General features: G+C 39.1%; 62 protein-coding genes (2 of these 62 only partly in view). 40 read left to right on the top strand and 22 right to left on the bottom strand.

Annotation, left to right across the window (positions count from 1 at the left end; translation table 11 throughout):
- Positions 1-176, bottom strand: partial view of an RNA polymerase factor sigma-54 gene (rpoN, locus tag CLV32_RS03370; RefSeq protein ID WP_133552375.1) — the 5' portion only. Its footprint begins 1,297 nt before the window's first position; the window shows 176 of its 1,473 coding nt (coding positions 1-176); its start codon is at positions 174-176; the stop codon falls past the left edge of the window.
- 172 nt (positions 177-348) lie between these two features.
- On the opposite strand from rpoN, the gene mscL reads away from it, so the two are divergent.
- The 8 genes from mscL to tsaB all read left to right on the top strand — a co-directional run bounded on the left by mscL (position 349) and on the right by tsaB (position 5,112).
- Positions 349-792: a large conductance mechanosensitive channel protein MscL gene (gene mscL / locus CLV32_RS03365; RefSeq protein WP_133552373.1), complete on the top strand. Its 444-nt coding sequence runs from the start codon at positions 349-351 to the stop codon at positions 790-792.
- A gap of 113 nt (positions 793-905) precedes the next feature.
- Positions 906-1,676, top strand: coding sequence for a LiaF transmembrane domain-containing protein (locus tag CLV32_RS03360; RefSeq protein ID WP_133552371.1), 771 nt, complete (start codon positions 906-908; stop codon positions 1,674-1,676).
- A 21-nt stretch (positions 1,677-1,697) separates the two neighbouring features.
- Entirely contained in the window at positions 1,698-2,738 is a 1,041-nt protein-coding gene (locus CLV32_RS03355; RefSeq protein WP_243732227.1) for a sensor histidine kinase, read from the top strand.
- Positions 2,731-3,471, top strand: a complete 741-nt coding sequence (locus tag CLV32_RS03350) for a LytR/AlgR family response regulator transcription factor (protein WP_133552369.1) — start codon at positions 2,731-2,733, stop codon at positions 3,469-3,471. The genes CLV32_RS03355 and CLV32_RS03350 overlap by 8 nt, the downstream gene beginning before the upstream one ends.
- A gap of 102 nt (positions 3,472-3,573) precedes the next feature.
- Positions 3,574-3,732, top strand: coding sequence for a 50S ribosomal protein L34 (gene rpmH, locus CLV32_RS03345; RefSeq protein ID WP_083251894.1), 159 nt, complete (start codon positions 3,574-3,576; stop codon positions 3,730-3,732).
- A gap of 58 nt (positions 3,733-3,790) precedes the next feature.
- Positions 3,791-4,186, top strand: a complete 396-nt coding sequence (rnpA, locus tag CLV32_RS03340; RefSeq protein ID WP_133552367.1) for a ribonuclease P protein component — start codon at positions 3,791-3,793, stop codon at positions 4,184-4,186.
- Entirely contained in the window at positions 4,173-4,403 is a 231-nt protein-coding gene (yidD, locus tag CLV32_RS03335) for a membrane protein insertion efficiency factor YidD (protein WP_133552365.1), read from the top strand. The genes rnpA and yidD overlap by 14 nt, the downstream gene beginning before the upstream one ends.
- 22 nt (positions 4,404-4,425) lie before the next feature.
- Positions 4,426-5,112, top strand: coding sequence for a tRNA (adenosine(37)-N6)-threonylcarbamoyltransferase complex dimerization subunit type 1 TsaB (gene tsaB, locus CLV32_RS03330; RefSeq protein ID WP_133552363.1), 687 nt, complete (start codon positions 4,426-4,428; stop codon positions 5,110-5,112).
- On the opposite strand, the gene CLV32_RS03325 is transcribed toward tsaB, so the two are convergent.
- Positions 5,109-6,506 carry a DUF5723 family protein gene (locus tag CLV32_RS03325; RefSeq protein ID WP_133552361.1) on the bottom strand — a complete coding sequence of 466 codons (1,398 nt, stop codon included), beginning with the start codon at positions 6,504-6,506 and terminating at the stop codon, positions 5,109-5,111. The genes tsaB and CLV32_RS03325 overlap by 4 nt on opposite strands.
- Before the next feature lie 52 nt (positions 6,507-6,558).
- Positions 6,559-8,112 carry a hypothetical protein gene (locus CLV32_RS03320; RefSeq protein WP_133552359.1) on the bottom strand — a complete coding sequence of 518 codons (1,554 nt, stop codon included), beginning with the start codon at positions 8,110-8,112 and terminating at the stop codon, positions 6,559-6,561.
- 88 nt (positions 8,113-8,200) lie between these two features.
- On the opposite strand from CLV32_RS03320, the gene CLV32_RS03315 reads away from it, so the two are divergent.
- Together CLV32_RS03315 and priA are read left to right on the top strand one after the other, a co-directional pair.
- Positions 8,201-8,587 carry a DUF423 domain-containing protein gene (locus tag CLV32_RS03315; RefSeq protein WP_133552357.1) on the top strand — a complete coding sequence of 129 codons (387 nt, stop codon included), beginning with the start codon at positions 8,201-8,203 and terminating at the stop codon, positions 8,585-8,587.
- Positions 8,587-11,067, top strand: a complete 2,481-nt coding sequence (priA, locus tag CLV32_RS03310; RefSeq protein WP_133552355.1) for a replication restart helicase PriA — start codon at positions 8,587-8,589, stop codon at positions 11,065-11,067. The genes CLV32_RS03315 and priA overlap by 1 nt, the downstream gene beginning before the upstream one ends.
- Here the strand turns inward: priA and CLV32_RS03305 are convergent.
- Positions 11,064-11,705, bottom strand: a complete 642-nt coding sequence (locus CLV32_RS03305; RefSeq protein WP_133552353.1) for a hypothetical protein — start codon at positions 11,703-11,705, stop codon at positions 11,064-11,066. The two genes, priA and CLV32_RS03305, sit on opposite strands and share 4 nt — an antisense overlap.
- Positions 11,706-11,889: 184 nt before the next feature.
- On the opposite strand from CLV32_RS03305, the gene CLV32_RS03300 reads away from it, so the two are divergent.
- Complete coding sequence (locus tag CLV32_RS03300) at positions 11,890-12,546, top strand: protein-L-isoaspartate(D-aspartate) O-methyltransferase (protein ID WP_133552351.1); 657 nt, start codon at positions 11,890-11,892, stop codon at positions 12,544-12,546.
- On the opposite strand, the gene smpB is transcribed toward CLV32_RS03300, so the two are convergent.
- From smpB to CLV32_RS03285, 3 genes are all read right to left on the bottom strand, one after another.
- Positions 12,547-12,996: an SsrA-binding protein SmpB gene (gene smpB / locus CLV32_RS03295; RefSeq protein WP_133552349.1), complete on the bottom strand. Its 450-nt coding sequence runs from the start codon at positions 12,994-12,996 to the stop codon at positions 12,547-12,549. It abuts the gene before it with no gap.
- A 64-nt stretch (positions 12,997-13,060) separates the two neighbouring features.
- Positions 13,061-14,923 (bottom strand): Nramp family divalent metal transporter, encoded by a 1,863-nt coding sequence (locus CLV32_RS03290; protein WP_133552347.1) that lies wholly within the window; start codon positions 14,921-14,923, stop codon positions 13,061-13,063.
- A 1-nt stretch (position 14,924) separates the two neighbouring features.
- Complete coding sequence (locus tag CLV32_RS03285; protein WP_133552345.1) at positions 14,925-15,581, bottom strand: metal-dependent transcriptional regulator; 657 nt, start codon at positions 15,579-15,581, stop codon at positions 14,925-14,927.
- Between the two features lie 133 nt (positions 15,582-15,714).
- Here CLV32_RS03285 and CLV32_RS03280 point away from each other — a divergent pair, with 133 nt between their 5' ends.
- Complete coding sequence (locus tag CLV32_RS03280; protein WP_133552342.1) at positions 15,715-16,185, top strand: Lrp/AsnC family transcriptional regulator; 471 nt, start codon at positions 15,715-15,717, stop codon at positions 16,183-16,185.
- Positions 16,186-16,190: 5 nt separating this feature from the next.
- Here CLV32_RS03280 and ung read toward each other — a convergent pair whose 3' ends face one another.
- Together ung and CLV32_RS03270 are read right to left on the bottom strand one after the other, a co-directional pair.
- Complete coding sequence (ung, locus tag CLV32_RS03275; RefSeq protein ID WP_133552340.1) at positions 16,191-16,868, bottom strand: uracil-DNA glycosylase; 678 nt, start codon at positions 16,866-16,868, stop codon at positions 16,191-16,193.
- A gap of 1 nt (position 16,869) precedes the next feature.
- On the bottom strand, positions 16,870-17,382 hold the full coding sequence (locus CLV32_RS03270; RefSeq protein WP_133552338.1) for a thioredoxin family protein: 513 nt from the start codon (positions 17,380-17,382) through the stop codon (positions 16,870-16,872).
- Between the two features lie 98 nt (positions 17,383-17,480).
- Here CLV32_RS03270 and CLV32_RS03265 point away from each other — a divergent pair, with 98 nt between their 5' ends.
- Complete coding sequence (locus CLV32_RS03265) at positions 17,481-18,020, top strand: DUF2892 domain-containing protein (RefSeq protein ID WP_133552336.1); 540 nt, start codon at positions 17,481-17,483, stop codon at positions 18,018-18,020.
- A 7-nt stretch (positions 18,021-18,027) separates the two neighbouring features.
- On the opposite strand, the gene CLV32_RS03260 is transcribed toward CLV32_RS03265, so the two are convergent.
- The 6 genes from CLV32_RS03260 to CLV32_RS03235 all read right to left on the bottom strand — a co-directional run bounded on the left by CLV32_RS03260 (position 18,028) and on the right by CLV32_RS03235 (position 24,169).
- Positions 18,028-18,243, bottom strand: a complete 216-nt coding sequence (locus CLV32_RS03260) for a hypothetical protein (RefSeq protein ID WP_133552334.1) — start codon at positions 18,241-18,243, stop codon at positions 18,028-18,030.
- 79 nt (positions 18,244-18,322) lie between these two features.
- The gene (gene lysS, locus CLV32_RS03255; protein WP_133552332.1) at positions 18,323-20,044 is read right to left on the bottom strand and encodes a lysine--tRNA ligase; all 1,722 of its coding nucleotides are present in this window, start codon (positions 20,042-20,044) and stop codon (positions 18,323-18,325) included.
- A 66-nt stretch (positions 20,045-20,110) separates the two neighbouring features.
- Positions 20,111-22,024, bottom strand: coding sequence for an AMP-dependent synthetase/ligase (locus CLV32_RS03250; RefSeq protein ID WP_133552330.1), 1,914 nt, complete (start codon positions 22,022-22,024; stop codon positions 20,111-20,113).
- A 126-nt stretch (positions 22,025-22,150) separates the two neighbouring features.
- Positions 22,151-22,477 carry a HesB/IscA family protein gene (locus tag CLV32_RS03245; RefSeq protein ID WP_133552328.1) on the bottom strand — a complete coding sequence of 109 codons (327 nt, stop codon included), beginning with the start codon at positions 22,475-22,477 and terminating at the stop codon, positions 22,151-22,153.
- Between the two features lie 11 nt (positions 22,478-22,488).
- Entirely contained in the window at positions 22,489-22,902 is a 414-nt protein-coding gene (gene iscU / locus CLV32_RS03240; RefSeq protein ID WP_133552326.1) for a Fe-S cluster assembly scaffold IscU, read from the bottom strand.
- Positions 22,903-22,957: 55 nt separating this feature from the next.
- A complete protein-coding gene (locus tag CLV32_RS03235) occupies positions 22,958-24,169 on the bottom strand; it encodes an IscS subfamily cysteine desulfurase (RefSeq protein WP_133552324.1) in 1,212 nt (403 codons plus the stop codon).
- Between the two features lie 119 nt (positions 24,170-24,288).
- Here CLV32_RS03235 and mce point away from each other — a divergent pair, with 119 nt between their 5' ends.
- The 8 genes from mce to CLV32_RS03195 all read left to right on the top strand — a co-directional run bounded on the left by mce (position 24,289) and on the right by CLV32_RS03195 (position 29,947).
- Positions 24,289-24,711, top strand: coding sequence for a methylmalonyl-CoA epimerase (gene mce / locus CLV32_RS03230; RefSeq protein WP_243732226.1), 423 nt, complete (start codon positions 24,289-24,291; stop codon positions 24,709-24,711).
- Complete coding sequence (locus tag CLV32_RS03225; RefSeq protein ID WP_133552322.1) at positions 24,701-24,991, top strand: hypothetical protein; 291 nt, start codon at positions 24,701-24,703, stop codon at positions 24,989-24,991. The genes mce and CLV32_RS03225 overlap by 11 nt, the downstream gene beginning before the upstream one ends.
- An 89-nt stretch (positions 24,992-25,080) precedes the next feature.
- On the top strand, positions 25,081-25,329 hold the full coding sequence (locus CLV32_RS03220; RefSeq protein WP_133552320.1) for a type B 50S ribosomal protein L31: 249 nt from the start codon (positions 25,081-25,083) through the stop codon (positions 25,327-25,329).
- Positions 25,330-25,400: 71 nt separating this feature from the next.
- Positions 25,401-26,576 (top strand): GlmU family protein, encoded by a 1,176-nt coding sequence (locus CLV32_RS03215; protein ID WP_133552318.1) that lies wholly within the window; start codon positions 25,401-25,403, stop codon positions 26,574-26,576.
- A 54-nt stretch (positions 26,577-26,630) separates the two neighbouring features.
- Positions 26,631-27,392 carry a triose-phosphate isomerase gene (tpiA, locus tag CLV32_RS03210; protein ID WP_133552316.1) on the top strand — a complete coding sequence of 254 codons (762 nt, stop codon included), beginning with the start codon at positions 26,631-26,633 and terminating at the stop codon, positions 27,390-27,392.
- Positions 27,392-28,231: a 50S ribosomal protein L11 methyltransferase gene (gene prmA, locus CLV32_RS03205; RefSeq protein ID WP_133552314.1), complete on the top strand. Its 840-nt coding sequence runs from the start codon at positions 27,392-27,394 to the stop codon at positions 28,229-28,231. Before tpiA ends, prmA begins: the two co-directional genes overlap by 1 nt.
- A 4-nt stretch (positions 28,232-28,235) precedes the next feature.
- Entirely contained in the window at positions 28,236-29,588 is a 1,353-nt protein-coding gene (locus tag CLV32_RS03200; protein ID WP_133552312.1) for a UDP-N-acetylmuramate--L-alanine ligase, read from the top strand.
- A gap of 29 nt (positions 29,589-29,617) precedes the next feature.
- Entirely contained in the window at positions 29,618-29,947 is a 330-nt protein-coding gene (locus CLV32_RS03195; RefSeq protein WP_133552310.1) for a helix-turn-helix domain-containing protein, read from the top strand.
- On the opposite strand, the gene CLV32_RS03190 is transcribed toward CLV32_RS03195, so the two are convergent.
- The 4 genes from CLV32_RS03190 to CLV32_RS03175 form a co-directional block, all read right to left on the bottom strand.
- Positions 29,948-31,093, bottom strand: a complete 1,146-nt coding sequence (locus tag CLV32_RS03190; RefSeq protein ID WP_394346167.1) for a GNAT family N-acetyltransferase — start codon at positions 31,091-31,093, stop codon at positions 29,948-29,950. It abuts the gene before it with no gap.
- Positions 31,094-31,129: 36 nt separating this feature from the next.
- Entirely contained in the window at positions 31,130-31,324 is a 195-nt protein-coding gene (locus CLV32_RS03185) for a hypothetical protein (protein ID WP_133552308.1), read from the bottom strand.
- Positions 31,325-32,055: 731 nt separating this feature from the next.
- Positions 32,056-34,995 carry a sensor histidine kinase gene (locus CLV32_RS03180; RefSeq protein ID WP_166641867.1) on the bottom strand — a complete coding sequence of 980 codons (2,940 nt, stop codon included), beginning with the start codon at positions 34,993-34,995 and terminating at the stop codon, positions 32,056-32,058.
- A complete protein-coding gene (locus CLV32_RS03175; protein WP_133552304.1) occupies positions 34,988-35,770 on the bottom strand; it encodes a LytR/AlgR family response regulator transcription factor in 783 nt (260 codons plus the stop codon). The genes CLV32_RS03180 and CLV32_RS03175 overlap by 8 nt, the downstream gene beginning before the upstream one ends.
- A gap of 149 nt (positions 35,771-35,919) precedes the next feature.
- Here CLV32_RS03175 and CLV32_RS03170 point away from each other — a divergent pair, with 149 nt between their 5' ends.
- On the top strand, positions 35,920-36,633 hold the full coding sequence (locus tag CLV32_RS03170; RefSeq protein ID WP_133552302.1) for a ferritin-like domain-containing protein: 714 nt from the start codon (positions 35,920-35,922) through the stop codon (positions 36,631-36,633).
- Between the two features lie 11 nt (positions 36,634-36,644).
- Complete coding sequence (locus CLV32_RS03165) at positions 36,645-37,487, top strand: ferritin-like domain-containing protein (RefSeq protein ID WP_133552300.1); 843 nt, start codon at positions 36,645-36,647, stop codon at positions 37,485-37,487.
- 60 nt (positions 37,488-37,547) lie between these two features.
- Here CLV32_RS03165 and CLV32_RS03160 read toward each other — a convergent pair whose 3' ends face one another.
- On the bottom strand, positions 37,548-38,672 hold the full coding sequence (locus tag CLV32_RS03160) for a CofH family radical SAM protein (protein ID WP_133552298.1): 1,125 nt from the start codon (positions 38,670-38,672) through the stop codon (positions 37,548-37,550).
- A gap of 99 nt (positions 38,673-38,771) precedes the next feature.
- On the opposite strand from CLV32_RS03160, the gene CLV32_RS03155 reads away from it, so the two are divergent.
- The 15 genes from CLV32_RS03155 to CLV32_RS03085 all read left to right on the top strand — a co-directional run bounded on the left by CLV32_RS03155 (position 38,772) and on the right by CLV32_RS03085 (position 53,640).
- The gene (locus tag CLV32_RS03155) at positions 38,772-40,016 is read left to right on the top strand and encodes a M16 family metallopeptidase (protein WP_133552296.1); all 1,245 of its coding nucleotides are present in this window, start codon (positions 38,772-38,774) and stop codon (positions 40,014-40,016) included.
- Positions 40,009-41,283 carry a M16 family metallopeptidase gene (locus tag CLV32_RS03150; protein ID WP_133552294.1) on the top strand — a complete coding sequence of 425 codons (1,275 nt, stop codon included), beginning with the start codon at positions 40,009-40,011 and terminating at the stop codon, positions 41,281-41,283. The genes CLV32_RS03155 and CLV32_RS03150 overlap by 8 nt, the downstream gene beginning before the upstream one ends.
- 73 nt (positions 41,284-41,356) lie before the next feature.
- Positions 41,357-41,812 carry a GNAT family N-acetyltransferase gene (locus tag CLV32_RS03145; RefSeq protein WP_133552292.1) on the top strand — a complete coding sequence of 152 codons (456 nt, stop codon included), beginning with the start codon at positions 41,357-41,359 and terminating at the stop codon, positions 41,810-41,812.
- 108 nt (positions 41,813-41,920) lie between these two features.
- Complete coding sequence (gene guaB / locus CLV32_RS03140) at positions 41,921-43,390, top strand: IMP dehydrogenase (protein WP_133552290.1); 1,470 nt, start codon at positions 41,921-41,923, stop codon at positions 43,388-43,390.
- Positions 43,391-43,630: 240 nt separating this feature from the next.
- Positions 43,631-44,392: a DUF1269 domain-containing protein gene (locus tag CLV32_RS03135; RefSeq protein ID WP_133552288.1), complete on the top strand. Its 762-nt coding sequence runs from the start codon at positions 43,631-43,633 to the stop codon at positions 44,390-44,392.
- Positions 44,393-44,497: 105 nt separating this feature from the next.
- Positions 44,498-44,950 (top strand): peptide-methionine (R)-S-oxide reductase MsrB, encoded by a 453-nt coding sequence (gene msrB, locus CLV32_RS03130; protein WP_133552286.1) that lies wholly within the window; start codon positions 44,498-44,500, stop codon positions 44,948-44,950.
- 125 nt (positions 44,951-45,075) lie between these two features.
- Positions 45,076-45,396 carry a hypothetical protein gene (locus tag CLV32_RS03125; RefSeq protein ID WP_133552284.1) on the top strand — a complete coding sequence of 107 codons (321 nt, stop codon included), beginning with the start codon at positions 45,076-45,078 and terminating at the stop codon, positions 45,394-45,396.
- Position 45,397: 1 nt separating this feature from the next.
- On the top strand, positions 45,398-45,727 hold the full coding sequence (locus CLV32_RS03120; protein WP_133552282.1) for a hypothetical protein: 330 nt from the start codon (positions 45,398-45,400) through the stop codon (positions 45,725-45,727).
- Positions 45,727-46,860, top strand: coding sequence for a glutathionylspermidine synthase family protein (locus CLV32_RS03115; protein ID WP_133552280.1), 1,134 nt, complete (start codon positions 45,727-45,729; stop codon positions 46,858-46,860). The genes CLV32_RS03120 and CLV32_RS03115 overlap by 1 nt, the downstream gene beginning before the upstream one ends.
- 16 nt (positions 46,861-46,876) lie before the next feature.
- Positions 46,877-48,520, top strand: a complete 1,644-nt coding sequence (locus CLV32_RS03110; protein ID WP_133552278.1) for a beta-N-acetylhexosaminidase — start codon at positions 46,877-46,879, stop codon at positions 48,518-48,520.
- A 28-nt stretch (positions 48,521-48,548) separates the two neighbouring features.
- Positions 48,549-49,538, top strand: coding sequence for an L-glyceraldehyde 3-phosphate reductase (gene mgrA, locus CLV32_RS03105; RefSeq protein WP_133552276.1), 990 nt, complete (start codon positions 48,549-48,551; stop codon positions 49,536-49,538).
- Positions 49,539-49,605: 67 nt separating this feature from the next.
- Positions 49,606-51,234 (top strand): acyl-CoA carboxylase subunit beta, encoded by a 1,629-nt coding sequence (locus CLV32_RS03100; RefSeq protein WP_133552274.1) that lies wholly within the window; start codon positions 49,606-49,608, stop codon positions 51,232-51,234.
- 10 nt (positions 51,235-51,244) lie between these two features.
- Positions 51,245-51,880: a toxin-antitoxin system YwqK family antitoxin gene (locus CLV32_RS03095; RefSeq protein WP_133552272.1), complete on the top strand. Its 636-nt coding sequence runs from the start codon at positions 51,245-51,247 to the stop codon at positions 51,878-51,880.
- Between the two features lie 94 nt (positions 51,881-51,974).
- On the top strand, positions 51,975-52,940 hold the full coding sequence (gene trxB, locus CLV32_RS03090; protein ID WP_133552270.1) for a thioredoxin-disulfide reductase: 966 nt from the start codon (positions 51,975-51,977) through the stop codon (positions 52,938-52,940).
- 79 nt (positions 52,941-53,019) lie between these two features.
- Complete coding sequence (locus CLV32_RS03085) at positions 53,020-53,640, top strand: hypothetical protein (RefSeq protein WP_133552268.1); 621 nt, start codon at positions 53,020-53,022, stop codon at positions 53,638-53,640.
- On the opposite strand, the gene CLV32_RS03080 is transcribed toward CLV32_RS03085, so the two are convergent.
- Both CLV32_RS03080 and CLV32_RS03075 read right to left on the bottom strand, forming a co-directional pair.
- Positions 53,637-54,236 (bottom strand): hypothetical protein, encoded by a 600-nt coding sequence (locus CLV32_RS03080; protein WP_133552266.1) that lies wholly within the window; start codon positions 54,234-54,236, stop codon positions 53,637-53,639. The genes CLV32_RS03085 and CLV32_RS03080 overlap by 4 nt on opposite strands.
- Entirely contained in the window at positions 54,223-54,756 is a 534-nt protein-coding gene (locus CLV32_RS03075) for an RNA polymerase sigma factor (RefSeq protein ID WP_394346166.1), read from the bottom strand. Before CLV32_RS03075 ends, CLV32_RS03080 begins: the two co-directional genes overlap by 14 nt.
- A gap of 110 nt (positions 54,757-54,866) precedes the next feature.
- Here CLV32_RS03075 and CLV32_RS03070 point away from each other — a divergent pair, with 110 nt between their 5' ends.
- Positions 54,867-56,252: a dicarboxylate/amino acid:cation symporter gene (locus CLV32_RS03070; RefSeq protein WP_133552264.1), complete on the top strand. Its 1,386-nt coding sequence runs from the start codon at positions 54,867-54,869 to the stop codon at positions 56,250-56,252.
- 20 nt (positions 56,253-56,272) lie between these two features.
- A protein-coding gene (locus tag CLV32_RS03065) for a hypothetical protein (protein ID WP_133552262.1) crosses the window boundary here: on the top strand, positions 56,273-56,721 show its 5' portion. 61 nt of this gene lie beyond the right edge of the window; 449 of the gene's 510 nt are visible here — the first part of the coding sequence; its start codon is at positions 56,273-56,275; its stop codon lies off the right edge, out of view.

Below are 56,721 nucleotides of genomic sequence, written 5' to 3'. Positions count from 1 at the left end.
CCCTTCGGTTCTTCTGCTATCATCAAACTAGGATCCTCTAAGGCAGGATTTTCTTCAAGTTCTTCTTTTATGCGGGTGTCTAAGGCCACAGTAGGTACTTGCAACAGTTTAATGAACTGTATTTGCTGAGGAGAAAGTTTCTGAAGTAGTTTTTGTTGTAAATGTTGTTTAAGCATGGTGTAGCAAAGGGTATTTGTAGACGATCAAAAATAGGCATTTGATTTAGATATAAACTAATCGCGGTTACTATTATTAGTAGCGAGTTGATTTTTTGGAGTTTAAACGTTCATTCTTTGAAATAAAGTTATTACTTTTAACGTATTCATCTCTAGTTATTCTGAAATCGGTATGAGTTTTATTAAGGAGTTTAAAGAGTTTGCCGTAAAAGGTAACGTGGTAGATCTAGCGGTCGGTGTAATCATCGGTGGGGCTTTTGGGAAAATCGTCACCTCTATGGTAAACGATCTTATCATGCCTCCCATCAGTTTATTGATTGGTGATAAGGGATTTGCCAATTTTTACTTTCCACTGAATTCCAAGGTGAGGGAATTTGTTGCCACTAATCCAAACGCTTCTCTTGAAGACGCAAAAAAAGCCGGGCCTGTATTTGCATGGGGAAATTTTGTGACTGAAGTAATAAACTTTATCATCCTTGCCTTTATCATATTTTTGATGGTGAAGGCCATAAATGCGATGAAACGTAAACAAGAAGAAGCACCTAAAGCCGCGCCGACACCAACAAAAGAAGAAATGTTACTGGGAGAGATCAGGGACATTTTAAAATCAAAATAACCTTACTTTGTTTACCGGTAAATAACTGCATTTTACCGGCTATTTGGCTTTGTTCAAACACGGTCTATATGTAGATGATATGTTGATGCCTACTTTTAATAAAAAAAATAGTCATGGAAAATCATATCAATACTAACCAAAATCAATCCAAACGTTTAGTTGGCGGTGTCATCATGCTGCTGGTAGGGTTAATTTTCCTACTTAGGAACCTTGGAATGTATATTCCTGGGTGGGTTTTTAGCTGGAGTACGTTTCTGATGGTGATCGGTCTGTGTATTGGCTTTAAGAGAAACTTTAGGGGTGCCGGCTGGTTGATACTTTTTGGACTCGGTAGTTATTTTACATTAGGTAAGATTACCGATCTGGATTTTGGAAGGTCTGCCCCTGCGGTATTTTTAATTGCACTCGGACTGTGGATTATTTTTAAACCAAAAGGACCCCGTAAATTTAAACGAAATAAAGAAGGCGAATTTGAGAAACCTAATCCAGAATTTGATTTCGGCCCGGCTGAGGCACAGAATAACCAGGCAAAATCCTCTGATCGGTTTGATATTGTGGATACCGTGAATATTTTCAGCGGTTCTCACCAGCATGTATTCTCTAAAAATTTTAAGGGCGGTGAGGTAGTCAGCGTATTTGGCGGTTGTGAGTTGAATCTGACCCAAGCGGATTTCGAGGGAACCATTATACTTGATGTTGTTGCAATTTTTGGGGGTGTCAAAATGCTGGTTCCTTCAGGATGGCAGGTTAAATCGGAAATTACAGCTTTATTTGGCGGAGTGGACGATAAACGAAAAATGCAGACAGGCGATGCGGAGCCTGCGAAAATAGTAATCCTGCAGGGGACGGCGGTGTTTGGTGGAATAGAAATTAAAAGTTTTTAGAAACCCTTAAGTAGAGATCAATTGACAACCAGACCACTCTCGCAGAAGCGAATTCAAAAAAGTGCTGCAGCTATTTTTTTCGGCTGGACCGTACTTGTCGCATTACTATATTATTATACGCTAAACTTCAGCGTGTATATATCCATTATTGATAGCCTGATTACGAATGGTCTTCTCGGTTTTGCCTGTATTGCCTTAAGTAATTTACTTGGCTTTTATCAGCCTAAAAAAGATGTGACGTTATATACCGTGGTAGTCGCTTTCATGTTATCGCTGATTATTATTTTTTCAGGTAATTTATTACTAGAGCAAGTTATAAGAGATGTAACGTACCTGGATTTCCTTAAGCTAACAATTGCATTACGGTTTATTATCGTATTTATTTTCCTGGCCTGGAGTGGTATTGCCAATCTACTATGGTATAAGCTAGAAGAGCAGTCTGAGGCACAGGGCAGGCTTTTGGACACACAGAATCTGGCAAAAGAAGCCGAACTGAATAAATTGAGGCATCAGTTGCAGCCGCACTTTCTTTTCAATAGCCTAAATTCTGTATACGCACTTACTATCGTTAATCCTGGAGAAGCGGGGACGATGATCACAAAACTGGCTTCTTTTTTAAGGGGAACACTCAAGCGGGACGATGAAACCTTAATCTTGGTGGCCGAAGAAATGGAATATATCCAACTTTATCTGGATATAGAAAAAGTAAGGTTTAGTCACCGGCTAAACCTTGATGTACAAGTAGATGAAAACTCATTAGGCATGAGGATGCCTGGCACTGTACTACAACCAATCGTAGAAAATGCGATTAAATTTGGTTTGTACAACACGTCAGCGCCGATTACAATAACAATACGTGTGGTGGCTGATCACGGTACACTGTTAATATCTGTCCAGAATCCATATGACCCAGATATGCAAGGTACCGAAGGAACGGGTTTTGGTTTGTCTGCTATCAGAAGAAGGTTATATTTGTTGTTTGCAGATAACAACTTATTGCAAACCCAGACTGTTGACCGCAGCCTTTTTATAACAACGCTCAGAATTCCGCAATATGATTAAGACGATACTAATTGATGACGAGCCTTTAGCAAGAGATATAGTCAGGTACTATTTGAAAGAATTTCCTGAAATAGCAATTGTTGCCGAATGCAGTGACGGTTTTGAGGGTGTTAAAGCAATTGCTCAATTTAAACCTGATTTGATTTTTCTGGACATACAAATGCCAAAGATCAATGGGTTCGAAATGATGGAGTTGTTAGAGCATAGACCAGCGGTTATTTTTACTACAGCTTTTGATGAATTTGCCATAAAGGCATTTGAAGTTAACGCTGTAGATTATTTATTGAAACCAATAGAACAACAACGATTCAGGACTGCGATACAGAAATTGTCGACCAGACTCGCTTCAGATGAAACTGAAAAAACAGCGCAGTTGCTTTCAGAAGTATCACTAAACGCATCGCAGCGAAATAGGGTGGTCGTAAAAAAAGAGGGGGTTATAAAGATAATCGCTACATCGGATATCCGGTATCTGGAAGCGAACGATGATTATGTGAAAATCAGTACAGCAGAAGGAAGCTATCAGAAGAATAAAACGATGTCTTTTTTTGAGAAAACATTGGATCCAGAGCAGTTTATAAGAATACACAGGTCGTATTTGATCAACATGTCCGAGGTTACCAAAATTGAACTTAAGGAAAAAGAGAGCTATGTTGTACTGTTGAAATCCGGGATTTGGTTACCTGTAAGTAAGTCCGGCTATGTCAAATTAAAGCAGGCTCTGGGTATTTAGGGATAAAAAAACAAACACTTCCAATAGGATTTGCATTTAAATAAAAATCCAGCTATATTTGCACTTCTTATTTAAAAAATACAGTTAAGATATAATACAGTTATGAAAAGAACATTCCAACCTTCGCAAAGAAAGAGAAGAAACAAACATGGCTTCCGCGAAAGAATGGCTACAGCAAACGGTAGAAGAGTATTAGCTTCTCGTCGTGCAAAAGGAAGAAGAAAACTATCAGTTTCTGACGAACGTCGTCACAAGGCATAATTTGATTGCAGCACTGTGTGCTGGCAGATCAATAACGTCTGCAAAAAGCGATCAAAACATGAAAACATTTTCTAAAGAAGAACGGTTATGTAGCAGGAAATTATTAGACCAGCTATTTAAAAACGGTTCTTCTTTTTTGTTATATCCATTTCGCATTTCATATCTTCGTGTAGATGAAATAGTTGAATCCCCTGTTCAGGTAGTAATTAACGTATCTAAAAAGCGATATAAAAGGGCAATAGACAGGAATCTGATCAAACGTAGGATCCGTGAAGCTTATCGCCTTCAAAAGGAGGATGTGTTGCTGGGTAAACTTCAGCAAGAAAAAGGCCTTTTGTTATTATCACTTCAGTTTGTTGGTAAAGAAAAGCATGAATTTGACTTCATGGAGAAGAAACTGCGTATGGGTTTACTAAAACTTATCACTAATCTGGGAAACCTTGAAGTACATTAATTGGCTTTTCTCATGGCTTTTTCTACTCTTGATCAGAGTGTACCAATTGGTGTTGTCTCCTGTGCTCGGTGCCAGTTGTAGATTTACACCAACCTGTTCTCAGTATGGAATTGAAGCAATTAAGAAATATGGGCCATTTAAGGGTGGATGGCTCACTTTAAAGCGAATTGGTAGTTGTCATCCCTGGGGAAAACACGGGCATGATCCTGTACCCTGATTGGTTTGAAATCTTTTTAAAAATGGTTAGAATCTTACAAATAGAGACTGCAACACAAAGCTGTTCGGTAGCCATATCGGCAGATGGAGAAACTATAGCTTTGAAAGAAGTGGTGGCACCAAATGTTCATGCTGGAAGTCTCACACTGTTTATTCAGGAAGTGATGAAACAGGCAAATCTGGAGCTTTCAGAATTGGACGCTATAGCTGTAAGCAAAGGACCGGGTTCTTATACTGGACTCCGGATTGGAGTTTCAACTGCTAAAGGTCTCTGTTTTGCGTTAGATAAACCACTAATTAGTGTTCCTACACTTGACTTAATGGTTGCAGGATTTCTTGCTACTGATGCAAAATATAAGGGGATGGTTTGCCCGATGATTGACGCCAGGCGTTTAGAAGTATATACTGCTTTATATACAGCGGATGCTGCAGTTTTGCTTCCTGTATCAGCTAAAATAATTGATGCGGAATCCTTCAAAGAAGAACTTTCTAATGATCTTATTACTTTTATCGGAGATGGGGCAGAAAAATGCAGTACAATAATTCACTCTCCAAACGCTGCTTTTTCTACACTAAATTTTAACTCTGCTGCATATATGTCTCTGATGTCTTTAAGCGCTTATGAAACGAAATCTTTCGAAGATTTAGCTTATTTCGAACCCTTCTACCTAAAGGATTTTATGCTTACGCAACCTAAAAAGCAGTTTTAGCGTTTCTTTTTGAAGATGTTGAAGATACTGCTAAAGAAACTTCGAGACTGATCATCAATACCTGGCATGTGGCTGGTATTAAGCGGATGTTCTACAACATAACCGAACTTAATGGCCATCCCCATGTAAAATGACGCACCATTATACCCAGAGGAGGTTTCTGGATCGCTGCGGATTGCAATTGATTTTGCAATATTATCTGAGCCAAGAAAGGCCTCAAAATTAGGTGTTTTATAGAGGCCTTGTACCCCAGCCATTACAAATCCATTCATGTTGTACTGAGGTATCACACTGAACAAAAAGTTGTCTGATTTGAAGCTATTCACGAAGGCTACATCGCCACCTTTGTAAAAGAGGTTTTTTGAAACGATCAGACTCGGTTTGTAGAAGGCATATTGTTTAGATATCAGGAAATCTGCTTTCGCATTTGTAAGCGTATACAATGCGCTTTTGCGATCAGAGGATCTAAACAGATCTTTAATTTCGTCCTCTATTTCAGAATTGGCACTGGTACTTAAATTTTGAATTGTACGCTGTACATTATTTAAAATAATATCGTGAGAGGCATTATTCCATCTTATTACCCCCAAATCCTTCACATTTCCAATGATGGTTATGCCTCTTTTAGATCGGTAGCTTGTTCCAAAAGTTAATGAAGCACCGGGATTTCGAAAATTTGGATATAAAAGTGAACGACCCACGTCTTCGTTATGGAAAATATTGGTCTGATAGCGTCCAGTTAGTCCAATATTTAGTCGATCCTCAATCTCATCAAGTGAGAAGGAAGATTTGGTGACACTGAGCCTGTTATAGGTGATGCCACTCAACAGACTTGCTTTAATACCAAATGCAAGTCTCTTGTTGAGATTTTCGCGGTAAGTAATGCTAAATTGATGATAAGATTGATTATATCCTTCGGTGTTAAAGGCATCCGGGTAAACTGCATTTTCAAACCTTTTATAGTTATCAGCAATTGCAATTAGTTCATTGGGATAGGTCGCATCTCCGTCATTTCTAACCTGCCATGAAAAACCAAGTTCTTTCTGGAATTTGTAAGATGTATATATTTTCAGTGTAAGTAAATAAATGTTCGCGTTTGCATATACATGGTTAGTTTCGCCGGTTCCAAGAGAAAGATTTCTTGCGGAAAAGATACTTTCATTAGTAAGTCGTCTTACGGTATAATTAGATGCACCTTTATTAGCGGCATTTAACCCAAGATAGGGAAGTAAAAAATTAGATGCATATTGTCGGGAAGAATCTAGGACGAATGTTTTTTGCGCAGGATTTTCAAATCCGTCAAATAGTGTGTTGGTATTAAACAGTCCGAACTGCTGTGCCTGAAGTTGGTAAGTGCACAAGCAAAAAAATAGTAAGAGAAATACGCGTTTCATAGAAGGTGGAGGATCTTTTTAAAGCTACATGTTTTTTTTTATTTATCGAAAACTACAACGTGTCTTTGCCCAATGTTGGTAGCTTGGACGGAATCAGTAGATTGGTTTGGAAAGACTCTTTATTCGCGCTGATTTGAAAAACAAATGCACCAAAGTTTTGTAGCCCATTATCACTGTTAACATGATTTCTGAATGAGGGATAGATCAAGTTATTGATCGTTGGTGCCCCTTCGTTTGTATTCAAGTAATAAAGTATACTTGTTGTGTTGGGAAGTTGATTAAACAAAGCTGTGTACTCAGGTTGGTTTACTAACAGTCTGTTATCCTGATAATCTCTAATGAAGTCCTGCAGGTTACTGGCGTAGTTGGCGCAGATGAGATAATTGTCTTTGATTACAAAGAAAGGTCTGCGGAATTTTTTGAATGGAGTGCCAAAATAATAGAAAAGTATATTATCTTCTTTAAATTGCCTCACTGTTCCGTCGATATCGTCGCTCAAATCCAAAAGTAATTGGTTGAGTTTATCGCCATTCACTAAACTCACGGCGCCAAGCTTTTGTCCCTGCCGTAGTTGAAAAGTCATAAACTGATTATAGGTATATTTCGGGAAGGTGTCATCTAATTGAATGTGGTATTTTGTATGCTGCGACTGTACCCGCTCTGCTATGTCCGTGTTGCCTTTCTGCTTTAAAAACCACTCCCTGAACCCAACTAACCACTCACTGTAATTGCCAACATTATAAAGTGCATAGCTTGCCGTATGCTGCGGCAACAGACCTGTAATCTGCAGTTTTTGTGGAATTGTATTTAAAAATAATCCTAAATATCCTGAGTCATTTTTGAGCGTCGTCTCTCCGCTGAAGAAGATATTGGTTTTACTAAAGTTATAGGAAAGGTGGGTATATGCATTTAGACCCCTTAGCGCCTCAAATTCCTCTTTGTTTATATTAGGTGTAACTGACTTTAATAGCTCTGGTAAGATATTGTAGTTAATATATACGTTTGCGAGACTGTTTTTAGTCAGCTTGTCATTACTCAAGATGAAGTTAACGAAAGGATTATCCTCTTTCCGCTCAATTACCGGCATCACTTTAAGGGCTTCAGAAGAATTAGAGATCAGTAACACGTCTTTGTCAATGTTAACGAAAAACGTTCCTTCCTGTCCGGAAATCTTTGCGTATAATGTGTTCTCGTTGACCTTTCTTTTGTTAATCAATGTGATTAGCAGATGTTGCTCTGTCTTTGTAAGCTGTGTACAAATCAGAAAATCTATGGTGTGCTTATTGCCAGGAAGAATGCTGATGTAGACTGTCTTGTGCTCAAGAGCGGCTGCCATTGTGGGGTTGGACAGGAAGGTTTGTCGAACTGCCGTCAGTAAGCCAGCTTTTTCTTTACCTATTAATTTAAAGAATAAATCTTGCCCGTCGAGGATATCCAGAATACGCGCGTCATTTTCTACTCTATATAGGATAGCGGCATTTTGCGTTGCAATTTCCAGGGCAGAGTCCTTGTTTCCTGCAACAATATTTAAACGGGAAAAATACAGGTATGCCATACCCGCAATAACCAGAAATAGAATTGTAAGCGTAAAATATATTCTCTTCATTTTATGTAATACAAATTTAATTTTAATTATTGAATACTTCGATAATGGGCCAAGTTTCTTAATTTAGACTTTTAAAAGAGAATCTCTTATGAACAGAAAAATTATACTTACAGCTTCTCTTTTTGGAATTTCGGCTGTGATTTTCGGTGCCTTCGGCGCCCACACAATAAAGGACGCTGTTAGTCCATCTGGTTTAGATATCTGGAACAAAGGCGTTTCATATCAGTTTTACCACGTTTTTGCGTTATTGTTTTTGTCTACTTTCGCTCGTTTTAAAAATAGGTTAGTCAACCTTTCTTACATTTTTTTTACTATAGGGATTATCTTTTTCTCTGGATCATTGTATCTATTGGCTACGCGCGAAATTACCGGCTGGAGCTTTGTGCATTTTATGGGGCCGATTACTCCATTAGGTGGCTTGTGCTTTATTCTGGGCTGGGCTATGTTGTTCTTAGCGGCTATGAGGCATAAATAATGCAAGAGGAAAATTACAGTATTTTCGAAGAAAGGGAAACGCTTTTCGTAGAAGTTATTTTACCGTTGTCGCTAGCGAAAAATTACCTCTATAGGGTCCCTTACGAGCTTAACGACAGTATCTCTGTTGGGAAAAGGGTAATCGTTCAATTTGGAAAGAATAAAATTTATACTGCGTTAATACGTCATGTGATCAGTACTCCCCCCGAATTATATGAGGCAAAGTACATCCTTGATGTTGTTGATGCTTTTCCTGTAGTAAATGAAAATCAGTTTCGGTTTTGGAACTGGATGACATCATATTACATGTGCAATGAAGGCGATGTAATGTCGGCAGCCTTGCCATCCGGCCTGAAACTTGCAAGCGAAACGATAATTGTTTGGCGCGAGGATACAGATCTGAATACGCATACACTGAGTGAAAAGGAACAGACCGTTATTGATTTTTTGATTAAAAATGGAAAACTCTCGCTCGGCGAGATATCGAAAATACTTGGCCAGAAAACAGTGATACCGCTTGTTAAATCGCTATTGGATAGGGAACTTGTTTATTTAGCTGAAGAGGTGATCGAAAAGTACAAACCGCTTTTAAAGCCATTTCTGATATTAAATCCGGAATTGTCGGATGGTTATCAGATGGGAGAGTTATTTAAAATCCTTGAGAAGGCTCCTAAGCAGCTAGATGCTTTAATGGCATTTATTCAATTATCAAAATCTAATCCTGAGGTAGGCAGGCAGGAACTGCTCGAATATAGCAACTGTGGGCAGGGTGCCATTAAATCATTAATTGACAAAGATGTTTTTCTGCTAAAGAAAAAGGCAGTAAGCAGACTGCGTGATTATGATGTCGATGATTTGCTGAATTTTAAGCTTAGCGGAGCTCAGGAGGTAGCATTTCATGAAGTGGAACGCATTTTTAAAGAAAAAGATGTTGCATTACTGCATGGCGTAACTGCTTCAGGGAAAACACAGCTTTATATTAAACTGATCGAAGATGCACTTAAGAATGGCGGACAGGCTTTGTTTTTATTGCCAGAGATAGCGTTGACTACGCAGATTGTAGAAAGAATCAAGCATTATTTCGGAGAAGCGATCGGCGTGTATCATTCGAAATTTAATGATTTTGAGCGGGTAGAGATCTGGAATAAGGTGTTAAATGGGACTTTTAAAGTTGTCCTAGGCGCAAGATCTGCTGTGTTTTTGCCATTTAATGAGCTGAAAATTATTGTAGTTGATGAAGAGCATGAGTCTTCTTATAAACAGCATGATCCGGCGCCACGGTATCAGGCAAGAGATAGTGCCATATACCTCGCATTGCTACATGGTGCCAAAATTGTACTTGGCTCTGCCACACCTTCTCTTGAGAGTTATTATAATGCGCTGACCAACAAATACGGGTTGGTGAAATTGCAAGAGCGCTTTAGTGGTGTCGAACTTCCTTTACATCAGGTCGTTAGTATTTCTGATGAGACAAAACGTAAAAAAATGGTTTCCTATTTTTCCAGCGTTCTCATTGATGATATTACCGAGGCACTTGAAAAGAAGGAACAAATTATCTTATTTCAAAATAGGAGAGGATATGCTACTATTCTGATATGTGCCACATGTGGATATGCTCCAAAATGTATTAACTGTGACGTAAGTCTAACCTATCACAAAAGTAGTGGGAAATTGCATTGTCATTATTGTGGCTATCATCAGAGTAGCATCAATATTTGTCCGGCTTGTGGTTCTGTTCATATTGAGCAGAAGGGTTTTGGAACAGAGAGAATTGAAGAAGAGTTAATGCTGATTTTTCCCGATATTACGATAGCGAGGCTAGACGTGGATAGTACGAGAACAAAAAATAGTCTGCAAAAGATTATTACAGAATTTCAGGAAGGCAAAACAAATATTCTCATTGGAACGCAGATGGTAGCGAAGGGACTTGATTTTGATCATGTAGGTCTGATAGGTGTGATAAACGCAGACACATTACTCAATTACCCTGATTTCCGTGCATTTGAGCGGAGTTATCAATTGTTGGCCCAGGTATCCGGAAGAGCTGGCAGAAGAGCTAAGCAAGGTAAGGTTGTGATTCAGGCGTACGATGATGACCATAGGATAATTAGACAGGTGGTGACTAATGACTATGAAGATATGTATGCCAATGAGATCGAAGAACGAAGGGAGTTTAACTACCCTCCGTTTAGCAGATTAATTTTTGTGAATTTGAAACATAAGGATGCGAACGTTTTAAACCGTGCAGCAAATCAATTGGCAGACGTTTTACGACAACAATTGGGTAATCGGATACTTGGTCCCGAACAGCCCCTGGTGTCGAGGGTAAGAAATTATTACCTGAAACAGATTATTATTAAAAGCGATAAAAATACCGCGATACAGAAGGTTAAAACATTGCTGAAAGACACGATCTTATCTGTAAATACGGATTCAAACTTTAAAGGGGTAATTGTACAAATCGACGTCGATCCATACTAGTCGTTACTTCCGAACTGAAACTGTAGTCCAATGGAGATAGGATTGATTAGAAATTGTGATTTCCAATATTTAGAGACATCTGAAATATTGGAGGTCTGATTTAGACTTTCATCCTTACTCATGAAGTAGAAAAATTCAGCATTTCCTTCTGCAAAAAAAGTAAGCTCTTTTAACATATTTATCTTGATCCCAAACCCAGGCGCCAGCGTAAAGCCATCTTTGTTTGCATCTACGATGAGATTATTTCTTACCATTCCCGAAAAAGTATTTGACCGGTAGCCCATATCCATGAAAAAGTAAGGCTGTATAGTTGAATAGTTGAAATTTTTCTCGAAGCCTAGTTTTAACGAATAATCACTTACCTTACCAACTGTTTTTTGAGTATCACTGAAATCGATATTTTTACTAAAATAGCTTCCACTTAATCTAAAGTTGATCTGGTTATCATGGAACTTAAGCATAACGCCATTTAGTGCGGTGTTTACATAGTTGCCTGAATTGGACTGATCCAATATTTTGGGAAGTTTGACCATGCTGTAGCCGCGGATAGCGATAGAATTTTTATAGGTTCCGTCAACCTGAGCATAAGTGAGTTGTGCGAGAAAGGAGAGTAAGCAAAGCGTTAAAAGTCTTTTCATATCAATAAAATGGATGAGTCCAAAGTTAAAAAAAACTTCGATTAGAAATTTAATTAGGCTAAATTTTAATGACTGAGATGTTTATAACTATTATAGTTGATCTCTTGATAGTTATCTAATTTAGTAAGATAATAGAATGGGATAATTAATTATTATAGGATCTTAAAAGTTATTTTTGTGACAAATGGCATATAAGTTTGTAGACAATTACAGGGAAAAGGGAGCTAGGAAAAAGCTTGTTGAACATCTTAAATCCAGGGGAATTTCAGATTTGCGTGTGCTTGCTGCAATTGGTAAAATTCCCAGACACTATTTTTTTGACGAGACTTTCTGGAGTCAGGCATATAAGGATATCGCATTTCCTATTGGAGATGGCCAAACAATTTCACAGCCTTATACGGTTGCTTATCAAACAGAGCTCTTACATATTCAGAAAGGAGATAAGGTTTTGGAAATTGGAACAGGATCAGGCTATCAGACCTGTGTGTTGATGGAGATGGGAGCAGAGGTATTTACTATTGAGCGTCAGGAAAATATTTATAAACACACAATCAGGGTTTTGCCTGGAATGGGTTATCCGGCCAACTTTTTTTACGGTGACGGTTCCAGAGGAATAGCAGCGCATGCACCTTATCAAAAAATCATCGTCACTGCCGGAGCGCCTTTTGTGCCCGAAATCTTATTGAAGCAACTGAAGATCGGGGGAATCCTCGTTATTCCTGTTGGCGATGAACACGCCCAGAAAATGGTGACAGTAATTCGGATTAACGAAACTGAGTTTGAAAAAATAGAATTAGATACATTTCGATTCGTCCCTCTAGTGGGCGATCAGGCCTGGTAATTAAATCTTCATGGCCCGGTCCATTTCTCTTTTTGATTCCCGATCCTTTATGCTATCTCTTTTATCAAATTCTTTCTTTCCTTGGGCAAGGGCTATTTCGATTTTTGCAAATCCTCTGTCATTAGTGTAAATTCTCAATGGCACAATAGTGTAGCCCTTTTCCTCGCTCTTTACTTTTAGTTTCTTCAGCTCTTTTTTATGGAGCAATAAAATACGATCACGTTTGATATCATGGTGGTGGAAAGAACTGTGGCTGTATTCTGAGATATGCAGATTTCTTACATATAAGGTATTGCCTATAAACATACAGAATGCATCAGACATATTAGCTTTACCTTGCCTGATCGCTTTAATTTCTGTTCCTAATAAGGCTAATCCGGCATTATAGGGCTCTATAACATGGTAATCAAAGTAAGCTCTTTTATTTTTTATTTGAACGTCGTTTTTCATGAATGTGTTTAATCCGCTAATATCTGAAAGAAAATTGACTATAGCTGCATTTAGGTATTTACAGTTACCTCACAATTAATACAGGTATAGTTATTTTATGCCTTACTGCATCAACAGTCGTTCCAAGAATAATATCTTTAATGCCTTTGTGCCCATGTGCACCCATAACCAACAATTCGAGCTTGTTCTCATTGGTGATTTCCGCTATAGATTTTGCCGTAGCGCCAAAACCAATACATGGGGTTGCATGATAGCCCAGCTCTGCCAGATTATTGCAATAGCGCTGCAGGTTATCAAGATCTTTCTTGGTTTCATGATCCAGTGCCGCCTGCCCGTGATAACGTGCTACGGCGGTCTCAACGATATGGATCAGGAAATAATGTGCAGATTGTCCACCTTGAATCATAGCATGTCGGATTGTGCTTCTGTCATTTTTAGAAAAATCAACCGTAATGCCAATTTGATGATAAATGATTCGTTCGGCAGGCTCTATATTTAAGGCATTTCCATGTGGTACGTTTGATTTTTCTTTGACCTTGAAATTCAACATTGGGAAAATAAAAATATAAAGGAGTAACAGCGCGATAAGGATAGCTGCTGGAATTACCAGTACATACATATACCAGCCACCAGATGATGCATTCCATACTGTTATTTCTTCAATGACAAGTTTTACGTTCAGCACAACTATGACAAGTGCGCTTGTCCAGGCCAAGATTTTTACCCAATTTTTAATCGCGAATTCCTTCATTTCCTTTTTATCAGAGGTGAAATGAATGAGTGGAATGACTGCAAAGCCAAGTTGTAAGCTAAGTACCACCTGACTCAGTATCAGCAGGCTGCTGAGCGCGTCATCTCCAAAATGAAGAATGGTGAAAAATGCCGGAATGATTGCCAAGAGCCGGGTGATTAACCTTCTTAACCAAGGTTGAATCCTTAGATTTAAATGCCCTTCCATAATAATTTGGCCAGCTAATGTGCCCGTCACTGTGGAACTTTGTCCGGCAGCAATTAGGGCAATCGCAAATAATGCTGGTGCTACACTGCCAAAAATGTTGCCCAATAGTTTATGTGCATCTTTTATCTCTGCCACTTCATGGAGTCCATTTCTATAAAACGCTGCTGCGGCGAGAATCAGGATCGCTGCATTCACAAAAAATGCCAGGTTTAGGGCAACAGCTGTATCGATGAAGTTAAATTTGATAGCTTCTTTAATCCCTTTGCTATCCCTTTCAAATTTTCTGGTTTGAACCAATGACGAATGCAGGTACAAGTTATGGGGCATTACGGTTGCGCCGATAATACCTATTGCAATATACAGCGCTTGCCCGGACAGTAAAGTCGGTTTAAATCCCCTGGCAATTTCAGTGAAGTTAGGCTCTACGATAAACATCTCAATCAGAAATGATAGGCCTACGATAAATACCATAGATACAATAAAAGCTTCCATTTTACGCATTCCTTTGTTCATCAGAAAAAGCAGGATTACGGTATCAAAAATTGTGATACTTATTCCTACTAACAAAGGGAGGTTAAAAAGAAGTTGCAAACCGATGGCCATCCCGATAATTTCCGCTAAATCGCAGGCAATGATAGCCGTTTGGGCAAGGGCAAATAGCGGGATATTTACCCAGGATGGGTAGGTGTTTTTTGAAGCTTGTGCCAAATCCAGGCCCCGAACAATTCCCAAGCGTGCGCTGAGTGATTGCAGTAGCAATGCGATCAAATTTGACATCAGTAAAATCCAGATCAGCTGATAACCAAATTTGCTGCCTCCCGCCAGGTCGGTAGCCCAGTTTCCAGGATCCATATAGCCTACACTTACCAAATAAGCGGGGCCGATAAAACTAAGAATCCTTTTCCATCCGGTTCGTTTACTGGTATCCACACTTTGATGGACCTCACTGAGCGATTCTGTGTTTTTCATATTATTTTTTGATCAAGATGTGTCTTGCTACTTCTCTGCTGATATTTAATTTTTCGTTGGAAACATTGAGTTCAACTGAGCCGTCGAAATCTGCCACTTCTAGGATTTCAATATGTTTACCAAGCGTAAGACCCAGTTTTTCCAGGTGTTTGAGGTATGCCGATGAATGTTCGCTTACGCCAACAACTATCCCTTTATCGCCGGTTTGCAGCTTGCTCATTTTCGTGAATTGTAATGTTTCAAATATTCCATGCCGATCTGGGATTGGATCACCGTGTGGATCTTTCTTGGGAAAGCCGAGAAATTTGTCAAGTCGTTCAACGAGGACAGGTGAGTTAATATGTTCCAGCTCTTCTGCGATTTCGTGGACTTCATCCCATTTAAAATTTAGTTTATCCACTAAAAATACTTCCCACAATCTGTGTTTTCTCACGATGTTTACAGCGATCTCAACGCCCTTTGCTGTTAGGGTAACCCCCTGGTATTTTACGTAATTAACCAGTTTTTTATCCGATAGTTTTTTTAACATATCGGTTACAGATGCGGGCTTAGTCTGGATTTCGTCGGCAATAGTGTTTGTTTGGACGGTACCAGCGCTCCGTTGGGACAAATGATAAATTATCTTCAGGTAGTTTTCTTCTGTAAAAGAATGAGTCATAGTCTGTCAAATATTATATTTAGACAAATCTAAATATTTTCTCATAGAATAAACCTTAAATTTTAACTCTTATTTTAGAATTAAATTTGGTAAATCGACGGTGCTCTGCTACCTTTGGTTTGAAACAACTACTATGGCTGCAGAATTAGATAAAATAGATTTTAAGATACTTAAACTTTTACAGGAAAACGGTCGTATAACGAATTTGCTGTTGTCCCAGGAAATAGGCCTGTCTCCGGCACCAACATTGGAGCGGGTAAGGAAACTTGAGATGTCTGGATATATTAAAAGCTATCACGCGCTAGTCGATGAAGAAAAACTTGGGTTGGGAATCAAGACTTTCATTCAGGTTCAGCTTGATTTCCATAAAAACAATACTATACAGATTTTTCTGGATGAGGTAAATAACATCAAGGAGATTACGGAATGCCATCACGTAACCGGCCAGGCAGACTTCCTGCTTAAGGTTTACGTAAATGATATCAAAGCTTATGAAAGATTAATTATGGATAAAATAAGTAAGATTTCCGTAGTGAAAACATTTCAAACGATGATGATCATGTCTACTACGAAAAAGGAGCCAATCATTCCGCTCGAATACTAAAATTCCTAATGAATCTGCCAGTTGATAGGCTTTAAACCTTCTTTCTCTAATATGGAGTTGGTCTGACTAAAATGTTTGCTGCCAAAAAATCCGTTGTAAGCTGAGAAAGGAGAGGGGTGTGCTGCTTTCAGTACGGTATGTTTTGTTTCGTCAATAAGTAAAGCTTTTTGTTGAGCAAATCGTCCCCAGAGTAAGAATATCAAACCACTTTTCTCTTCAGATAATTTTCTGATTACCTGATCGGTAAATTGTTCCCATCCTTTCCCTTGATGAGAGCCAGCTTCATGCGCCCTTACCGTAAGCGTTGCATTTAAAAGTAATACGCCTTGATCAGCCCATTGGGTAAGATTTCCATGCGCAGGAATTTTGAATCCATCAATATCAGTCTCCAATTCTTTGTACATGTTTTTTAGTGAGGGTGGGATAGTTATTCCTTTTTGAACTGAAAAGGAAAGGCCGTGTGCTTGTCCGGTGCCATGATAGGGATCCTGACCGAGAATTACGACTTTAACTTCATTAAAAGGTGTGTGATTAAATGCATTGAAAATATCCGCACCTTTAGGATAAATGGTCATGCCGCTTTCTTTTTCAGAAATCAGAAATTTCTTAAGCGATGTCATGTAATCTTTTTTAAACTCAGCTTCTAAAGTGTGCAACCAACCTGGTTCTAAATTCGGAGTCATTTTATTTTTTTGTTAAAATATCAAGCATATCTTGTTCCAGTGATTTTCTTGGTGATTCTACAATGCGTCCTAGTTCTTTGCCATCTTTAGAAAGAATAAATGTAGGTACACGTTCGATATTCAATTTATCAATTAACCCATTTTCAGCCTTTTTGTTCCCATCAACACATATTAAAGTGATGTTTTTTTCTGGTATAGCCATTGCATCTATAATTTTATAAAAATGCGGAACCTGTAATTTGCTATCTCCGCACCAAGTGCCCATTACAACGGTGATGTGTGTAGTTTTTAAGAGAGGATGCAGTTTTTCTAGTGTGATGGAGTCGGGTTTGTAATCTGGATAAATCGCGTCATACATCGTTTTGAATTCCGGGAATTCCATAATTCCTGCTCTTGTACATGTGTTGATCATAACTTCTTTATTTCGCGATGGGTCCTGTATTTTTTTGTTTATTTCCTGGGCTCCCGCCTGTAGTGAAAAAAGCAGACAAATTGCTGTGATAAGCTTCTTCATTTGAATGATATTTAAGGTAATTTTTTGTTGAAATTAAAATTTTAAAACTGATTTTCGGTATTTAAACACGATATTTGCAAAAAAAATACAATACTAATATGCCAAACGTAGTTCGTCTTATCATAGGTTTCATACTTTTAGGTGCTGCTGTAGCACTCATGATTTTTGGTTTTTGGGGATGGGGGATACTCGGGGTATTCCTTTGTATTCTTGTACTTGTAACCTATTTCTTTAACGAAAATATGTTACTTGCCCAATGGTTTTTAAGAAAAGACAATATGCCTAAGGCGGAAGTGTTTTTGAGAAAAATTACGAATTATGAGAAACAACTTATTCGTGTGCAACATGGTTATTATAACCTTCTTGTCGGATTAATTGAATCGCGGAAGGCACCAATGCAGTCGGAGAAATATTTCAAGAAAGCAATCTCACTTGGTATGCAAATGGATCATAACATTGCCCTGGCCAAATTAAGTCTTGCCGGGATTGCAATGGGGAAACGCAATAAGCGCGAAGCGCAAATGTATTTAACTGAGGCTAAAAAAGCTGATAAGAATAAACTTCTTGCCGACCAGATCAAACAGATGAAAGATCAGTTGGGTATGTTAGATAAGCAACAACAAGTTAGATATCGTTAATTCGGAATTACTTATCGCTTAATCGGTCAAAGTTTTCGTCATTATCTTCAGTAAACCTTCTGTTGATAATATCGTCGTCAAGGTCATTGCGTTTGTTGCTGAAGAAAAGTTGCTCGGTCTGTATTCTTTTAATTAGTTGACGGATCAGGGACAGGTCAAAAGCATCTTTGCTTAATTTAATGCAATATTCGTTTTCAGTTATTTCTAAGCTGGAATTCATCATCTTAATATATTTTCTCTAAAATAACAAAGGCCTGGCAGATTTGATTCTGCCAGGCCTTTAAATTATTGTTATGCTTTGGTTAAGAAAACCAATTGGTTACCTCATCTTTTGTAGGCATTGTAAGGTCCAGTTTCAATTTCTTTCTCATCCCTCCGAGGTCATTAAATACTTTGTTAGGATTAGCAGACTTTAGATCTTCCAGTGTGTTGATGCCCATCTTTCTAATTACAGGGACCCATTCTAATGGAATACCAGCATCTACAAAGTCTTTATCCTCGGTTACCTTTGCTTTTTTCTCCGGCCTCATCTGAGGGAAGAACAATACTTCCTGGATGGTAGATTGATTTGTCATGAGCATTACAAGCCTGTCGACACCGATACCCAAACCTGAAGTAGGGGGCATGCCGTATTCTAATGCGCGCACAAAATCTTCATCCATTGCCATAGCTTCATCGTCACCTCTTTCAGCTAATTTCAACTGGTCTTCGAAACGTTCTTTTTGATCAATAGGGTCATTCAGTTCGGAGTAAGCATTGCCAATCTCTTTACCCATTACGAATAGTTCGAAACGTTCCACTAACCCATCTTTGCTTCGGTGCTTTTTGGCAAGTGGAGTCATTTCTATAGGGTAGTCTGTGATGTATGTTGGCTGAATCAGATTCGCTTCTACTTTTTCACTGAAAATTTCGTCGACCAATTTTCCGCGACCCATGCTGCTATCTACTTCTATACCTAAGCGTATGCAAGTATCTTTCAATTCGGCTTCAGTCATGGCAGAGACGTCTATACCTGTATATTTTTGAATAGACTCATACATAGTCAGTTTTTCATAAGGCCCGGCGAAATTAATCTCATGATCGCCAACTTTAACAACTGGGCTACCATGGACAGCTCGTGCTACTTTTTCCAGACATTCTTCTACCATCCCCATCATCCATATATAGTCTTTGTAAGCTACATAAATCTCCATTGCCGTGTATTCAGGATTATGTGTACGATCCATACCCTCGTTCCTGAACATTTTACCGAACTCATATACACCGTCAAAGCCGGCTACGATCAGCCGCTTCAAATAAAGCTCGTTAGCAATTCTTAAATATAACGGCATATCAAGCGTATTGTGATGTGTAGCGAAAGGACGAGCTGCAGCACCGCCGTGTATAGGCTGTAATATCGGTGTTTCTACTTCCATCCAACCTTGTTCGTTGAAATAGTTGCGCATCGTACTAATCACTTTTGAACGATTTATAAAAATCTGCTTGAAACCTGGATTAACAGTGAGGTCAACATAGCGTTGTCTATATCTTAATTCAGGATCTGTGAAGCCATCGAAAATATTACCATCTTCATCTCTTTTGACCACTGGAAGTGGTTTTAAAGATTTCGATAGCAAAGTAAACGAAGTTATATGTATTGATATTTCTCCGGTTTGTGTAGTGAAAACGTATCCCTTAACACCGATAAAATCACCGAGATCCAGAAGTTTTTTAAAAACAGTATTATAAAGAGTTTTATCTTCATCTGGACAAAGATCGTCGCGCTTAAGGTAAAGCTGAATTCTTCCTGAAGCATCCTGTAGCTCCACAAAGGCGGCACTACCCATTATTCTTCTGGTCATGATTCTTCCTGCAATAGAAATATCCTGATATTGATCAGGATATTCAGCAAAGTTTGCCTCTATATCTGCGGCGGTAGCATTGATATGAAATTCCTCGGCGGGATACGGATTGATGCCCAGATCTCTGAGCTGTGTTAGCGCATTACGGCGTAAAATTTCTAATTCTGATAGTACTGTACTCATATAGTTATAATAGATCAGCAGGGTGCTGAAAATTTTGATTGATAAAGAACTGCAAAAATAGTAAATCTAATCTGCTTCTACCGCCTCTTGATACATCTCATTGATCGGTTCAGCGTACTTTTTCTCTATCACTTTACGTTTTGCTTTCATACTAGGTGTCAACTCTCCATCTTCCATACTGAAAGGATTTCGCTTGATTTTGAAATTTTTAATACGTTCGAATTTCGCGAGTTCTGCTGAAAGTCTTTTAATGTCTTGTCCGATCCATTGAATAATATCTTTTTCTTCAACAAATGGATTTTCTGAAGCAAAAAAGGAATCCGGGAGGTTGAAATGCTCCTGGAGAGTTTCTCTGTTAGGTATTACGATTGCTGTAAGGTACTCACGTTTGTCGCCAATTACAAAGATCTGCTCAATCTTCAGGCTTTTTAGATATATATTTTCAACGGGAGTGGGATATACGTTTTTGCCATAGGCGTTCACAATCATATTTTTTAAACGATCGGTTATCTGCAGGTTTCCTTTATAAAATCTGCCAATATCGCCTGTATGAAACCATCCATCCTTATCAATTGCCTCAGCAGTTTCAGCGGGTTTATTGAAATACCCTTTCATCACACAGTGACCCCTAACAATAACTTCACCTTCGTTACATTCGAAGTTCTCCTGAAAGGTATCATGTGTCTGGATGTTTATCATTTGCTTGGTTTCAATATCTTGGATGCCAACTTCAATGCCAGGGATTACACGCCCCACGGTACCATATACCTGACGGTCATATTCAGTAACAGACATCACCGGCGAAGTTTCTGTAAGACCAAATCCTTCCAGAATCCTGATGCCAAGGTTGCCAAAGAACTCGCCTACGTTTTTTGGAAGCGCAGCCCCACCGGAGATCATAAATTTCAGACGTCCGCCGGTTTTTTCTTTGATCTTGCTAAAGACTAGTTTTTCTGCGATGGATTGTTTAATTCGCAAAGAGATAGCAGGATTTCTGCTAGCTTCTTTTTCATTTCTGTACTGTTGGCCAACTTCTAAAGCCCAAAGAAAGATTTTAGACTTTACGCCGCCGCCCGCGGTTCCACTTTTTATAGCTTTGTCATGAATTCTCTCCAATAACCTTGGTACGCAACTCATTACGGTCGGTTTAATTTCCGCCATGTTTTTTGCTAAAAGTTCAAGACTTTGTGCATACGCAATTTTGCAGCCTTGAGCGCAGCAAACATGGTAAGTTGCTGTACGTTCAAAAACATGTGACAATGGAAGAAAAGATAAAAATGTTTCCGTCTCGTCAATTACAGGTATCTGTTGAAGGCAAACTTTTACATTTTCAACAAAGTTTCTGTGTGAAAGCATAACACCCTTCGGCGTGCCGGTGGTGCCGGAAGTATAGATAAGCGATGACGTGTCAAGCGGATCAATGCCTAGCCGGAGCGCTTTTATCGTCCGTTGCTCAGCCGTAGTCGTTTCCTTTTTAGTTTCCAGTATTTTGTCAAAAGAAACAATCTCTTTGCTGAAGTCCACAGGAAGTGTATGCTTTTCAAAATCATCAAAGGCAGGAATAACATAAAGGAGTTCCTTGCAATTCCCGGCAATTTTTAGGATTTTTTTATACAGAAAAGGATTTCCTATCAATATCGCCTTAATACCCGAATCGTTAATTATATATTCGACTTCATGTTCAGATAGAGTCGGGTAAATTGAAACGTTAATCGCTCCAATCTGCTGAATTCCCTGGTCGTAATAAACATATTCAGGCGAATTCTCTATCATCAGTCCCATCCTATCACCTTTTTTGATCCCCTTTTCCAGAAAAAATGCAGATACTGCATCTGCTCTTTGGAGGGTAGTTTCGAAAGATATTTCTTCCCATGCTGTGTTTCTCTTATGAATAAGGAATGTTGCCTGTGGGGGGTGGATGTTTTCCACTACATTCCTTAACAGGCTAGGTACCGTAGAAAATTCGTTAAAAGCTACCATATCAATTGAATTGGATTAATTGGGACAGCAATGATAAAGTTTTCATTTTTAAAATGCAACCAACAGAAATGCCCATAAATTAAAAAAGGGCACCGAAGCGCCCTTTACAAATATATGTAATTGTATTTAAACAGAAAAACTCTCTCCGCAACCGCAGGAACGACTTGCATTTGGATTATGAAAATTAAATCCTTTTCCGTTCAGCCCGTCTGAAAAATCAAGTTCGGTGCCTGCCAGGTAGAGAAAGGATTTCATATCAAGGGCGATCTTTATCCCTCTGTCTTCAAAAAACTGATCGCCTTTTTTTTCTTCATTGTCGAAATCCAAATTATAGGATAATCCAGAACAACCCCCTCCTTTAACGGAGACACGAAGAAAATAGTTTGCATCTAATTCAGAATCCTGCATCAGATGATCTATTTTACTTTTGGCTTTATCGGTAATTGTGATCATTGTATAGTATTTTAGTGATGAGATTTGGCCAACTCAATTGGCTCCATTCCATTTTTAACACGGTAATCGTTGATAGCTGATTTAATTGCATCTTCCGCTAGTACCGAACAGTGTATTTTTACAGGTGGTAAAGCCAATTCTTCAACGATGTCCATATTGTCTATGGTCATTGCCTCATCAACTGTTTTTCCTTTTAACCATTCTGTAGCTAAAGAAGAAGAAGCAATTGCAGATCCACAGCCAAATGTTTTGAATTTAGCATCAGTAATCACATTGTTTTCATCAACTTCAATCTGAAGACGCATCACGTCACCGCATTCAGGTGCACCAACAAGACCGGTACCTACTGATTTACTATCTTTATTTAAAGTACCAACATTGCGTGGGTTGGTATAGTGTTCCATTACTTTTTCTGAGTATGCCATTTTTTTTTCCTCCGGACCTTAGGTCTGTTTATATATCTTATTTGTTAAAGGACAATTAGTGTTCTGCCCATTCAATTTTGCTTAAATCAATTCCTTCTTTAAACATTTCCCAAAGTGGAGAAAGGTTTCTTAAATGATTCACAGCATTCTTTGTGTTTTCAATAGCGTAATCAATTTCTTCTTCAGTTGTAAATCTACCTAATCCGAAACGAATTGAAGAATGCGCCAGGTCATCAGACAGACCAAGATTTTTCAATACATAAGATGGCTCAAGTGAAGCAGAAGTACAAGCAGAACCAGATGATACAGCTAAATCTTTCATAGCCATCATAAGTCCTTCACCTTCAACGTATTTGAACGAAATATTAGTTACATGTGGTAAACGATGCTCAGTATTACCATTTACATAACTTTCCTCCAGGACTGTTAATCCATTTTGCAGCTTGTCTCTCAATGCAGATAATCTGGCTGCTTCACTGTCCATTTCTAAACGGCATAATTCACAAGCTTTACCTAACCCTACAATACCGGGTACATTTAACGTGCCAGAACGCATACCGCGCTCATGACCGCCACCATCCATCTGAGCGGTAACTTTAACCCTTGGGTTTTTACGACGTACGTATAATACACCGACACCTTTCGGCCCATACATTTTATGAGCTGAGAAAGCCATCAAATCGATACCATCAGCATTAACATCTACTGGTACCTTACCAACAGCCTGTGTAGCATCAGTCATAAATAAAGCGCCGAATTTGTGTGCGATTGCTGATATTTCTTTCACTGGTTGAATAACACCGATCTCATTGTTACCATACATAATAGTTACCAGGATTGTTTGTTCTGTCATTGCAGCTTCAAGCTCTGCAAGATCAACAAGCCCGTCTTCTTTGACAGCAAGGTATGTTACCTTAGCTCCAGCTTTCTCAAGATGTTTACAAGTATCCAGAACTGCTTTATGTTCTGTAGTTAAGGTTATAATGTGATTACCTTTATCCTGATACATTTCATAAACTCCTTTAATACCCAGGTTATCAGCCTCAGTTGCACCAGAAGTGAAGATGATTTCTTTTTCTGTACAGCCTATAAGTTTAGCTACCTGCTCACGTGCGTAATCTACAGCCTCTTCTGCAACCCAGCCAAACGCATGGTTACGGCTGGCAGCATTACCGAACTTATTAGTGAAATAAGGTAACATAGCCTCTAGTACCCTTGGGTCAAGTGGTGTCGTGGCATTATTGTCTAAATATATAGGAAGTTCCATGATGTGATTTTAGTCATTGTTTAATACACAAAGATACAAAAAAAGATCGCGAACAAATATATACTCGCATTCTCATCAGAATAAAACGCGAATTTTTACATTTGTTTAACGTTAAAGGTATGATGAACAAAATCGAGCATGTTGGCATAGCGGTAAAAAGTCTTAAAACGGCAATCGCCCAGTACGAAAAGCTGATGGGTGTAAGCAGTTACAAGCAAGAACATGTGGCTTCTGAGCAAGTGAATACTGCTTTTTTTAAAGTTGGAGTAAATAAAATTGAATTGTTGGAAGGTACGGGGCCTGATAGTGCGATAACCAAATACCTGGAAAAAAGGGGGGAGGGAATTCATCACATTGCGATGGATGTAGATGATATTTATGCGCAGATGCGAAGACTTCAGGAGGAAGGATTCGTATTACTCAGTCAGACACCAAAGAGAGGGGCAGACAATAAACTCATCTGTTTTGTTCATCCTAAAGATACGCACGGTGTATTAATCGAATTATGTCAGGAATTAAAGGAGCGTGATAATGACAAGTGAGTCTATTTCATTAACGACCTTCATCGGTCGTGATTTTGAACTGGAAGATAATATAACCGATGAGAAATTAAGGAAGGCAATGATTCATGCCTTCGGGTGGTTGCTTGATAACGATATCTCTAAAATGATGAATATTCTATATCGTGCTGATGTGGATGAAGAAAAATTAAAGGAATTATTGATTAATAAAGCGGAGTTACCATCTGCTGAAGTTATTGCTGATGCCTATCTGGCACGTCAAATTCAAAAATTGGAGACCTGGAGAAAGTATAGCAGATAATTTTTTGCTACATGCTTGCTAATGAAAAATAAAATTAGGATATTTGCATCCTTAAAAATAAGCGACAACAAGTATATAAAAATATTAATATGAAAAAAGATCTGCATCCATCAAACTATAGATTTGTAGTATTTAAAGATATGTCTAATGATTATGCTTTTTTAACCAAATCATGTGTAGAATCTAAAGAAACTATAACATGGGAAGATGGTAACGAATATCCTCTATATAAACTAGAGATTTCACACACTTCACACCCATTCTATACTGGTAAAATGAAATTGGTTGATACTGCTGGTCGTATCGATAAATTCAAAACGCGTTACGCTAAGAAATAAATATAGCGTAAAAGAAATTATTTTGAAGTCCCGTTGCGAATGCATCGGGACTTTTTTTATTTTTGTTGCTTATGATAATCAATTTATTTGATGACACGGCATGGGAAAGCCTGCGTCCGCTTACACTTACCAGGCCTGTTGCTGACCTCCGGATAGGGATTTTAACGATTGCCGAGAAGTGGGCCAGAACTTTAAATGCCGAAAAAGGTTTCGTCACGCAGCCGTATCTCCAGTTAAAATATCCTGCATTATCACGTGCAGAACTTTTTATTAACGGATCGGTATGCCCTGATCCATTATTGATTGAAGCAATAACTTGCTTAAAATCAGGTGAACAACTGGAATATAATTCTATATTACTTGCCTTCAAAATCTCGGTAAACGACGACCCGGCAACGGTTCTTCCTGGTTCTTTGAAGCCCGTAAGATATACCACAGCAATTACGAAAGTCAGCTATCCTGAGGATATTTTTAAATGGAATGATTCAGAATTAAAGAAAGATTTTCAATTGATCACAAAAGGCCGCTCATCAGCTGCCATTGATTCATCAAATGCACTTATCGGAGAGGATATTTTCCTAGAAGAAGGTGCCGAAACTTATTGTGCAACACTGAATAGTAAATCCGGTCCCATCTATTTAGGGAAGAACAGTCAAATTTGGGAGGGTACCAACATACGCGGATCTTTTGCCCTTTGCGAACATTCGCAGGTTAAGATGGGTACTAAAATATATGGACAAACTACAATTGGCCCGTATTGCCGAGTAGGTGGTGAAATTAACAATGCCGTTATTTGGGGATATTCTTCCAAAGGGCACGAAGGCTATCTTGGAAACGCTGTTTTAGGTCAATGGTGTAACATCGGTGCTGATAGTAATAATTCAAATTTAAAGAATAATTACGCGGAGGTAAAACTCTGGGATTATGCAAAAGAAGGTTTCCGTAAAACAGGACTTCAATTTTGTGGTCTGATCATGGGTGATCATTCGAAATGCGGTATTAATACGATGTTTAATACCGGAACGGTGACAGGTGTGAGTGCTAATGTTTTTGGTGCTGGCTTTCCAAGAAATTTTATTCCTGACTTCGCCTGGGGCGGTGCACAAGGGTTTGAAGTTTACAGCCTGCCAAAAATGTTTGAAACTGCAAAAAAGGTTTTCGAAAGAAGAGATATGATTTTTGATGAAACTGAGCAGGGTATTCTGGAAGCAGTTTTTAATAGCACTAAACAATACAGACATTTTTAACATAGCGTATAACATAATAAACGCTTCTTGAGTGATAACAATAGTGAAATAATTATGAGAAAGAAAATAGTAGCAGGAAACTGGAAAATGAACCTTGATTATGCGGAAGGTATATCGTTGTTTTCAGAAATTGTCAATATGGTTAGGGACGAAAAAAAAGGCGATCAATTAGCGGTAATCTGCGCGCCTTATATCCATCTAAACAGTTTATCCCAACTTGGAGCCCAGGTTGTGAGTATCGGAGCTCAAAACTGCCATCAAAATGAAAGTGGTGCCTTTACAGGTGAAATCTCAGCGAAAATGGTGAAATCGACAGGTTGTGATTATGTAATCATTGGCCATTCCGAACGTAGGCAGTACTTTGCGGAGTCTGATGCGTTATTGGCAGAAAAAACCCGTATTGCGTTATTGCATGGATTGACGCCTATTTTTTGTATTGGAGAAACCTTGGACGAAAGAAATAATGGTGATTACTTTACCGTCATCAAAGATCAGTTGACTAACGGTGTATTTGGCCTGGAATCATCTGAATTTGCAAAAATTGTTATTGCGTACGAACCAGTGTGGGCTATTGGCACAGGATTAACGGCAACATCTGAACAAGCTCAAGAGGTGCATGCTTTTATCAGAAAAGAAATTGCCGCGAAATATAATGAGGAAATTGCTGACGATACTACGATTTTATATGGAGGCAGCTGTAATCCAAAGAATGCTGATGAATTATTTGCTCAGGCGGATATTGATGGCGGACTTATTGGCGGTGCATCATTAAAGTCACGCGATTTTGTCGACATTGTAAAAGCATTTAATTCTTAATGGAATATATACAACTTACATTTAGCTTCGTTGAAATAGCGGATTATCAGCAAGATCTGCTTATCGATGAACTTGCCAATATCGGATACAATACCTTTGAGGATACTGATTCTGGTTTTGCTGCCTTTATCTCTTTTACCGACTACAGTTTGGAAAAACTAGATTCAGTTCTTCTGCCATTTGCAGGCCAGTTTATTTATTCGTACACAGTAACAGAGATAGCAGGTGAAAACTGGAATGAAGCATGGGAGAAGAATTTTGAACCCCTGATTATCGACGGTCAATGTTATGTCAGAGCAACATTCCACGAATCTCAGCCGCAGTATCCCTTTGAGATCGTAGTGGATCCTAAAATGGCTTTCGGGACCGGGCATCATCAAACTACAACGATGATGATGTCCTATATACTTCGAGAGGATATGAAAGGCCAGTCTGTTCTTGACATGGGGTGTGGCACAGGTATACTGGCGATTCTGGCCTCTAAAAGGGGGGCTGCCGAGCTCGTCGCTATTGATAACGACGAAGTATGCTATCAAAGTACGCTGGAAAATACGCACCTGAATGAAGTTGATAATATTGACGCAAGTTGTGGTGGAAAAGAAGCTATTCCTAAGCGTCAGTTCAATATTATTTTGGCTAATATAAACCGAAATATCCTGCTGGATCAGATTGAAACATATAATGCTGTATTAGTGCCAAATGGACAAATCTTTTTCAGTGGCTTTTATGAAACGCCTGATCTGGATATGATCAAAGCAGAATGTGCCAGGTTCGATATCAGTTATAAGGGGCATCAAAAAATAGACGACTGGGTGGCAGCACACTTTGTTAAAAATTAATCTCATGCGTATACATTTTATAGCGATAGGAGGAAGTGCCATGCACAATTTGGCAATAGCGCTTCAAAAAAAAGGATTCAACGTAACTGGCTCGGATGACTATATTTTTGAACCATCGAAGTCCCGTTTAGATAAGTATGGCATCTTGCCCAAGTCGCTTGGCTGGGACGAGTCTAACGTTACTTCAGAGCTTGATGCGGTTATACTTGGAATGCACGCTTTTCCAGACAATCCCGAACTTTTAAAAGCAAAAGCACTTGGGATTAAGGTTTACTCTTATCCTGAGTATGTTTACGAGCAATCTAAAGAAAAGTTAAGAGTGGTTATCGGCGGAAGTCATGGTAAAACTACGATTACATCGATGATTCTCCATGTCTTGGATTTCTACAGTAAGGATTTTGATTATTTGGTCGGAGCACAATTGGAAGGCTTCGATACTATGGTGAAAATCACAGATTCGGCACCAGTAATTATTATTGAAGGTGACGAGTACTTGGCTTCTCCAATAGATAGGCGTCCAAAATTTCATTTGTATAAAGCGAATATTGCTGTAATTAGCGGAATTGCATGGGATCATATCAATGTATTCCCAACCTTCGCAAATTATGCCGAGCAATTTTCAATATTTATTGATACCATTGAGCCAAATGGAAAGTTGATATATTGTGAATTGGATAAGATTGTGGATGATTTGGTGAAATCAACAACGGCATCTGTGGAAAAAATTCCTTACAGAATCCCTAAACATGAAGTGCGGGATGGAATTACCTATCTAATTCCACAAGAGACCGCCCTGCGCATATTTGGCGATCATAATTTGATGAATCTGAATGCTGCAAGATTAGTCTGCGCCCAATTAGGCTTGCATGAAAATGAATTTGATCAAGCTATTAAATCGTTTAAAGGGGCTGCAAAGAGACTAGAGCTGCTGAGCAGCGAGGGGGACACGAACGTATACAAAGATTTTGCACATTCTCCTTCCAAGTTAACGGCTACAATCGAAGCTGTAAAACTTCAATATCCAAACAGAAAGTTAATAGCTTGCATAGAACTGCATACTTTTAGTAGCTTGAATAAAGAATTTTTGCAACAATATGAATATACAATGGATAAAGCTGATATTGCAATTGTATATATTGACGAACAAACTTTCTTGCATAAAAAAATAATCCCTTATGCGGAAAGTGATGTTCAGTTGGCATTTAAGAACGATAAACTTCTATTTTTTAATAAATCTGAAAAGCTTGAGGAATATCTTTTAGGTTTGAATTTCAACAAAAGTAACTTATTGCTTATGAGTTCAGGAAATTTCAGTGGAATGGATCTTATTGAACTGGCACGCAAGTTGAAGATATAGGTGTAAGAACATACATCTAAATCATCCATATGAATATTATTGGTAAAAACATTCGACATTTACGTCAAAAAAAAGGCTGGAGCCAGGGGGAAGTCGCTAAAAGACTTCAGATTTCCATTCCAGCCTTTTCTAAAATTGAAACTGGCATCACTGACATCAATATGTCCAGGCTTGAACAAATAGCTGGTCTTTTTGAAGTATCAACAATGGACATAATTTCTCGGGAAGGCGAGAATCCAAACGCTTTGAATTCTGAGGAACTTCTTGCGCTGAGAGGTAAGTTGGCAGCTAGAGAAGACGAAATTATTAAACTCCAAAAAAAGGTCATAGATCTATATGAAGAGATCCGTTCAAAATAATTAGAAATCCTTTCGCATGGTGAGGTGCCGCTTTCCAAAAGTGGCACCAGTAGCCTGGTGTATAGCGAGCATTTTGTCGTTAAAGTCGCCTACCCAAGACAATTCCAACTCATCGTACTGATTCATAGGGAGCACATATTCCTTGAGTTTGATGAAAAGAGCCGATTCAAGGCCGTGTTTTTGAAATGCACTTTTAGTGCCCATTACTATCGCACGCATACGATTTACACCTATCCATTTTCGGTATATAAATTTTAATTTTTCGATTACCCCTAGTTTTCCGTTAAATCCTTTGATCATCTGATTGGCATCGGGAATAATTACAACAAACGAAACAGGCTCACCGTTGATATATGCGAACCAGATAAGTTTTTCGTCCATGATGATTTCCATCTTTTTAAAACTTTCTTGTAATGTCTCCTTTTTAATAGGTACAAAGTTTTCAAAATCTTTCCATGCATCGTTATAGATATCCATTAAATCCTTAACATATTTATCAGCTTCCTTTTTCTTGAAGTGCTCAAAAGTATATCCAGGTTTGTTCGCTACCCAATTAGCGATCTTAGTGAAGCGCTCCGGGAAAGGATTTCGCACGGCCAGATGATTTGTGATCTGTTCATACACAGTTACAAATCCGTATTTTTCAAAAAAATCTTTATAATACAGCGGATTGTAGTTCATGCCAAAAGACGGAGGGGTGAAGCCCTCTACTAAAAGTCCCCAAAATGAATCATTTTCGCCAAAGTTGATTGGGCCGTCCATAGCTTGCATACCTTGATTGGCAAGCCATTCTTTTGCTGTGTCAAACAATCTAAAGGCCGCTTCCCTGTGATCTATACACTCAAAAAAGCCCATTCCTCCGGTAGGTTTTTCATATTGATAGGCCTTTTTTGTATTAATGAATGCTGCTGTCCTGCCAATAACTACTCCCTTCTCATCTTTTAGTAACCAGCGTTTGCAGGAGCCATGCGTGAAAAAAGGATTTTTATCTGGGTTGAAAATTGCCTCTATATCTTGGTCAAGGGGAGAAATCCAGTTTGGGTCTTCAGCATATAGCTTCCTAGGGAGATCTAGAAAATCTTTAATAGTTTTTTTGTCACTTACGGCTATAATCTGCATTCCTAATGGGTGTGAAGTAAAAAGCATCCTGTTTAGGATGCTTTAAATATGAAGTTGATTTGACTAGTAGTCCTCGTCCTCGTCCGAATCGAAATCTTCGAAAGTGTCCAGGTCATCAAGAGGCATATCAAAATCATCATCATCGTCATAAGACTTCTTGTTTGTGCTTTCTTCGTTCGGATTTCCATTTACCTCATCATCTTCAAAAGATGACGCATCAACAGAACTTTTTTTGGCGGAATTTTTTGGAGTTGTCATTACAAAAAAATAAAATTGGCTGATTTGATTTGGTAAGTTAAAAATACTAAAAAATTCTTTTCAATGCGAAAAGAAAGCTGTTTTTAGTTTTTTACTAATGTCAAAATTAATACAAAAAAGCTTTTTAGACGTAATTTTTTTAAAATTTTCTTAGTCCTGAAAATGGGGAGAATTCCAGGTTATTATTCATGTGTAAGATCTAATTTGTTGAAATTACTATGGTAAAGTGAAAAGTGAAACTATATTCACTTTGAACAAGTGGAATAAGATTATCCTAAAAGGTAACAATTAGTAGATGCATAGATGCTTGGGTGTGCAAAGCAGAAGAGATAATTATCCTCTGTAGTCCATAAGTACCTCAATTGTAACCAGCGGTATTCAAATCAAAGTGCGTTTCGGAAATGGTATAGTCGAAATAAAGATAGTACGAGTTTAACGGGAGAATTTCGCGTGGCTTTGTTAGTTATTGCAAGTGGCGATGCTGATTCATTCCGGAGATCAAAATTTGAGCAAAAAAAAGTGGTAAAGATTTTGGCTTTACCACTTTTAACACACAAATGAAACCTGAATTGAGATATAGTTTTTAGGTTAGGTTAAAATATCTTGATCAATTCTATAAGAACGAGTCGACAATTATTTTGTCTGAATATCTATAAACAAGTTTAATGCAAAAAAAGCGAAATGATATTTTAACTTAGGGAGTGGTAGTGATCATTGAGTAAACGGTAAAATTAATGTATTGGAACATTAACACATACTTCGGTTCCTGCAGATTTCCTTTGTTTAATCTCTATTTGTATTGGAATTGCTTCAACCTGATTTAGTAAATTGATTCTTTCCTGGGTGAGGTTCATTCCCTTACTAATATGTTTGTCTTTCTTCGTTTTTAAGGAGTTTTCTATTCCTACTCCATCGTCGATTATGCTGATCAATAAGTGGCCATCATCTGATAACTCCATATTGATGGATACATTTCCTCCATCTTCTTTAGGCATTATTCCATGCCAAATCGCATTCTCTATATAAGGTTGTAGCAGCATAGATGGAATCATGGTTTCATCTTTATCTATCTTAGGGTCTATATTTAATGCATAGTTGAAACGATTGCCGAAACGTTTTTTCTCCAGGGCCAAGTATAGATTTAAATACTCCAACTCTTCTTCCAAAGAAATATAGCTTTTTGTACATATTTCGAGATTTTTTCGGATGAGGCGGGCGAAACCAGTCAGCACTTTGTTGGCAGATGAAGTATCTTTGGTATTAATATAATGTTGTATGGAGTTCATCACATTAAAGATGAAATGGGGATTCATCATTGCCTGCAATGCACGTTGTTCTAGCATTAAGATTTTGTTTTTTAAAAGCAATTGCTTTTGCTCTTGGTTTTTTTGCCATTTAGTTATAACCACAGCTATTTTGTAACAGGTAAAGCTTGCTGCCGCTATCAATACAAAAATAAACCAGCCTTTTTCCCAGAAGTGAGCCTTAATCGTAAAAGGCATCTTTGCAGATTTGCCCCATTGAGTGTTATTGGTCTTTGCACTAACTTCGAAAACATAGCTGCCGGGTGTTAGTGAGGAGAACTCAAGCCTTCTGATCTTGGTTTCAGTCCAGCTCTCTGTCGAATCAAGTCTATACCGGTATGTAATATTTTGATTTTGAAAATCTATAGCGCTGTAATAGAAAGTAATGTTATTTCTCGAGGGGGCTAAAACAATTATCTTTTTTTGCGTGTCGAGTTGTTCCTTGTTACTTACTATCGAAGAAATAAGTGGCCTTGGAGCCTGGTTAAGTCCTTCAGATTCATCAATTGCAAAATAAACGAGTCCCGTATTTGTGGCAAAGAAAGCAGTATCTCTGCCGATATACATGTCATTTATATCATTCCTTAAAAGCGGATTAGTAAACTCAAAGCCTTTAATTGAAAGATATTTTCCGTCTGCGCAAATTCTGTTAATTCCATTATTAGTACTCACCCACAAATGATCATCTCGCACGAAGAGCTTTTTGCAGATATTATCCGACAGTCCTTCATCAATTGTCAGACGTTTGATAAGCTTGTCATTCTTCACAAATAACAACCCAAATCCATCTGTAGCAAGCACAATAGTTCCGTCCTGCAGTTCTATGATGTCGTTTATTCTTTCTTTGAAAAAGGGCGAAACCTGTGAAGGTGTTGTTAGTTTAACACCAATTAGTTCCTGTATACCGTTTGAATTGGAAAACCACAAGTTTCCGGAGAGTGTGTAAAATGTTTTATATGCACGGGTTAAAAACAGGTTTTGTCCGGATTTCAGCTTTGTCGAATCGAACATGAACGTTTTTAAGTAGTCCTTTAAGATAATAACACCTGCAGATGTTGCTAACGCGAGTTCATCATTTTTGCCGAGACTGAAGCTTTTAATGGCGAAAGTAGTATTACTCCTTTCTTTAAGGAATTTTTTGTCAGGATTAATAGCGTACAGTTTTGTTAAATAGGCAAGGCCATAATCAGAGGCGACAAACATAGCCTCTTCCGCCTTATCATAATACAATTGTTTTATATTTCCGAATTTCTGTTGATCTGCTAAAGTGATCGAGCGAACGCTATGAGACGTTCTGGCAATTACGTTGATGCTTGCATTGTCTAATCCAAGCCACAGGTTTTTAAACTTATCTGCTGTTATACTCTTGACATAATTACTGGTTAAACCGTCCTGCTCATCAAATACGTACATGCGGTTTTTTTTAGCAGGTAACATATAAATCCCCTTGGCCGTGGCAAACCACATATTATTGCTACGATCTTTCATAACCTGTGTGGCCGGGATATCTTTTAATAACTGTTTTTCATGACCATCCTGAGCTATTTCGTAAATGCCACTATTGCTACTTAACCATAATGTGGTTGAGTCCACATACATAAAGCCCTGAACTTCATTTAATAGTGCTTTTCGAACTTTCGAAATTAATTGATGTTCAAGCGGAGAAACGCCATTTAAACCTTTTGAATTCAAGTAAACTAAGTCTCTGTTGGGTAGATTAGAGATAGTTTTGTAGGATAAAGCGTCGATGTGCCGGGTGGAGCTACGGAATACGTTTGCCTGTAAGTAAACAGTACTTTGATCATTGATTGCCCAGATTGTTCCTGTAGGATCTTCATGAATAAATGTGTGCATGAATAATCTTTTTTTATCTTTTGACGTATAACGTGTTAAAAATCTTCCGTCCCAGACACACAGTCTGTTTTTATTGCTTCCGAACCAAAGCTGCCCTTTGCTGTCTTCGTAAAATGAAACAACAATATCATCAAACTTTAAGAGCCTAAGGAGTTTGTCGTTCTTGTCATTATAGATCTTTCCATTAAGAAAATAACTTAATTTTCCGTTAAAGCTTAAAAACCACACCCGGCCCTTACTATCCTGTTTAATTTGCAAAATCTGATTGTCAGGTAATCCATCATCGATTGAGAAATTTTTAAAAAGTTTTCCATCAAATCGGCTTACCCCAGCGTCTGTCGCAATCCAGATGTAGCCTTGTGCATCCTGCATGGTAAAGTTGCAACTATTGCTTGGTAAACCATCATCAATATTGAAATGTTGAATGTAAGCAGTTTGGGCATAACAGGTTGTAGAGACTGCTGAAAGCAATAAAAACACGATTTTAAAGATGCTGGAAACGAAGTTATTCATGTTTATTTGCCGTGAAATTTTTGATCCTATCAAGGAAATCACTTGCGCGTCTTCTAGATACCGCAATTTTACTTCCATCTTTCAGGATAACTTCCAATCCGTTTCTGGAATTATACTCGACGAGATAATTTAGATTGATAATGCTCGACTTATGTATTCTGATAAACTGATCCTCGGGAAGGATATCCTCGTACTCCTTAAGACTCTTCGAGACTGTAATCTTCTCCTTACTAGATAAATTAAAAATAGAATAGTTACTATCAGCCTCGATATGAATAATACTACTGAAATCTACCATAGTGTAGCCCTGACCATTCGGTAAACTTAATTTTTTTTGCGTTTTCCGATCCGTCAATTCCTGCCGGAGACTGATCAGATTATCTTGTTGCCCTGCTCTTTGTTTGTCTAAATGAATATATTTTGACGCTTTTTCAACCGTTTCTTTTAATTCATCTATATCTATAGGTTTTAATAAATAGTCCAGTGCGTTGGCTTTTATCGCACGCAATGCATATTGATCAAATGCAGTTGTAAAGACTACATGTACGCCATGGAGTTGCGCTGCCGTAATTAATTCGAAACCATTTTCACCGGGCATTGCTATATCCAAAAATACAAGATCTACAGGGCTTTGGTCAAATAATAATCTGGCTTCAGCTACAGATTTGGCAATCCCTTCAATCTGAATATTTGGGCAGTTTTCCTGCAATAAAAAGTATAATGAGGATCGGGCGAACTCTTCGTCATCTACTATAATCGCTTTTATTGTTTCCATATAATTAGTTAGCAGAAATCTAAACAAATAAAATCAAAACTAGAAGTAATTGGGAGAAATGTAAAAACCGTATCATTTTTTCTATCGTATGTGCCATTATACAAATTACAATACCTACCAAAAAAACTTAAATTTTTAAACATTTACCTATGAAAAACTTAAAACAAGAAGAACCTGAAATGTTGCAGCAAAGTGGCAGCATTTTGGATGCTAGCTTACGCCGCAGATCTTTTTTGCAATATACAGGTGCCGGTGCGGCTGGTATCGCATTACTTGCAGCAGGATGTAGTAAAGACCGTGGATTCACCAGTACTGATGGTGTAAATTTAGGCAGTGATGATATCGGTATTTTAAATTATGCGTATGCATTAGAGCAACTAGAAGCTGCTTTTTATATTCAGGTAGCAGCCACTCCTTACACAAATATTAATGCGGCTGAACTTGCTTATTTTAAAGATATCCAGTTTCATGAAATCGCACACCGCGAATTGTTTAAAAGTGCGCTGGGCACAAGTGCTATTCCATCGCTGGAAGTTAATTTTTCAGCAATCAATTTTACATCAAGAGATAGCGTGCTTGCAACCGCCAAAGCATTTGAAGATTTAGGAGTGTCTGCTTATAACGGTGCAGGTTACTTATTAAAGTCTGCAACCTATTTGGGATTAGCTGGTAAAATTGTTTCTGTTGAAGCGCGTCACGCTGCTTTCATCAGAGAGATCATTTCTCCAAATTCATTCTCGAATACAGAAGTAGTTGATGCTACAAATGCACTGGATAAATCACGTACACCATTGGAGGTACTTGCTATCGCTGGAGCATATATCAAAACTAAAATTAACGCAAGTAATTTACCAACCTCTTAATCTGACCTACCATGAATATTATCAACATATTAGACGAAATTGAAAAAGTGGATGCAGACGTATATGATCGTTTAAATCCAAGAAGAGCTGCAATGAAGGATTTCTTCAGCGTAGGGAAAAAAGTTGCAGCTGCTTCAGTACCCTTCGCGATAGGTGCGATGTTTAAAAAAGCATACGCTCAATCTGCCCCATCTGATGCGATCGTGGGTGTTCTACAATTCGCACTTGCACTTGAACATTTTGAGTATGCGTTTTACGTAAGAGGTTTTAATGAGGCCGGTTTTAACGGTACATATGCAGCGGCAGATAAAACAGCGATCGGTATTATCCGCGATCATGAGGCTAATCACGTTAAATTCTTGCAAGGTGTTTTGACAGGCGCTGGAAAAACACCTGTTACACCTAAAACGTATGACTTCACCGCCGGCGGTACTTTTCCAAATACGTTTGCAAATTATCCAACTTTTCTTGCAGTAGCGCAAGCATTAGAAGATACAGGTGTTCGCGCATATAAAGGTGCAGCGCCAACGTTAATCCGACAAAGTGTATATCTGACTGCAGCTTTGAATATTCACTCTGTTGAGGCACGTCACGCAGCTAAGATTAGATATATGCGTTTATTAAACGGGCATTCGACAACTGTTAAGCCTTGGATCTCGGGTAATGACAATACTACAGGTACTGCAGTAGCTGGAAATTACGCTGGAGAAGAAATTGTAATGCAGGCTGGTTTAAATATTACTGGAATAAATGGAACAGGAGTTACTGCCGCAGCAGCTTCAGAATCATTTGATGAACCGTTAACTCCAGAACAAGTAACGGCTCTTGTTAAACCATTTGGTGTTACTTTCTAGAATTTTTGTTTAGGTTTAAGATAGGGGACAGGAAGTAATTCCTGCCCCCTTTTTTTATGACTAGTAATTGATAACCTGCTCTTCCAGTTCCATAGGAAGATCTCTATAGTTATATTGTTGACCACGGAGTTGAGGCTCAAAACCCGCCTCCCGGATTGCATCCTGGATTCCTTTTGATGTGAAGCGATGCGGGGCGCCGGCAGCTGAAACAACGTTTTCTTCAATCATTATAGACCCGAAATCGTTCGCTCCTGCATGTAAGCATAACTGTGCGGTTGCTTTCCCTACCGTGAGCCAGCTCGCTTGTATATTTTTGACATTTGGTAGCATAATGCGGCTTAATGCAAGCATTCTGATATATTCATCACCAGATACATTATTCTTGATCCCTCTAAGTCGTTTTAATAAAGTGCCATCATCCTGGAATGGCCATGGAATGAAGGCAAGGAAACCTTTAGCATGCTCAGGCTTTTCACTTTGCACTTCTCTGATCCAAACCAGGTGTTCAAATCTTTCGTCGATGGTCTCTACGTGGCCAAACATCATTGTCGCCGATGTGGTGATATCCAATTGATGCGCGGCACGCATAACATCCAGCCATTCCTGTCCACCGCATTTGCCTTTAGAGATTAATCTACGGACTCTATCATTCAAAATTTCCGCCCCCGCTCCAGGCAGAGAATCCATGCCAGCAGCTTTCAATGCACTCAGTACCTCGGTATGTGATATGCCTTCCAATTTAGCAACGTGAGCAATTTCAGGTGGACCTAAAGCATGAAGCTTGAGATCCGGGTAAAGTCCCTTTAGTTTTGCAAACAGTTCAGCATAAAATTGTAATCCCAGATCGGGATGGTGGCCACCTTGCAACAGCAACTGATCTCCGCCCAACCTAAATGTTTCTTCAATTTTTATTTTATAGGTTTCTATATCGGTAATGTAGCTTTCATCATGTCCCGGTCTTCTAAAAAAGTTGCAGAACTTGCAGTTTGCAATACAAACATTGGTGGTATTTACATTCCTGTCAATCTGCCAAGTCACTTTACCGCTGGGAACTTGTTTTTTCCGAAGTTCATTTGCAACAAAGGCAAGCTCAGCAGTGCCGGCATTGTGATATAGGAATACGCCTTCTTCTTTACTAAGAAAGTCGAATGCGAGTGCGCGCTGTAGTAAATCTGCAGTATTCATACTGCAAATATACCATATCTTCTGTTGTTTTTATTTCACCAGATTATCACATTTCCGCTAATCATATCCCTATATTTGCGCCGAATATTTTTTCGATTTATGGTAGATTTTAAACGTTTCACATTGGCTAATGGCCTTCGCGTTCTTGTTCATGAAGATGATACCACGCCTATGGCTGTACTGAATTTGCTGTATGATGTAGGCGCAAGAGATGAAGACCCTGAGCATACAGGCTTTGCGCATTTGTTTGAGCACCTGATGTTCGGCGGATCTGTGAACATTCCTGATTATGATCAGCCGTTACAACGCGTAGGCGGCGAGAACAACGCTTTTACAAGTAATGATATTACTAACTATTATATCACACTACCCGCTAATAATATAGAAACTGCTTTTTGGTTGGAAAGTGACCGCATGCTGAGTCTGGCATTCTCTGAAAAGAGTCTCGAGACCCAGAGAAATGTTGTTTGCGAAGAATTTAAGCAAAGATATCTGAATCAGCCTTACGGAGATGTTTGGCTCAAGTTAAGACCACTCGCTTACACGATACACCCCTATCGCTGGGCTACAATAGGCCAGGACTTGGCCCAGATCGAGAATGCAAAAATGGATGATGTAAAAGCTTTTTTTAAAAAGCATTATGCGCCTCAAAATGCGATTTTAGTTGTTGGTGGGAATGTGGAATTTGAAGATGTTCGATTGCTGGCAGAAAAATGGTTTGGATCAATTCCAGCCGGGGAAAGGTACGTTCGTGAGCTTCCTGAAGAACCTTTGCAAGAAGAAGCACGAACACTGAAAGTTCAGGCTGAAGTGCCCTTAAATGCAATCTATATGGCATTTAAAATGCCTAGACGAAGCGACCCAAGTTACCAGTCTTACGATCTTATGGCAGATATTCTATCGCAGGGGCAGTCATCCAGGCTCTATACCAGTTTGTTAAAGGATCAACAGCTGTTTAGTGATATACACGCATACATCACAAGTAGTCTTGATGAGGGCTTATTTCTCATAGAAGGGAAACTTGTGGAGGGTGTATCAGTTGAAGCAGCGGAGGCCGCTATCTGGGTAGAGCTTAACAAGTTAAAAAATACCGCCGTAACTGATGATGAACTTACAAAAGTGAAAAATAAGTCGGAGTCTATTATGGTTTTTGCTGAGATGAATCTACTGGACAAAGCCATGAATCTTGCTTACTATGAGCTGCTCGGTGATGCCCAGTTGCTTAATATCGAGATCGACAAGTATTTAGCGGTACAATCGGCAGACATTATGGCTATTGCACAACGTACATTTATTCCCCAACAATGTTCTACCCTCTATTATTTAATTGCTAAACATGCTTGATCGTAAAAAAGAACCTGCTTATCACCAGGTTGATAATATTAATTTTATTGAACCACATAAACAACAATTGGACAATGGTGTTCCTGTTTTTACCATCAACGCAGGGAATCAAGAGTTGGTGCGTATAGAGTTCATTTTTGAAAACGTAAATTGGAATGTTAGCAAGCCTTTACAGGCTATCGCTGTAAATCATTTGATCAACAATGGTACTCCTGATTTAAATGCCCAACAGATCGCAGAGCGTGTAGACTATTATGGTGCATTTCTGCAAACAGAATATGGTGCTGACCAGTCTACAATAAAACTCTACACCCTTAACAAACATCTCGCAGAGGTTCTGCCTGTTGTCAAATCAATCCTCACTTCCAGTATCTTTCCTGAGAAAGAACTTTCGATTTTTATTCAGAATCAGCGTCAATCTTTACAGGTTAGTCTTCAGAAAAATGACTTCTTGGCAAGAAAATATTTTGCTAATACCATTTTTGGTGATTCTGCTTATGGCTCTAATATTGAAATGGCTGATTATGAAGCAATCCAGCAAAGTGATCTTCTCGATTATTTTAAAGCTGCATATGCCCCTGAGAATTGTACTATTTTTGTCGCTGGAAAATTCGAAAATGAGGAGTTTCTTGTTTTGAATCAAATATTTGGTCGGGAATGGGGAGCGTCGTCAGGATCTTTCCGTAATCACTTTGTTTTTAACGAGAATACTAAAAACGATCTTTTTATTGACAAACCAGATGCTATACAGTCTGCAATCCGTATGGGCTGTTTGGGAATCAACAGAACAGATGTTGACTTCCCGGGTTTCCAGGTTTTGAACTGCGTGTTGGGGGGTTATTTTGGTTCACGGTTAATGGCAAATATTCGTGAAGATAAAGGTTACACTTATGGTATAGGATCCGCCGTCGTATCTTTGAGAGACGCTGGTTACTTTTTTATCGCTACTGAGGTTGGATCCGACGTATCGGTATCGGCTCAAGAAGAAATAGAAAAAGAAATTATATTACTTCGATCAGAATTAATACCAGAATCAGAGCTCGATCTGGTGCGGAATTATATGCTCGGCGCTATGCTTGGGAGTTTGGAAAACGCCTTTTCACATGCTGATAAATTCAAAAATGTATACTTTTCTGGTTTGGACTATTCATACTATCAGAAATATATTCATACTGTTAAAAATATCAGTGCGGTAACCTTGAAAGAGCTTGCTATTAAATACCTCGATCTCGACTTTTTTACAAAAGTTATTGTGGGTAGAAAATAAGGCATATACCTGTGCAACTCCAATATTTAAAACTTAAGTATACTAACCCTGTTATAGGGTGAAATTTAAAATTATGCCCAATAAAGTATTAGCGCCGCAATCATTTATTTATAAAGTAAACCCTGATCTTGGTGAACTTGACTGGAACCATATTTGTGAGTTGTTCGCCAGTGTTAACTGGCGAACACGGACTGCTGAAGAACTGAAAAAAGCCTTTAGCACTGGATCCTGGAAGATTTTTGTTTATAAAGACGATCAGCTGATCGGATTCGGTCGGACGATAGATGACGGAAGGTATTATGCGATGCTTGGCGATGTGATTGTAGATCCCGACTTTCAAGGGCAGGGATTAGGTAAGGAGATCGTAAATAGACTGAATGCATTGCTTCAGGATTATCATTTCGTTACCCTCACTGCGGCACCAGGTAAAGGAGACTTTTATACCAGTTTGGGTTGGAAAAAACAAACTACTGCCTATATCTGGCCCCAAGGCCCGAAGCAATTACGCCAGCACACTGCAGAGGGGTAACCCATTGTCAGTTTTGCGTTAAAATCAATTCCGTTTGGTGATTTATTGCGTAATGTTAAATATTTGCGTAATTTTGCCCGGCAAATAATAACTCCTAAATTATTTGCTATGCAACTCGATCCCCAAAAATTTATTGCCGAAGGACTAACATACGACGATGTATTATTAGTGCCTGCTTATTCAGAAGTTCTGCCCCGTGATGTGGATACAGGAACTTTTCTGACTAAAAAAATCCGACTAAATGTACCTATTGTATCTGCCGCTATGGACACCGTGACCGAGGCTGGTTTAGCAATTGCGATAGCTCAGGCGGGAGGTATTGGCATGTTGCATAAAAACATGACTATTGAACGTCAGGCTGCTGAAGTTCGTAAAGTAAAACGATCAGAAAGTGGTATGATTCAAGACCCCGTGACTCTGAGCGAGGATTCGACTGTTGCCGATGCTTTCAAAATCATGAAAGAGTTTAAAATTGGTGGTATTCCTGTTATTGATACTGATAATAAACTTGTTGGTATAATCACAAACAGAGACTTGCGTTTTCAAAAAAACATGCAACGTCCTATTTCGGAGGTTATGACCCGCGAAAACTTAATAACGGCATCTGAAGGAACTACCTTAATGCAGGCTGAGGAAATATTACAGGATTACAAAATAGAGAAACTCCCGGTAATTGATGCCAACGGAAGATTGGCAGGACTAATCACATTTAAGGACATTCAAAAATATAAAAACTATCCTAAAGCCTGTAAAGACGAACATGGAAGACTTCGTGTTGGCGCAGCGGTAGGGGTAGCAGCAGATAATATCGACAGGGTGGCCGCACTTGTTGAGGCTGGTGTTGATGTCGTAACTGTAGATACTGCTCACGGGCACTCCAAAGGTGTTATAGATATGGTTATATCCATAAAAAAACGTTTTCCTGATCTTCAGGTTATTGCTGGTAATATTGCTACAGCTGATGCAGCACGTGCGCTGGCAGAGGCTGGTGCAGATGCTGTCAAAGTTGGAATAGGACCAGGGTCAATTTGCACAACCCGTATCATTGCAGGTGTAGGTGTACCACAGTTATATGCTGTTTACGAATGTGCACAAGCGTTAATCGGTACAGGTATTCCAGTTATTGCAGATGGTGGTATCAAACAGACCGGCGATATCGTTAAAGCAATTGCAGCAGGTGCGAGTACAATTATGGCAGGTTCACTTTTTGCAGGTGTTGAAGAGTCGCCGGGTGAAACCATAATCTACGAAGGAAGGAAATTCAAGTCCTATCGCGGAATGGGATCAGTAGAAGCTATGCAACATGGCTCTAAGGATAGATATTTCCAGGATGACGAGGATGTGGTAACTAAACTGGTTCCGGAAGGGATTGTAGGACGTGTTCCTTACAAAGGAACCCTGTCTGAAGTTATCTATCAGTATATTGGGGGATTAAGAGCAGGTATGCACTATTGCGGCGCTGCTACTATTGATGATCTCCAAAAAGCAAAATTTGTACGTATCACAGCGGCGGGAATGCGCGAGAGTCACCCTCACGATATCTCTATCACCAAAGAGGCACCAAATTATTCACGCTAGTTGACTTGGGATATATCATGAAAAAGACCTTTTGCTATAGCAAAAGGTCTTTTTACATTAAAAGATAGTTTAACGACTTGTTGAAATTATTACACCTGCATAGAGGTCTATCATTCTAAAGCCTAGTTTTTGTAATGCTAACTTAAAGCAATATGGGGAAACGTTATACACTCAACTGAAATCAGTTTACTAAAACTTAGTTTCCTTTTTTTTGTAGTAATATCAGGATAAATCAAGATTATGGAAAAAATGATTCAGGCGCTTTTCAATACTGAAACAGACGCTTTCAAAGGACTACAAGCAATACAGCAGTTAGGACTTACTAAAGATATATCAATCGGTGAAACTTATGTGTTGACAAAAGATCTGGACGGTAACACCGCGATCAGGTCTGCTAAAGATGAGGCTGAAGGCTCAGGAGCTTTAGGAGGTGGCCTCATAGGTGGCCTGATTGGATTGCTTGCAGGTCCATTAGGTCTTATCGTGGGTGTAGCAGGCGGCATGTTAGCCGGGTCAGCCGGGGAGACATTAAGAGCCGAAAGTGTGTCCGACTATCTTGACGTAGTGTCGGAAAAAATTCCAAATGGGAAATCTGTACTTGTGGCGCATGTGTGGGAAGATTGGGAAACGCCCTTAAATAGTGTATTGCTGCCAATTACAACAGACGTGAGCAGGTTTAATCTACAGGATGACATCTATGTTCCGGCACAAACTGAACTTGACAAAATTTCTGCTGACATAAAGACAGCCGAAATTAAGTTTTTGGAAGCGGAGGGAAATGAGAAAGCGGATTGGAATGAAACTTTAGAAGCGCTTAGATTAAAGCGTGAACAATTACAACGCAAACTTAATTCCAACTACGATCAACAGGAAAAACAATATCAATTGTGGATAAACGAACATCGCAGCGATAGTGTAAGCGATGAGGAAGTCCAGGAGCGCGCGTCAAAAAGATTAGAAGCACAAAAAGCCAGATTGGAACAATTGAAAAATAGTAAATAATCGATATCTATTGAATATCAGGAATTTTAGTAGACTGACATTTGTTTTTCTGGCATCATAATTACTGGTGTATGTTTAAAAATTAAAAGTTCAAAAAAATATAATATGCTTAAGTGGAATGATGTAATTAAAATGGCTGATCAGGGTACTCCAGCACCTGATCATACCGTGGTGAAAACTGATGCTGAATGGAAAGCACAGTTAACCGAAGAAGAATATCAGGTTACGAGACTCAAAGGAACCGAGCGTCCATATAGTTCGGAAATGTGCAGTCTTTTTGAATCGGGCCTGTATAGTTGTGTATGTTGCGATACCTTGCTATTTGATGGTACAGAAAAATTTGAATCTGGAACAGGATGGCCTTCTTTTACACAGCCTGTTAAAGAAAACGCCGTTGCCTATGTTGGCGACAATACGTATGGAATGCGAAGGATCGAAGCTGTATGTAATACCTGCAAAGCACATTTAGGGCACGTGTTTCCCGATGGGCCAGCACCGAGCGGGCTGCGGTATTGCATGAATGCAGTATCACTGAAAAAGGTAAAAGAAAACGTTTAAAAGATTTAGCATTCGAAAAACACCTTATCTGGCAAAACCAGGTAGGGTGTTTTTTTTTAAAAACGGATGTCTGTTTTGTTGACCTGATTATTTAACTAAATTAGCTCCGTTATAAACTTACGCTAATGAGCTCAAAATTAACCGCGCTATGCGCCCTGTTGCTGGTATTCGCCAGTTGTGCCGAAAAGAATGATGATAAAGTAAAAACCGTAGATCAAAATGGCTCTGTCGAGATGAAAGTAGGCATTTCACATCTAAATGATTCATTGGATATCATGAAAACGGAAAACATTTTTTGGATTAAGGGAATGGCAGTTAAAAAGGTAATTAGATTGGATACAATACCTTCACTGGGCAGTACAAAAGAAGTTGCAGAAAATACCAAAGGCGACGATACTACCGTGACGATAAAAAAGAATTACCAAATATTTATTACGGTCAAATAGGATGAAGAAGTCAAAAATAGTTTCTTTAGTACTTATCACGTCTGCCCTCGCAGGCTGTAATAAACCGAAGCCAAATTGGGATAGTAACGAAGTCTACATGCGATCAGACTCAACTGCAAACTACACGCATACGCAAGGAGCACATATTCCTTTATTTTTATGGTACTACGCATTCAGGCCCTACGGCATGTTTTACGGCAATAGGTATCACCATGCAGGTTATTATTCCGGTGGTGTTAGCCGACGGTCTAATGTAGGGCGTTCTGCAGCAAAGAGTGCAGCTATTAGGGGCGGCTTCGGCGGTTCACATTCATTTTCAGTATCATCATAATGGAAAGGAATTCGATTTATGCCAGAAATAACTGGCAAACAGCTGTAGAAAAGCTTGGTTTTGGTTTTCATACGGCCGAAATTCCATACTGGAAAGAAGATGCCTGCTATGAGTTTACTTTGGCTGAAATTACACTGATCGAAAAAGCGACTGCTGAACTTTGGGGAATGTGCCTGGAGGCAGTTCAACATATCATAGACCATCGGTTATATCCTTTATTTGCTGTTCCTGAGAGTGCTGTTCCATTAATTGAAAAAAGTTGGAATGAAGATGCACCGGCAATCTATGGCCGATTTGATTTTGGCTACGATGGTAACGAGCTCAAGTTGTTTGAATTTAATGCTGATACACCTACTTCATTATTTGAAGCCGGAATCGTTCAATGGTTTTGGTTGCAGGATTTTGATAAGAGCAAAGATCAATTCAATTCGATACATGAGAAACTGATCGCTTACTGGAAATATCTAAAACCTTATCTGTTCGATGGAACTGTTCATTTCGCCTGTGTCAAACAGTCACTGGAGGATTTGACGACAACCGAATACATGCGCGATTGTGCTATTCAAGCAGGACTTGAGACAAAACTTATTTTCATCGATGATTTGGGTTGGGATGATTCACAGAAAGTTTTTGTGGATATGGAAGATCAGATGGTTAGCAATGTTTTTAAGTTATATCCCTGGGAATGGATGGTCAAAGAGCCGTTCTTTGAGCAAATGCTTAAGCAACAGGAAATGTACTGGATAGAACCTGCCTGGAAAATGCTCTTGTCTAACAAGGCTATACTTCCTGTTCTATGGGAGCTGTTCCCAAATTGTCCATACCTCTTACCTACATACACGGAAGCTGAAAACCCGTTAAAAAATTACGTTAAAAAGCCACTACTTTCAAGGGAGGGGGCAAACGTCCAGATCGTCAGGGGCGATTTTATTACTGCCCAAACAAAAGGGATTTACGGTGCAGAGGGCTTTATTTGCCAGCAAATATTCGAAAGTAAATCATTTCATGGTACAACACCCGTGATAGGGTCGTGGGTTATTGGGCAGGAGGCAGCAGGAATAGGCATTCGGGAGTCCAATAAACTCATAACGGATAATACCTCATGTTTTGTACCACATTTAATTAAGGGTTAGCAGTTATCTCGAAATTATGTATAAATTATATTGCTTCTTACTGTTTGTTGCACTATCGACGTTCGTCGCCGCTCAAACAAGTATAATCCCAAAGCCTAAAGAAATGAGTTTCTCTAATCCCGGAGGCAACTTCACTCTTAATTCTGGTACCGCTGTCATTATTAGAAGTACACAGTATCAGTCTTCTGTTGATTACTTGAACAATTACATTCAAAAAAACTTTGGCTTTAAGCTGAAGCAAGAAAGGCAGGCGCCTAAGGGCAAAGGTGTTGTTGAAATTCGAATAAAAAATACTAAATCTGATATTGCGGGCGCTTATATACTAGATATCAATAAAAATGGAATACAGATCTCAGGTGACAGTCCAGCGAGTATATTTTACGCTGTTCAAAGCTTAATACAATTGTTTCCCACAATTAAGGACGCATCGATTATATTGCCGTATCTACATATTGCAGATGAGCCGAGGTTCGCCTATCGCGGTATGCATCTTGACGTAAGTAGACATTTTTTTTCTGTAGCTTTTGTGAAAAACTACATTGATTATCTTGCCCTACATAAATTGAACTATTTTCATTGGCACCTTACTGATGATCAGGGATGGCGGATAGAGATAAAAAAATACCCGAAACTAACGCAGATAGGTGGTTTTAGAAATGGCACGATCACAGGTCATTTTCCAGGTAATGGGAATGATGGTAAAGCTTATGGTGGATTTTATACTCAAGAGGAGATTAGAGATGTAGTTGCGTATGCCGCAAAACGTTATATTACTGTAATTCCAGAAATTGAGATGCCGGGTCATGCATCGGCTGCACTCGCTGCCTATCCCGAATATAGCTGTTTTCCTGATGAAAATACAGAACTTCCGAAAGGTACGATCTGGTCGGGGAGCCAGACGGGCAAGCAGGTTCAGCAGACTTGGGGTGTATTTAATGATGTATTCAATCCCTCCGAGGAAACGTTTGGATTTCTTCAGGATGTGATTGATGAAGTTATTCAACTATTTCCTGCAAAATATATCCATATCGGAGGAGATGAGTCACCCAAAGACAATTGGAAACGCTCCGAATTTTGTCAACAGTTGATCAAAGAACATCATCTAAAAGATGAACATGGCCTGCAAAGCTATTTCGTGCAACGCATGGAAAAATATATTAATAGCAAAGGCAGAAAAATTATTGGATGGGATGAGATACTTGAAGGCGGCTTGGCACCAAATGCTACTGTGATGAGCTGGCGGGGAGAACAAGGTGGTGTTGAAGCTGCAAAATTGAAGCATAATGTTATCATGACACCAGGGGAATACGTTTATTTTGACCATTCTCAAAACAAGCCAGAGGATTCTCTTACTATAGGAGGCTATACAAATATTCAAAAAGTTTATGCCTATGAGCCTGTCCCAAAGGGACTAAATGTTGAGGAAGGTAGATTTATCCTTGGTGCACAGGCCAACTTATGGACTGAGTATATCGCAAATGAAGATAAAGTGCAATATCAGATCTTTCCCAGGATGGCTGCCTTGAGTGAGGTGCTATGGAGTCAGAAATCTAATCGCGACTGGGCAGATTTTGAATTCAGACTAAAACGGCAATTTGCCAGATATGAGTTCTGGGGACTAAACTATAGCAAATTGCCATTCTCAGTTATTTCACCTTGATAAGCTAAATAAAGATTACTACATATATATGAATTATACAGCATCAGCAAATCGCTATAATGCAATGACATATCGCAAATGCGGAAACAGTGGTGTCAACTTGCCATTAATTTCCCTGGGATTATGGCATAACTTCGGCGACGTAGATATTTCTGAAAATTACAGCAAAATATTACATCTTGCATTCGACAAGGGTATCACCCATTTCGATCTTGCGAATAACTACGGTCCGCCGTATGGAACGGCTGAACAGAATTTCGGACGGCTCCTGGCGCGCGATTTTAAAAGCTACCGAGATGAATTAATTATCTCAACAAAAGCAGGATACGACATGTGGAAAGGTCCCTATGGGGATGGCGGATCAAAAAAATATCTCGTTTCAAGCCTTGATCAAAGTTTGAAAAGAATGGGATTGGATTATGTCGATATTTTTTATCACCACAGACCGGATCCGGAAACGCCATTGGAAGAGACCATGCGGACTTTGGATTTATTTGTTCGTCAGGGAAAAGCACTATATGTTGGCATTTCAAATTATCAGGCGGAGGATGCGGCAAAGGCTTTCCAGATCCTGAATGATCTCGGGACCCCCTGTTTAATTCATCAGCCTAAATACTCTATGTTAGAAAGATGGCCTGAGCGTGGCTTGCTCGATCTGCTCGAACAGGAAGGCGTGGGATGTATTCCATTTTCTCCGCTCGCTCAGGGTATTTTAACCAGTAAATATTTAGGCGGCATCCCGGACGACTCCAGGGCTGCAAAATCTTCAGGGCATTTGCAGGCTTCGTCAATTACCGAAGCGCAGTTGCAGCAAGTTAGGGCGCTAAATAAGTTAGCTGAATCACGTGATCAGACGCTCGCACAGATGGCTCTGAGCTGGTTAATGAAAGATCAACGGGTTACTTCGGTTTTAGTTGGAGCAAGTAAGCCAGAACAACTCGCAGATTCATTACGGTCGCTCGATCATTTACATTTCTATCAGGAGGAGCTTGAAAAGATTGATCAGATTCTTGCTTAGTTTCAAGATGTATACCGAATCCCGAAATGGACTATAGTTTCATAAATTTACTGTTTAACTTGCCTGCATGAATATAGAATTCAATAGGAATGAAGATGTAAATAAGCAACACGTTTTCGAACTGAAAACGAGACTTAAAAAAATATATGCAGGAGGCGGAGAGAAAAGTGCAGCGAAACAAAAAGCAAAAGGTAAACTTTTAGCCAGAGAAAGGATCGCCTACCTGATAGATAAGAATACTGAATTTCTCGAGGTAGGTGCTTTTGCAGCTGATGGCATGTATGCTGAACAGGGTGGCTGTCCATCAGCAGGGGTTGTCTGCGGGATCGGATATGTGTCTGGCAGACAATGCATGATTGTTGCGAATGACGCTACGGTAAAGGCTGGTGCATGGTTTCCTATGACTGCTAAAAAGAACTTGAGGGCTCAGGAAATCGCAATGGAAAACCGACTTCCTGTGATTTACCTGGTAGATAGTGCCGGTGTTTTTTTGCCAATGCAAGACGAAATCTTTCCAGATAAGGAACACTTCGGCCGGATGTTCAGAAATAATGCACTAATGTCTTCAGATGGTATAGTACAAATTTCTGCTATTATGGGATCCTGTGTGGCGGGTGGAGCGTATTTACCAATTATGAGTGATGAAGCTATGATTGTTGAGGGAACAGGATCCGTTTTCTTAGCCGGTTCTTATCTGGTCAAATCAGCTATTGGAGAAGATATTGATAACGAATCATTAGGTGGGGCAACCACCCATTGCGAGATTTCCGGCGTTACAGATTATAAACATCCGAATGATGAAGCGTGCCTCGAAAGCATACGTACGATCATGAGCAAACTCGGCGCACCGCAGGTGGCTGGTTTCGATCGAATTAAATCCGAAGTTCCAAAACTTGATCCTGCAGAATTATATGGTATACTCCCTGAAAATAGAGAAAAGCCGTACGAAGTGCTGGATATCATCAATCGTCTGGTAGACGGTTCCGAATTTGAGGAATACAAAAAACTATATGGGCAGAGCATTGTTTGTGGCTTAGGAAGAATTGATGGCTGGGCTGTAGGCATCGTTGCCAACCAGCGTAAAGTAGTCAAATCAAAAAAAGGCGAAATGCAGTTTGGCGGCGTTATATATTCGGACAGCGCTGATAAAGCCGCTAGATTTATTATGAACTGCAATCAAAAAAAGATTCCTTTGGTGTTTTTACAAGATGTAACTGGGTTTATGGTCGGAAGCAGATCTGAACAGGGTGGTATTATTAAAGATGGTGCAAAGATGGTCAATGCTGTTGCCAATTCTGTAGTGCCTAAGTTTACTATTATTATGGGTAATTCTTATGGTGCTGGAAATTATGCAATGTGTGGAAAAGCATATGACCCGCGGTTAATCTACGCCTGGCCTTCCGCTAAGATTGCTGTAATGGGGGGCGCTCAGGCAGCAAAAACATTGCTGCAGATCCAGGAAGCTTCGCTGAAAGGTAAGGGGGAAGTCATCACTCCAGAAAAAGAAGCCGAGCTGTTGGCAGAAATAACGGATAGGTATAATGGACAAACTACGCCATACTATGCTGCATCACGACTTTGGGTAGATGGCATTATTGATCCCGCAGAAACACGTAAAGTGATATCCATGGGGATAGAGGCTGCTAATCAATCGCCGATAAAAAAACAATTTAATGTAGGGATTATTCAGACTTAAGAGGAATAAAATGAAAAGACTTTTGATATTATTATTTGTGTTTCTTGGATATACTTCGATTGGCTATAGTCAGGTACTGAAAAAAATATATTTTGACGCGAAGGATCAGCTAACCAATGATTCTACCCAGGCAGTCAGTTACGCAATCTATGGTCGGGTTAGTGGAGATGAGAAATATGTGGTGAAAAAATTTGATGCAGACGGTTATCTGATGCTAACCGGTGCATTTATGGATGACAGTCTGAAAATTGCAGATGGCAAATTTGTGTTCTACGATTGGGTGAGTGATGTAAATACACTGGATGGGACAATACCGGTGCAACAGGGTAAGGAAAGATTTGTAACGATTACAGGCAATTATGTTAAAGGTCTGAAGCAGGGTACATGGGTAAGTTTCTACCCCGATGGTAAAGCAAAAAATGTAGTAAATTTTAAGGATGATCTCTTTGATGGAGAATTTAAATCCTTCAATGCCAAGGGAGTTTTAACTGATTCCGGACTATACAGCAAAGGGAAAAAGAATGGGCCTTGGTTGAGATCTGGCGGTAAACAGGTAGATACCTATGAAAATGATAAACTCATATCCACCGTTAAGAAATCACGTAAAGAATTGCAAGCCGAAGAATTAAAAGCCGGCAAAGGCTAACAATATAATCTCTGAATCAAATTACACTGATGCTGTGCCTGGATATTTGTGCATCAGCAAGAGAAAGTGTAATTTTGTAGCTCAATATTATTATATGAATTCGCAAGAAACAGAACACGTCAAATGTCTGATTATAGGATCAGGTCCTGCAGGCTATACTGCTGCCATTTATGCCGCCAGGGCAGATCTTAAGCCGGTTCTATACACGGGTATGGAAGCGGGTGGACAACTTACCCAGACTACAGATGTAGATAATTTTCCGGGCTATCCAAATGGAATTATGGGGCCGGAAATGATGGAAGACTTTCGCAAACAGGCTGAGCGTTTTGGAACAGATATCCGTTTTGGATATGTTAGTTCAGTGGATTTTTCAAGTATGCCACATAAAGTTGTTGTGGATGAGATTAAGACTATTATTGCTGATACAGTAATTATTTCTACAGGCGCTACGGCAAAGTGGTTAGGCCTGCCTAGTGAATCACACTATAATGGTTTTGGCGTTTCTGCTTGTGCAGTATGTGATGGATTCTTTTTTAGAAACCAGGATGTAGCGATCGTGGGCGCTGGCGATACCGCAGCGGAAGAAGCTACTTACCTTGCCAAGCTATGCAAGAAAGTTTATATGTTGGTTCGTCGTGATGAATTCAGGGCATCTAAAGCTATGGTTCACAGAGTATTAAATACGCCAAACATAGAAGTGATTTATAATTCTGAAGCTAAGGAAGTTTTGGGAAATGGTAAAAATGTAACGGGTCTGCGGGTAGTTAACAACCAAACTGGTGCTGAAACAGATCTTGCTGTCGAAGGGTTCTTTGTTGCCATCGGGCATAAGCCTAATACGGATATATTTAAAGGATGGTTGGAAATGGATGAAACAGGTTATCTTAAAACTATTCCTGGGTCAACAAAAACGAATGTTGAAGGGGTGTTTGCCTGTGGAGATGTTCAGGATCATTACTACCGCCAGGCGGTAACGGCAGCGGGTTCAGGCTGTATGGCGGCACTTGATGCCGAGCGTTATCTGGCGGCAAAAGAAGACCACGTTCAAATAGATTCATAATTCCATAACTCTGCTGCAGAAGCAGTTTGTGTAGACTTGTTTTTTGTTTAAATTGCTGCTGTAATTGCAATCAAACAGAATGAAATCCATAAACAATTTTCTGCAGCAGATTCTGCTCTTAGGAGGAGTTGCTTTTCTAGCATCCTGCACAGGTAATAGTCCTGAAAAAACAGCTTCTTTATCTGACACCGCTAAACAGGTAGTTTCGGTGCATCAATTCCCATTCTATAAGGATATCTCGATCAAACCAGGCCTTGATTTTGAAGTTGTCAGCTGGGGTAAAGGAAAAGATAGCGTAGGAGGATATCTGATCCTTATGTCTGACTCTGTGAAAAATACTTTTAAATCTGTAGCTGTCGAAAGAAATGGAATTCTTAAAGATGCCTGGAATATGGATCTTGACAATGATGGAAATCCTGAACTTTATATTGAGCTGTTGACAAAGGATAATATCCCGGATCTTAACGTGTATGAATTTTCTGGTGGAAGTTTTCAAAAGATCAGTTTTCCGGGGCTAAATGCTAAATGGAAAAAAAACTATGTCGGCGCTGATGCATTCCAGATCAAAAATGGTGATCTCTACCGGACTTTTTCTGTTAAAAATGAGACGGATTCCAATCAAAAATCTGATGCCAAGATTCTCTTGAAGTACAGCTTGCGCGGAAACGAGTTTTCGTCTTCAGAAGAGAAAAAGCCTTAACTGTTTTCTTTGAATTGCGAACTTATACGTTCAAATTTTTCAATCAGCAATGAAATGCGTTCTTTTTCTCTTTTCATTGCTGTTTTTCTAACTAATGTAGAACAGAACAACATCCAGGCAAAAGTCAAGATAATTGCAGCGCACTGCATTAATGGGCTGTAATAAGAAAGCATTTCGAAGAAATACAATATAATGCCAATACTGAGTGCAACAGCATATATCCAGTACAAACGATTATATAATTTGAACCGGTCCAACTGATAGCTTTTTAAGCTGGCAAGAAACTCTTTCGGATGCGCGGTGAAATCGTTTTGTGCAATTAGCCTGTGACCTCTGTATAAAATAAAAGTATAAACTGCAATTACTGTAATTGTTATTGTCAAGCCTGCATGGGTAGTCCAGGAGTTAAAGTCAAAAAACAACCACAATGCGGCAATAGCGAGGAACGAGAGGATCATACCTGCTATGTTTAACACAGATCTGGTTCTTATACCCCCTACATCTTTCTTAACCTGGCTGAGCATTTCATCAGATGAGATTTTTACTTCCACCTTATGTGTGTCCCACAGCGATTGTATGTGATCAAATTCTTGCATGCTGGTTATATAATTCGGTAAGTTTTTGTTTAATGCGGTGAATTTTTACGCGAAGGTTCCCCTCACTGATGCCTGATATTTCTGCTATTTCATTATAAGGCAGTTCATCCAACACCATGGTAATAATTAGTCTGTCATTTTCCTCAAGTTTTGCGATCGACTGATATAGTAAAGCTACTTGTTCATTTTTTTCAGAAAACTCCTCTACTTTATTTTCAATAATACTGTCTGTCAATTCGTCTTTAGCTTGTCTTTTTTCAGAACGGAGGTAAGTAAGGCAGGTGTTTACAGCAATCCTATAAATCCAAGTTGAGATTAGTGATTTATTCCTGAATTTATCGAGATTCTGCCAGACCTTCAGGAAAGTCTCCTGTAGGAGGTCATTTGCTGAATCAGCATCTCCGGTATATCCATAACACAAATGGAATATTTTCTTGGAATTGCTGTCGAAAATCTGTTTAAATAGCTGGTCCTTTTTTTCCACTGGTTGTCGTTGTGTGCTTGTTAGACTGTTGCCCATACGGCTTGTTACAGCGCAATTTCGAAATTTATACGCGTTTTGAATAAACTTTATAGAATAATTTAATTATCGTAGTTTTACGGGATCGAAAAAGACCTAATCCAAACTGAATGTCAAAGAATAACAGATTAACATTTTTTATTTTTCTAGCCCTGATCTTGGGTGTTGCCCTCGGGTATTATTTGAATGTAAAGTCTTTCAGCACATACAATGCTACGATATTACAATCCGAAAACGCGGTTAAATCCATTGATACTGAATTATTAACTGTTAAAGATACCTTGAGTATTGAGTATAAACAGTTGAACGTAGAAAAGGTAACAGCCATCAAGACCCGTCGCGATAGTGAAACGGCTAGAGAGAAGTCCTTGGAACCACTTACACTACTTAGCGATATATTTTTGCGTCTGATTAAAATGATAGTGGCACCGCTCGTATTTACGACACTGGTTGTAGGTGTTGCTAAAGTTGGGGATATTAAGGCCGTTGGTCGCATCGGAGGTAAAACGATGTTGTGGTTTATTAGCGCTTCCCTGCTGTCTCTGATTCTGGGTATGATTATGGTTAATTTCTTTAAACCAGGTGAAGCCATGCACCTGCCGTTGCCTCCAAGTAATATCGATACCGGCGTACATAAAGTAGCGCTTTCCATGAAGGACTTTATTTCTCATATCGTGCCTAAAAGTATGGCTGAAGCTATGGCTACAAATGAAATCTTGCAGATTGTGGTGTTTTCACTTTTCTTTGGTGTAGCAACAGCTGCGATTGGAGAGAAAGGTCAGATTATTATTAGTTTTTTTGATTCAGTATCCCACGTCATCCTTAAAATCACCGGCTACGTGATGAACTTTGCACCCTTTGCAGTATTTGGTGCCATGGCCGCCATTGTAGCTAAACAGGGACTTTCAGTGTTATCCACCTATGCGTTGTTCATCGGTGAATTTTATTCCAGCATGTTGTTGTTGTGGATTTTATTGATTGCGATCGGATTCTTTATTTTGAAATCCCGGGTTTTTAATCTGATGAACCGAATGAAAGAGCCGGTGTTAGTTGCATTTAGTACTGCAAGTAGTGAAGCTGCTTATCCTAAAACGATGTTACAGTTAGAACGATTTGGCTGTAAGGATAAAATTGTGAGTTTCGTACTTCCGCTTGGATATTCATTTAATTTGGATGGGTCAATGTTATATATGACCTTTGCCTCTCTTTTTATTGCACAGTCTTACGGAATACACCTCTCATTTGAACAACAGGTAACTATGTTACTGATTCTGATGCTGACAAGTAAAGGGATTGCAGGTGTTCCTCGCGCATCACTGGTTGTTATCGCAGGAACGATTGCAACATTCAATATTCCAGAAGCCGGATTAGCTTTGCTGATTGGTATAGATCCGTTATTGGATATGGGACGATCAGCAACTAACGTTATTGGAAACAGTCTTGCCACTGCCGTAGTAAGTAAATGGGAAGGAGAGCTTTCAGAAGCTCAAGATTAATTAGTGCGTAAAATTTAAATATGAGTACCAGAGCAAAAAAAATATTTCTTTTCTTAACTATTGTAGTTCCTTTTTTGGCGTATTGCGTCATTTATTACCGGCCGATTTTAAAAAATGCACCTTTTAAATCCGCTGAATTTGAGTCATTCCAATACAAATGGGGCACCGGACCTGTACTGGAGAATAGTTATGATTCCGCAACAGGTACTTATCAGTATTTGGATGGTAAAGATTCATTGATAAAAACGAATGTAAAGTTGAGGGAAAATGACATCATTTATTTGCATAGTAAAGCTAGTGAATTAGGTTTTTGGAATTTCCCTGAAATCATTGCAGGAAGCACTGATCTGAAATCAGACAAGGTGTTGCGCTATGAGCTACAGTTCAATTATAAAAAGAAATCGAAGAAGGTAATCTTTCTGAGTGACTACAACGAAATACCTAAACTCCGGGATCTTGCGCTTCAGAT

This window comes from Pedobacter duraquae (genome assembly GCF_004362245.1).
Taxonomy (GTDB): domain Bacteria; phylum Bacteroidota; class Bacteroidia; order Sphingobacteriales; family Sphingobacteriaceae; genus Pedobacter; species Pedobacter duraquae.
Note: the sequence above shows the minus strand (reverse complement) of the source record. Positions and strands in the feature narration are given on the sequence as shown.

What these genes read in the sequence shown, in the direction of transcription:
- CLV32_RS03195 (WP_133552310.1), top strand. Translation starts at nt 29,618, where the DNA reads ATGAATATTATTGGTAAAAACATTCGACATTTACGTCAAAAAAAAGGC.
- CLV32_RS03225 (WP_133552322.1), top strand. Translation starts at nt 24,701, where the DNA reads ATGACAAGTGAGTCTATTTCATTAACGACCTTCATCGGTCGTGATTTT.
- CLV32_RS03165 (WP_133552300.1), top strand. Translation starts at nt 36,645, where the DNA reads ATGAATATTATCAACATATTAGACGAAATTGAAAAAGTGGATGCAGAC.
- CLV32_RS03200 (WP_133552312.1), top strand. Translation starts at nt 28,236, where the DNA reads ATGCGTATACATTTTATAGCGATAGGAGGAAGTGCCATGCACAATTTG.
- CLV32_RS03180 (WP_166641867.1), bottom strand. Translation starts at nt 34,995, where the DNA reads ATGAATAACTTCGTTTCCAGCATCTTTAAAATCGTGTTTTTATTGCTT.
- rpmH (WP_083251894.1), top strand. Translation starts at nt 3,574, where the DNA reads ATGAAAAGAACATTCCAACCTTCGCAAAGAAAGAGAAGAAACAAACAT.
- CLV32_RS03360 (WP_133552371.1), top strand. Translation starts at nt 906, where the DNA reads ATGGAAAATCATATCAATACTAACCAAAATCAATCCAAACGTTTAGTT.
- CLV32_RS03095 (WP_133552272.1), top strand. Translation starts at nt 51,245, where the DNA reads ATGAAAAGACTTTTGATATTATTATTTGTGTTTCTTGGATATACTTCG.
- CLV32_RS03305 (WP_133552353.1), bottom strand. Translation starts at nt 11,705, where the DNA reads ATGAAAAGACTTTTAACGCTTTGCTTACTCTCCTTTCTCGCACAACTC.
- tpiA (WP_133552316.1), top strand. Translation starts at nt 26,631, where the DNA reads ATGAGAAAGAAAATAGTAGCAGGAAACTGGAAAATGAACCTTGATTAT.
- CLV32_RS03125 (WP_133552284.1), top strand. Translation starts at nt 45,076, where the DNA reads ATGAGCTCAAAATTAACCGCGCTATGCGCCCTGTTGCTGGTATTCGCC.
- CLV32_RS03155 (WP_133552296.1), top strand. Translation starts at nt 38,772, where the DNA reads ATGGTAGATTTTAAACGTTTCACATTGGCTAATGGCCTTCGCGTTCTT.
- CLV32_RS03300 (WP_133552351.1), top strand. Translation starts at nt 11,890, where the DNA reads ATGGCATATAAGTTTGTAGACAATTACAGGGAAAAGGGAGCTAGGAAA.
- smpB (WP_133552349.1), bottom strand. Translation starts at nt 12,996, where the DNA reads ATGAAAAACGACGTTCAAATAAAAAATAAAAGAGCTTACTTTGATTAC.
- rnpA (WP_133552367.1), top strand. Translation starts at nt 3,791, where the DNA reads ATGAAAACATTTTCTAAAGAAGAACGGTTATGTAGCAGGAAATTATTA.
- CLV32_RS03215 (WP_133552318.1), top strand. Translation starts at nt 25,401, where the DNA reads ATGATAATCAATTTATTTGATGACACGGCATGGGAAAGCCTGCGTCCG.
- CLV32_RS03085 (WP_133552268.1), top strand. Translation starts at nt 53,020, where the DNA reads ATGAAATCCATAAACAATTTTCTGCAGCAGATTCTGCTCTTAGGAGGA.
- CLV32_RS03290 (WP_133552347.1), bottom strand. Translation starts at nt 14,923, where the DNA reads ATGAAAAACACAGAATCGCTCAGTGAGGTCCATCAAAGTGTGGATACC.
- mce (WP_243732226.1), top strand. Translation starts at nt 24,289, where the DNA reads ATGATGAACAAAATCGAGCATGTTGGCATAGCGGTAAAAAGTCTTAAA.
- tsaB (WP_133552363.1), top strand. Translation starts at nt 4,426, where the DNA reads ATGGTTAGAATCTTACAAATAGAGACTGCAACACAAAGCTGTTCGGTA.
- CLV32_RS03100 (WP_133552274.1), top strand. Translation starts at nt 49,606, where the DNA reads ATGAATATAGAATTCAATAGGAATGAAGATGTAAATAAGCAACACGTT.
- CLV32_RS03235 (WP_133552324.1), bottom strand. Translation starts at nt 24,169, where the DNA reads ATGGAACTTCCTATATATTTAGACAATAATGCCACGACACCACTTGAC.
- CLV32_RS03285 (WP_133552345.1), bottom strand. Translation starts at nt 15,581, where the DNA reads ATGACTCATTCTTTTACAGAAGAAAACTACCTGAAGATAATTTATCAT.
- CLV32_RS03070 (WP_133552264.1), top strand. Translation starts at nt 54,867, where the DNA reads ATGTCAAAGAATAACAGATTAACATTTTTTATTTTTCTAGCCCTGATC.
- CLV32_RS03110 (WP_133552278.1), top strand. Translation starts at nt 46,877, where the DNA reads ATGTATAAATTATATTGCTTCTTACTGTTTGTTGCACTATCGACGTTC.
- CLV32_RS03265 (WP_133552336.1), top strand. Translation starts at nt 17,481, where the DNA reads ATGCCAAACGTAGTTCGTCTTATCATAGGTTTCATACTTTTAGGTGCT.
- priA (WP_133552355.1), top strand. Translation starts at nt 8,587, where the DNA reads ATGCAAGAGGAAAATTACAGTATTTTCGAAGAAAGGGAAACGCTTTTC.
- guaB (WP_133552290.1), top strand. Translation starts at nt 41,921, where the DNA reads ATGCAACTCGATCCCCAAAAATTTATTGCCGAAGGACTAACATACGAC.
- CLV32_RS03270 (WP_133552338.1), bottom strand. Translation starts at nt 17,382, where the DNA reads ATGAAGAAGCTTATCACAGCAATTTGTCTGCTTTTTTCACTACAGGCG.
- CLV32_RS03175 (WP_133552304.1), bottom strand. Translation starts at nt 35,770, where the DNA reads ATGGAAACAATAAAAGCGATTATAGTAGATGACGAAGAGTTCGCCCGA.
- CLV32_RS03245 (WP_133552328.1), bottom strand. Translation starts at nt 22,477, where the DNA reads ATGATCACAATTACCGATAAAGCCAAAAGTAAAATAGATCATCTGATG.
- CLV32_RS03145 (WP_133552292.1), top strand. Translation starts at nt 41,357, where the DNA reads ATGCCCAATAAAGTATTAGCGCCGCAATCATTTATTTATAAAGTAAAC.
- CLV32_RS03190 (WP_394346167.1), bottom strand. Translation starts at nt 31,093, where the DNA reads ATGCTTTTTACTTCACACCCATTAGGAATGCAGATTATAGCCGTAAGT.
- CLV32_RS03320 (WP_133552359.1), bottom strand. Translation starts at nt 8,112, where the DNA reads ATGAAGAGAATATATTTTACGCTTACAATTCTATTTCTGGTTATTGCG.
- CLV32_RS03160 (WP_133552298.1), bottom strand. Translation starts at nt 38,672, where the DNA reads ATGAATACTGCAGATTTACTACAGCGCGCACTCGCATTCGACTTTCTT.
- CLV32_RS03150 (WP_133552294.1), top strand. Translation starts at nt 40,009, where the DNA reads ATGCTTGATCGTAAAAAAGAACCTGCTTATCACCAGGTTGATAATATT.
- CLV32_RS03260 (WP_133552334.1), bottom strand. Translation starts at nt 18,243, where the DNA reads ATGATGAATTCCAGCTTAGAAATAACTGAAAACGAATATTGCATTAAA.
- CLV32_RS03115 (WP_133552280.1), top strand. Translation starts at nt 45,727, where the DNA reads ATGGAAAGGAATTCGATTTATGCCAGAAATAACTGGCAAACAGCTGTA.
- lysS (WP_133552332.1), bottom strand. Translation starts at nt 20,044, where the DNA reads ATGAGTACAGTACTATCAGAATTAGAAATTTTACGCCGTAATGCGCTA.
- CLV32_RS03250 (WP_133552330.1), bottom strand. Translation starts at nt 22,024, where the DNA reads ATGGTAGCTTTTAACGAATTTTCTACGGTACCTAGCCTGTTAAGGAAT.
- CLV32_RS03075 (WP_394346166.1), bottom strand. Translation starts at nt 54,756, where the DNA reads ATGGGCAACAGTCTAACAAGCACACAACGACAACCAGTGGAAAAAAAG.
- trxB (WP_133552270.1), top strand. Translation starts at nt 51,975, where the DNA reads ATGAATTCGCAAGAAACAGAACACGTCAAATGTCTGATTATAGGATCA.
- CLV32_RS03315 (WP_133552357.1), top strand. Translation starts at nt 8,201, where the DNA reads ATGAACAGAAAAATTATACTTACAGCTTCTCTTTTTGGAATTTCGGCT.
- CLV32_RS03170 (WP_133552302.1), top strand. Translation starts at nt 35,920, where the DNA reads ATGAAAAACTTAAAACAAGAAGAACCTGAAATGTTGCAGCAAAGTGGC.
- mscL (WP_133552373.1), top strand. Translation starts at nt 349, where the DNA reads ATGAGTTTTATTAAGGAGTTTAAAGAGTTTGCCGTAAAAGGTAACGTG.
- CLV32_RS03135 (WP_133552288.1), top strand. Translation starts at nt 43,631, where the DNA reads ATGGAAAAAATGATTCAGGCGCTTTTCAATACTGAAACAGACGCTTTC.
- CLV32_RS03220 (WP_133552320.1), top strand. Translation starts at nt 25,081, where the DNA reads ATGAAAAAAGATCTGCATCCATCAAACTATAGATTTGTAGTATTTAAA.
- CLV32_RS03350 (WP_133552369.1), top strand. Translation starts at nt 2,731, where the DNA reads ATGATTAAGACGATACTAATTGATGACGAGCCTTTAGCAAGAGATATA.
- prmA (WP_133552314.1), top strand. Translation starts at nt 27,392, where the DNA reads ATGGAATATATACAACTTACATTTAGCTTCGTTGAAATAGCGGATTAT.
- iscU (WP_133552326.1), bottom strand. Translation starts at nt 22,902, where the DNA reads ATGGCATACTCAGAAAAAGTAATGGAACACTATACCAACCCACGCAAT.
- CLV32_RS03325 (WP_133552361.1), bottom strand. Translation starts at nt 6,506, where the DNA reads ATGAAACGCGTATTTCTCTTACTATTTTTTTGCTTGTGCACTTACCAA.
- msrB (WP_133552286.1), top strand. Translation starts at nt 44,498, where the DNA reads ATGCTTAAGTGGAATGATGTAATTAAAATGGCTGATCAGGGTACTCCA.
- CLV32_RS03280 (WP_133552342.1), top strand. Translation starts at nt 15,715, where the DNA reads ATGGCTGCAGAATTAGATAAAATAGATTTTAAGATACTTAAACTTTTA.
- CLV32_RS03080 (WP_133552266.1), bottom strand. Translation starts at nt 54,236, where the DNA reads ATGCAAGAATTTGATCACATACAATCGCTGTGGGACACACATAAGGTG.
- ung (WP_133552340.1), bottom strand. Translation starts at nt 16,868, where the DNA reads ATGACTCCGAATTTAGAACCAGGTTGGTTGCACACTTTAGAAGCTGAG.
- CLV32_RS03120 (WP_133552282.1), top strand. Translation starts at nt 45,398, where the DNA reads ATGAAGAAGTCAAAAATAGTTTCTTTAGTACTTATCACGTCTGCCCTC.
- mgrA (WP_133552276.1), top strand. Translation starts at nt 48,549, where the DNA reads ATGAATTATACAGCATCAGCAAATCGCTATAATGCAATGACATATCGC.
- CLV32_RS03185 (WP_133552308.1), bottom strand. Translation starts at nt 31,324, where the DNA reads ATGACAACTCCAAAAAATTCCGCCAAAAAAAGTTCTGTTGATGCGTCA.